Raw genomic sequence first — 43,521 nt, 5'->3', positions numbered from 1 at the left:
CGCCCAGGACGCCGTAAACGTAGCGGTCTCCTATCCGCGAAGATTGAGGAGCCACAAAGTAGTGCCAGCCTAGTCCGGAATGCACATAGTTGAGATGCTGTTCCAGAGCTAGGCTGTATCGGAAGTCGGCCCGATCATCCGGTTCTGAGCCACCAAGATCTTGCACGATCGCCTCGATCACGTCGAACCGCAGCCGACCAGCAATATCTTTCGGATCATCACGGTTGCTTGCAGTGCGCGGTCGGACCGCGGCGATATCCTGGTCGCCAGCAGGTAGCCCGACGAGATAGGCATTGACTTGGCCGGCAAAGCCAGCGGCGTCCAGTGCGAAGCGTGCACCAGTCTCCAGCAGATGCCGAAAAGTCCAATCCTTGTCCCACAACTGTACGGACAACGTTACTCCATTCCCCGCCTGTAGGTTCAATTTTAACCTTCCGCAGGCGGGCCCCACACGAGTCGGGCCCACTCGACAACGCTGTCGAAGTCGTACAGGGTACGACTGCCGCGGACGTCATTTCGCCGGGAGGCCACCCCCGTCTGACAATTCCGCCTCGCCCAGGAACGAATCTGGGTCGGGGCGACGCTACGACCCCATCGGCGGGTTAAGTACACGGCCAGCGCTTGCGCGTCTATCCATGCCTGAGAGTTCCCCGCGACCTTCGCTCGCCACCACTCAATCGATCCCTCCGTCATGCAATTCCTGCACCGAACGGTGGCGGCGCCTTCCTGGAGATAGAGTCGCTCGCGGCATTCCTCGAGGGCCTCAGTCCTCACGGGGCACGATCCAATGTAAATCCATCCTGCACGGCTTGTTGACACCAGTTCCCAGACATCGGGACGGTTCACAAGGCTTGCCAGACGGCAAGCCGCGTCACGACCGGCTTCCTGGCTGCTCAGCCATCCGGCGTTGGCCGAGATGAACGTCGCCAGCGCCTCCGGGGACGCTTCCGACGGGGCGACACCTCGGCCGCGTGGCACCGATCGCGCGACAGAGCGGAGCGTATTTCTTATCTCCTGCCGTGCCTCGAGCACGGCGCTACGGGGGACTCGCGTGCGGTGCGATGTGCCGGATACGCGCTCTCGCATCAGCTGCGGGTTGTACGCCATACAGAGGCCCAGCTCCCGAAGAGCCGGCTAGCGCGGTACGCATGATGCGCGATCTGCAGGGACAGGGGTTCGTGAAAAGACATCTCCAAGTTCTGCACAGACGGCACTTTAGGTGGGGCGTACGACACTATTGGCGTATCGGAGGGTGACTCGTCATTCTTTCGGGGTCGGTCGTTGGTCTTGAATGAAGCGGCCGATCCGCACTTCTTAGCGCGTAGGCCGTACGCGCATGGCTTCAACCCGGTGATGCGCTCATCCGCCTGGGTACCTGCGCCCCCTACTGCAAGACCGGAGTCACGCACGTTTCACGGTGAGTGTGTCTGGCCACGGCGAAACTTGAAGCACCGGCCGGTCAAGTCCCCGTCACGGAGTCGATGACGATCTCGCCGGTCTCGTCGTGGTCGTTCATGTCGGCGTGCGTGACGCCCGGCCGAGTCTGGTTGCGGTGGGTGTAGGTAGGCCGGGCCTGCCGGTGCGCTGTCGCTGAGACCATGTGCCGCTCATTGAGGCGCTCCGGCAGCGGGACTTGGATCAGGCCGAGCCGATGCATTGCGGGCCAGTCAGGCGACGGTGTCGAGGAAGCGGTCGATTGTGCCGAACGCGGCAGCGACGGTCGGTGAGCTGACCAGCCAGTGAAAGGCGTTTACCGAGTCGACCGGGCTCGTTTGAGAGTCAGTATCAGACGGCACCTTCACCTGTTGTGGCCGCTAATTACTTATAGGTCAGCTGCCCAGCTCCTCGGAAACTGTCAGCCAGCTTCTTATTGCGTCCGCTCGTCTCAATGCGGCCCGTCGTGTTCCGCTCAGTCCAATAGTCGCCCTCAAGCGCGACGCGCGGGGTATCTGCGATATACAAAGTGGTTGCGCCGCGATGGGGTGGATTGCCTTCCTGTTTGAGCGCGTGCGCTTCGCTGCGGTAGGTGTACCAAAGCGCCGGCCGGCCGTTGCCTTGGACAATTTCCGCACTCGCCGACACTGAATTAGAGATGTCGAATAACATCTCGACGCATATCTTGGAATAGTTTTGCCGGATTACGATATAGCAAACCTTCTCGACCGGCTTGCCGTCCTGTCCGATAAAGTTTGACTGCAGAGTTGCCTTCCAGGTACCTCGGATATTGGGTCGCTTCACAAGCCACTTAGGTAACCATCGCCAGATGAAGAGGTCAAAGGCGAGTAGCAGGATGACGACCACAGAGGCGGTACCGCCGAGGTACTTGAGCCAAACGCGATCCACCGGCACGCCGATGAAGAAGGCCGCCACGAACCATATGCCTGCGGCAAGGAAGATTATGGCTCGCGTCCACGGGGCGCTTGGCATCAGGAGAACCCCAGATAGCTGTGAGCCTCACGAGCAAAGTTGTCCGCCTCGTCCTCGTCCCACTTCTGTGAGGCATGGAAGAGGAACTTTATGTTATTAGCCTCCAGCCACTCGTCACGTTCCTTGTGGGTGGAATAGATATGCCGCAGACCCTGATCAACCCGCGCTGTCCAGGTGCTGCCGTCACTTAAAATGCGGTTCGGCAGATTCCAGACCAGTGATTCGATCAAAAAGGATGGCACCGCTTCCATAACGCCTCGCTCAACCATCTCGTTCTCAAGGCGCTTAAGGATGCGGACCGTGCGCTTGTATCGTCGAAATGTTCGATCGTTCTTTTGGATGCCTTCGCTGAGGTGCTGCTTCGGGAAGTTTTCGATGCCCGGCCCTCGATCAGGATGAATCCAAATCCCTTGCCGGTAAGACGTACGGCTCATGTGTGAGTATAGTGTCTGGCAAACCACCACATCCGCCTTAAGACTGCGGCTGGTTTCGTGAACGTGGAGGGCCTTGTTGCCTCGCTCGACAGCCGCTCTTCCAAAGCGACGCACGAGAGCCGATTCAACGTCATTCTTAAACTGAACGAGGTTGTATGATCCCATGTATGGGCTTATGCCTACCTCATGCAAGGACAGGCCTTGTGCGCCATGCTCAAACTCATTATGGGTGATACTCGTCAGCTCGACCGCGATGTCTACATCACTGTCTCGGACGACGTTCGTGTGATTCGGGTACGAGCCCTTGGCGTAGACATCGTAAGAAGCGCCGCCGAAAGACGTACCACTGAGGACATCGCCGATCTGACGCTTCGTCCACTCGTACCGGGCATCTTCGGCATCGCTGGCCTTACCGATCCAGCTTGCTAACTCTGCTTCACTCTTTCGTGCCATTGCCGTTAATGCACCTCTAACTCGGGTTAGATGTAGGTGTCTAGTGTGGACGCAAGGTAGCGATTCGTCAACTATAACTGATCCGTGTTACTTAACCCTGTTGAGGTCGCCTACTCTCGGCGTTTGCTCAGCTGCTCTTCGTCCATTTAGGCGCGGTCCTCGAAGTTCGTCGGGGAGGTAGGCGTTAAGCGCCGGTATCGGTGCATAAATCGTCGTCTTTCTGTGCCGTGCTCGAACCGCGAGGTTCATCAAGGCAGGCCCTAATACTGCAACGGCATTAAGCAGGGACAACGTATCGATGATCGGCTCGTTGAGCCGGTCATGGTGGACGTCGATGTCGGACTGGTCGGCAGAGTTGGACCGGTTGCATGGCCGGTTCGCTCACCGTTTCGCTCGGTCAGAGCCTCGGCGGCGTGCCCGGCAGTACCTGTCCGGGCTGGTCGCCGGGTTGAACCGTAAGAACGGCTGGACCCTGGCTGAGCAGGCCGGTGACGTCTCACCCGACGGCATGCAACGACTGCTGCGGTGGGCGGACTGGGACGTCGACAAGGTCCGCGACGACGTGCGTGATTACGTTGTCGAACAGTTACATGACCCGCAGGCGGTGCTGATCATCGACGACACGGGGTTTTTGAAGAAGGGCGTCAAGTCAGTCGGCGTGGCCCGGCAGTACTCCGGGACCGCCGGCCGGATAGAGAACTGCCAGGTCGGGGTGTCCTTGGCTTACCCGTTCGAGCAGGGCCACGCGCTGATCGATCGGCAGCTGTATTTGCCGCAAGCTTGGACTGACGACCGCGATCGCTGCCGGGCCGCCGGTGTTCCGGACGAGGTCGAGTTCGCGACCAAGGTGCAGATCGCCCGCAGCATGCTCAGCCGGGCGTTCGCGGCCGGGATCCGCCCGGGCTGGGTGAGCATGGACGAGGCCTACGGCCAGTCGAAATCACTGCGGGTCTGGCTGGAAAGCCATGATCAGGCGTATATGGTCGCGACTCGCCGCAACGACGATATGATCACCACCAGCATGGGCACCGCCCGCGCTGACGATTTGATAGCTGCTCTGCCCGGCCGGGCCTGGTCACGTGTCTCCGCCGGTCTCGGTGCGCACGGCCCCCGCATGCGCAGGGCTTGCACGGCGCGCTGCTCGGCGGCCGGGCCGACTCGGGTCCAGACCGACACGGCTCGGCGTACGTGCGGGTGCAGGTAGGCCTCGGGGCGGCGCCAGTGGGCCTCGAAGAAGCCGTCGGCGCAGTCCCACGGGATCGGCACCGGCTCGGTGCGGCCGCCCGCCGCGTGGGCCAGGTCGGCCAGGGCGGGGCGCCCGGTGAGCAGGCCGGCGAACTCGGGGAGGTAGTCGCGGGTGAGCCAGAACCGGTCGAGCCAGCCGGGCTCGTCGGCGTCGTAGGTGAAGACCACCACGCGGCGTGCCACCCGGCGCAGCTCGCGCAGGCCGGCGACCGGGTCGGGCCAGTGGTGGACGGTGCTGACCGCCATCGCGGCGTCGAAGGACCGGTCGGCGAAGGGCAGATGCTCCGCCGCGGCGGCCACGCAGGGCGCGGCTGCGGCGGGGCGCTGCGCGCGCATGACCGCCGACGGCTCGACCGCGGTGACGTCGCGGTCCGGCGGCTCGTAGGAGCCGGTGCCCGCGCCGACGTTCAGCACCGTCCGGGCGTCGCCGAGCGCCGCCCAGATGCGCGCGGCGATCCGGGGCTCGGTGCGCCGCGTCGCCGGGTAGGCGGACCCGATGACGTCGTAGTGCACCGCCGGAAGCGGCTCCTGCGCTGAGATCTCCATGGCGGGCCTCCCGCTCCGGATGTGCTTGCGCTTCCCCGACTATGGACTATGACGTAACGGGAGGTACAAGCGTGACGTACGAGATCCGGCCCCTGGACGCGTCGACCTGGGACGCGTTCGCCGCCCTCGTCGAGCGGAACAACGGCGTCTTCGGCGGCTGCTGGTGCATGGGCTTTCACGGGGGGCTGTCCCGCGGCGACCCCGCCCGGAACAGGGCTGCCAAGGAGCAACGGGTGCGCACGGGCACCGCCCACGCGGCACTCGTCTTCGCTGGGGACGACTGCGTCGGGTGGTGTCAGTTCGGCGGGCCCCGGGAGGTGCCGGCGATCAAGAACAGGGCCGCGTACGAGAAGAGCCTCGTCGCCCTGCCCGACTGGCGGATCGCGTGCCACTTCGTCGGCAAGGGGCACCGGCGGCAAGGGGTCGCCACGGCCGCGCTGGCCGGGGCGCTCGGCCTGATCGCCCGGTCGGGTGGGGGCGTCGTCGAGGGCTACCCGGAGCCTGCCGGGTCCGTGGCGGCCGGGTTTCTGTTCCACGGGGCGCTCTCGACGTACGAGAAGCTGGGTTTTGTCCGTGATCGCCCGATCGGCAAGCATCGCTGGGTGATGCGGAAGACCCTGGCCCCCGCGGGAGGACCAGGGTGACCGGATCCGGCCGACCAGCCCGCACCGATCGCCACGGGCCGTGAGGAGCAGACGCCGTGCACAATGCGCCGCGGGCGGAGAGGAGCAGACGCTGTGCACAATGCGCCGCGGGTGGGGAGGAGCGGACGCTGTGCACAACGCGCCACGCGCGAAGAGGATCAGGCCCGCGACGAGGCGCCGCGGGCGGTGAGGATCGTCAGATCTCGCCGATCAGGTCCGCGACGCTGTTGACGATGCGCGACGGGCGGTAGGGATAGCGCTCGCTCTCCTCGCGCGTGCTGATGCCGGTCAGCACGAGGATCGTCTCCAGGCCGGCCTCGAGCCCGCACAGCACGTCGGTGTCCATCCGGTCGCCGATCATGGCGGTGCTCTCGCTGTGGCCGCCGATGACGTTGAGCGCCGAGCGCATCATCATCGGGTTGGGCTTGCCGACGAAGTAGGGCTCGACGCCGGTCGCCTTGCTGATCATCGCGGCGACCGAGCCCGCGGCCGGCAGCGCGCCCTCGTTGGACGGGCCGGTGGCGTCGGGGTTCGTGCAGATGAAGCGGGCGCCGTCGTTGATCAGCCGGACGGCCTTGGTGATGGCCTCGAAGCTGTAGGTGCGCGTCTCGCCGAGCACGACATAGTCCGGCGAGAACTCGGTGAGGATGTAGCCGGCCGCGTGCATGGCCGTGGTCAGCCCGGCCTCACCGATCACGTACGCCGTGCCGCCCGGCCGCTGGTCGGCCAGGAACTGGGCGGTCGCCAGCGCGGCCGTCCAGATCGACTGCTCGGGCACGTCGAAGCCCATGCGGGCCAGGCGGGCCTGCAGGTCACGCGGCGTGTAGATGGAGTTGTTGGTCAGGATGAGGAAGGGCTTGCCGCTCTCCTTCATCCGGTTGACGAACTCCGGGGCCCCCGGCACCGGCACGCCCTCGTGGACGAGGACTCCGTCCATGTCGGTCAGCCAGGATTCGATGGCCTTGCGCTCGGTCATGAGGCTCCTCGTCGTTGCGGGGCCGGGCAACAGTCGGCCGGGCAGACGTCCCAGACCGGCAGACTACCGAGCCGGTCGCGGTCGACGCCCGCGGTGCGCTCCTGCACGAGCTCGCGGATCATCGTGACGAAGGCCGGGTGGGTGCCGGGCGTCGCCGCGCGCGCATAGCCGAGGCCGAGCTCCTCGGCGGTCTCCTTGGCCTCGTTGTCGAGGTCCCAGATGACCTCGAGGTGGTCGGAGACGAAGCCGATCGGGCTGACCACGACGTCGGTCACGCCCTCCTTGGCCAGGGCCTGGAGGTGGTCGTTGATGTCGGGCTCGAGCCACGGCACCTGCGGCGGGCCGGAGCGGCTCTGCCACACCAGGTCCCAGGGCAGGTCGTTCGCCGCCTGGGCGTGCACCAGCGCGGCGGTCTCGTTGAGCTGCGCCTCGTAGCGGCCGCCGGTCGGGCCGGCCGTGGCCGCCATCGAGTTGGGGATCGAGTGCGCGGTGAACACCAGGCGGGTGCTCGACCGGCGCGCCGGGTCCAGCGTGCCGAGCGCGGCGCGGACCGCCTCGACGTGCGGGCCGACGAAGCCCGGGTGGTCGTGGAACTGCCGCAGCTTGGTGATCGCCGGGGCGCCGGGGCCGACCTTCGCGCGGGCCTGGGCGATGTCCTCCCAGTACTGCTTGCAGGACGAATAGCCCCCGTACGCACTGGTCGCGAAGCCCAGCGCCGACGTGATCCCGTCGTCGCGCATCTGCGCCACGGTGTCGGCCAGCATCGGGCCCCAGTTGCGATTCCCCCAGTACGCCGGGAGGCCCACCCCGTGGGCGGAGAAGTCGGCCTGGACCGCGGCGAGCAGGTCCCGGCACTGCTGGTTGATCGGCGACACCCCGCCGAAGTGGTAGTAGTGCTCGGCGACCTCGGCGAGCCGTTCCTCGGGGACACCGCGCCCGCGCGTCACGTTGCGCAGGAACGGCATCACGTCGTCGGGATGCTCGGGGCCGCCGAAGGAGAGCAGGAGAAACGCGTCGTACGCCACCGGACCATCCTCCCTCGCCCGGCCCGATGGCGCCCGTCCACCCCGCCGATCAGCAACCGACGTCACTGTTTCCGCGTCCGCGCCCCCACTCGCAGCATCACGCCGCCGACCACCAGCAGCACCGACAGGAACAGCAGCCCGAGCAGGTTCTGACCGGTCTTGGGCAGGTTGTCCCCGCCGCCGCCCCCCGAGTTGGAGCTGTCGGTGGGCGTGCCGTCCGAGCTGCCCGCGATCGACAGCAGCGCCTCGATCGTGTTGTTGACCACATTGCCCTCGGCGCTGGTGGTGCTGATCGTCACGCGTACCGGCTGGACGCCCTTCTTCGCCGCCGAGGTGATCTGCATGCTGAGCCACAGCTCGCTGGTGGCGCCCACCGGCGCGTCCGGGCCGTCGCAGACCACGGCGTTCGCGTCGCCCGTCTCGTCGGGCATGCAGTCGATGGTGACCAGCCCGGCGTCGGATCCGGAGGCATCGAGCAGCACCCGGGCGAGCGCCAGGTTGACCCCGGCCGGCGGGTCGATGCTGAAGGTGATGCCGGCCGCGGTCTGCGAGCCGTTGTTGCTGTACGGCAGCTTCAGCAGCACGGTGCCCCCGGGGCGGGCGGTCGTCGTCTTGCGCTTGACACCCAGCTCGAGGTCGACCCGCGAGGACACCACCGAGATCGCGGGCATCGCCTGGTCCTCGGCGTCCGAGCAGCTGTTGTTGGCCGGCTCGGCGTCCAGGCAGCCGCCGGTGATGACCGTGCCGACGCTCACGGTGCGCCCGACGACGAACGGGATGTTGTACGTGTACGAGGCCCCGACGGCCAGGTCGCGCGTACAGGTGACGACGTTGTTTCCCTCGTCCCAGACGCAGTCCGACGGCAGCGGCGAGCCCGGGGTCAGCCCGGACGGCACCTTGAGCGTCATGACGTGCGGGCTCGCGGCGTCCGGGCCGGGGTTGCGCAGCCGGATCGGCAGCACCGTGCGCTGCCCGGGCGCGGCCGGGTTGACCGTCGGCGTGCCGAAGGTCGTGGTGACCGTGTCCGCGTCGCCGCCCGTGGTGACCAGCACGCCCGAGGCGACCAGCTGGTCGGTGGCGCTGCTGTCGTCGTTGAGCGTGATGTTCGTCGCCGTCCACTTGGCGTCGGCGCTGACCGAGTCGGCCACGGCGACGGTCAGCGTGATCGTGACCGTCCCCTCCTCCTCGGCCATGTCGGTGCACCGGACCTGGGACGCCGAGACGGCACAGGTGCCGTTGGAGGCCTCACCGGAGCTCGACTCCGACGTCGCGGCGCTCACCGTGAAGCCGTCCGGCAGCGTCTCGAGCGGCACGACCAGGCTCAGGCCGTCGCGCGTACTCGTGTCGGTGATCGTGATTTGCGGCTCGCCCGCGTCGCCGGGGGCAACCTCCACCGGGGTGGTGTCGATCGTCACCGTGTTGCGCAGCGGCTGGTAGAGGGCCTGCTCGTCGGCGAGCTCGAACGTCGTCAGGCACGTGCTCGACCCGTTGAGCGCCACGCAGCCGCCGCCGGCCGGCTGGGACGGGTCCGCGTCGGCGGGCACCACGACCGGCAGCTGCCAGATCCGGGCCGCCGCGCCGACCGCCTGGTCGAAGCGGCAGGTCAGCTGGGTGCTGCTGACCGGGGTGCAGTCGATCGCGGCCTGCCCGGACAGCGTGCCGAAGGTCGTCTGGCTCGGCGCGGTCACCGTGGTCGTCGTGCCGGTGGCGTCGGACGGGCCCACGTTGGTGATCGTCGCCGTCACCACCGTGGTCGTGCCCAGCGGCACCGGGTCGGTCGGGCCGGTCAGCACGATCCGCACCCCGGGCACCGGCGGGCCGGTCACCACGACCGGGCCGCTGCCCTGCGCGGTGTCGCCGGCGCCCCGGCTGACCGTGATGCCGGTCGGGTTCCAGGTGACCCCGGCGGCCAGCGACGAGGCCGTGGACACGCCGAGCGCGACGGCCTGGTTCGTGCCGGCGACCAGGGTCACGCCGGTGCACACCACCTGGGCGGCCTGCACCTGGCACGCCGAGCCGCTCGGGCCGGTCGCGGAGGTCACCGTGAAGCCGGCCGGGAGCTGCCCCAGCGGTACGGTCACCGTCAGCCCCGTGGCGGCGCGCTGCGCGGTGACGACCACGTAGCCCGTGCCCGCCAGGCCCGGCGTCGCCGTCCCGGAGCGGGTGCCCACGCCCAGCGTGCCCTCCAGTTCCGCGCCGAGCTCGATGTCGGGCAGCGGGTTGTCCGGCGGGCTCGTGCAGACGTTGTCGCGGTTGGTGTCGATGCAGCCCCCGTCGACCGGCTCGTCCGGGTCGGCCGTGCCGGGCACGAGGATCCGCAGCGTCCACTGCCGGTTCGTGCCCGCCGCGACCACGTCGAGCGTGCAGTCCACCCGCGTCGCGGACGCCCGCGTGCAGAACCGCGGCAGCGCGTACGCCGGGTCGAACGTCGTGCCACCCGGCGCCCGGAAGATCAGAGCCGCGTTGCGCGCGTCCGAGGGCCCCGGGTTCGTGGCCGTGATCGCCAGGTCGGCGGCCGAGCCCGGCGTCACCGTGCCCGGTGCGGGACCGACGACGGTCACCGTCAGGGGCGCGTCCGCGTCGGCCACGGTCGCCGCGGACACCGTACGCGTGAAGCTCTCGCCGCCACGCGCAACCGTCACCGCCGGAGCCCACACCGCACCGGGGTCGGCCGCCGCCGAGGCAGCCACCGTGACCCGCAGCGCGACGCTGTCGCCCGCGGCGATCGAGAAGTCCCCGCAGCTGTACGCGTCGTCCGACGTCGTGCACGTGGCACCGTCGGCCGCGATCGCCGTCGTGGTCACGCCGGCCGGCAACGCGTCGCGCGGGATCGTCACCCGCACGCCCGTACGCGCCTGGCTCAGCGCCACCGTCACCGTCGTGGTCGCCGTGCGTCCTGGCACGACGGGCGTGTTCGTGGCGGTGACCGTCGCGATCCGGCCCAGCGGCGTGGCCAGCTGGATGTCCGGCAGCGCCCGGTCGGCCGTGCCCCCGCACGCCGCGTCGCCGTCGAGGTCGAGACAGCCGCCGGTGAGCGCCTGACCCGGGTCGGCGTTGCCCGGCACCACGATCGGCACGTCCCACACCAGGCTCGCCGGGGCCACCCCGAGCGTCACCGAGCAGCTGATCCGGGTCGCCGAGGCGCGCGTGCACGAGTCCGCCAGCGGCGCCGCCAGGGTGCCGAACGCGGTGCCCACCGGCGCCCGCAGCGTGACCAGGGCGTCCGTGGCCGTCGACGGGCCGGCGTTGGTGAGCGTCACCCGCATGCTCGTGGTGTCGCCCGGCAGGACCGTGCCCGGCGCGGGCCCGGTGACCTGCGCGTCCAGGGTGTAGTCCGGGTCGCCCGTACGCACCAGCAGCCCCGCGCCCGTCGCCTGGTCACCGGCCTGGTTGGTGGCGGTGATCGCCCGCGTCGACCAGACCAGCGTGCCCTGGACGCCGGCCGCGACGCTCACCGGGACCGTGATGGTGGCGCCCGAGGCGGGGACGCTGACGTTCGTACAGGTGATGGCGGTCGCGGTGACCGCGCAGCTTGCCGCCGGCGTCGCGGTGACCGTGCCCAGCGTCATCTCGTCGGGCTTGCCGTCCAGCGGGATCGTCAGTGTCAGGCCGGTCTGCGCCGGGCTCGCCGACAGCAGCACGACCGCGTTGCCCGTGGTGCCCGGCGTCACCCGCGCCGGGCCGGTGCTGATGTCGAGCTGCCGGTCGAAGGGCGTGGCCAGCACGAGCGGCGGCAGCGGGTCGTCGCCGGTGCCGCACACGCCGTCGTTGTCCAGGTCCACGCAGCCGCCGTCGAGCGGCTGCGCCGGGTCGGCGCCGCCGGACACCACGATCGGCAGGGCGAGGTCGATCGCGGGCGCGTCGACCGGCAGATCGAAGGTGCAGGTCACCCGGCCGGGGCTCACGACGCGGCAGTACTGCGCGGTGGGACCGCTGAGCGGCCCGAACGTCCCGCCGTCCGGCGCCAGCACGCTGATCGTCTCGTCGGTGGCGTCCGACGGGCCGGTGTTGTCGACGCTCACCGTGAACGTGCCCGTCCCGCCCGGCGGCACCGGATCGGCCGGCGGCGTGGAGTCGACATCCAGGGTGTACACCGGCGCGCCGACGACCGCCAGCCGCTCCCGTGCGCTCACAGACTGGGTGCCGCGGCTCACGGTGACCGGATCGGCGGTCCACGGCAGGCCCTGGACGGCCGACGGGGCCGCCGCCACGCCCAGCGACACGGTGGCGGTGGTGCCGTCCGGGATCGTCAGCCCGGTGCAGGTGATCTGCGTGGCAGTCGCGGTGCACGTCCCGCCGTTGGTGGCGGACTGCGTCCGGACCGTCAACCCCCCGGGCAACCCATTGAGGGGTACGGACACCGCGATGCCGTCCAGGTTCCCGTGCGCCGCGGTCACCGTGACAGTGGCCACGTCCTGCCGCCCGGGCGTGACGGTGGCCTGCGTGGCATCCAGCGTCACCTGCCGGTCGAACGGCACCTGCAGCACGATCGCGTCGATGGGCTCGTCGTCCGGGCCGCAGCCGGAAACCCCGTCGAGGTCGACACAGCCGCCGCCCAGCGGGGTGAACGGGTCCGCCCCGCGCGACACCACCAGCGGGAGCCGGAACTCGGGCGCCTGCGTACCCGCGGCGACGTCGATCGTGCACACCGCCCGGCGCTCGGTGCTCAGCACGCACGGACTCGCCGGAGTGCCGAACGTCGTGCTGGCCGGCGCGATGACCACGACGCTCGCGTCGGCCGCGTCGCTCGGGCCGCCGTTGGCCACCACGACGGTGAGCTCGGTCGTCCCGCCCGGGAGCACGGTGTTGTCGGGCGGGCCGGTGACCGTCGCCGTGAGGTCGGTGACGGGCGGACCGGCGATCGCCAGGTCGCCGTCGCGGCTGATCTCCTCGTCGCCGTCGGTCACCTCGACGCCGGCGGCGGTCCATCGGGCCGGCGGGGTCGCGCCGGCGGGCACGGCGACGGTCAGCGTCAGGTCACGCGGCTCGTCCGGTTGCAGATCGACGCCGGTGCACGTCACGGCGCTGGCGGTGACCGTGCAGCCCGGCGCGGTCACCGTCCAGCCGTCGGGCAGGGCGCCCAGCGGGATCGTGACCGTGAGATCGTCCTCGTCCTGCGTCGACTCGAGGCGGACGCGGGCGATGCCGGTCGTACCCGGCGTGATCGTCGCCGCGACCAGCGTCTCGGTCAGGCGGTTCGCCAGCGGGGTGCGCAGCTGGATGCCGGGCAGCGGGTCGTCCTCCGGGTCGGCGCAGTCGGCGTCGTTGTAACTCACACAGCCGCCGTCCAGCGGGGTGCTCGCATCGGCCTGGGCGGAGACATTGAGCGGCAGCGTGTAGGTGACGCCGTCACCGGCGTCCAGGGACACCGTGCAGCGCAAAGCCGTCGGGCCGGTGACCGTGCACTGCTGGCTCGCCGGGGCGGTCAGCGTGCCGAAGGTCGTCGAGCGCGGCGCCAGCACCGTGAACACCGACTCGCCGGCGTCCGAGGGCCCCTCGTTCGTGATGGTGACGCTCATCGTCGTGCTCTGCCCCGGGCGTACGGTCCGGGGTGCGGGCGGGGTCGCGTCCACCGAGAAGGTCCACTGCGGGTCGGCGGTGACCAGGGTGCCCGTCGTCTGGCCGGTGGAGTCGCCGCTCGTCGCGCTGACCGGGCGGGTCGGAGTGGTGACCCAGTTCGCCGTCACGTCCGGAGCGAGGGTGACCGGGACGGAGACCGTCGTCGCGCCCTGCCGCGGGAACGTGACGTTCTCGCAGTAGATGCTGGTCGGGCCGTTCGTGCACGTCCCGCCGCCGGTGGTCGTGACGGTCCCGACCGTGTAGCCCGCGGGCGGGGCGGGGATCGTGACCGTACCCGTGCCGTTCAGCAGACCCTGGTTCTGGACGCGGATCCGTGCGGTGGCCGCGGCTCCACCCGGGATCGCGGTCACCGGCATGATCGTCAGGCCGTTGGTGAGGTTGACGTCCGGGTCGCTGACCGTCAGCAGGCGCCCGCCGCCGGTCGCCGCGAAGCCGTTGAGGGTCGCGGTGATGTTGCTGACGTCCCAGGTCGTACCCGGCGGGGTGGTCGTGGTCGCCGCGGCCGTGACCGTGATCTCGATCCTGTCGTTCGCGGGCACCGTCACCCCGGAACACGTGATCGCGGCACTCGTGACCGTGCACGGGTTGCTGCCCACCACGGCCCGGGTGATCGTCACACCGTCGGGCCGCCCGGCCAGCGGCACCGTGACCGTCGTCGTGGCATCCGACGGGCCCTCGTTCGTCACCGTGATCGGCGTCGACGCGGACTTGCCCGCCGGCAGCGTCATCTGCGACACCGTGATCGTGCTCCGCGTGGTCTGCGCGTCCCCGACCGTCACCAGCCGGCCCTCGCCCCGCACCGAGATCGTGGTGTCCGCCACCGCCGGGAACGGCGTGCTGACCGCCGTGATGCTCCCGTCCGCGGGCGACCAGTTCGCCGCGCCGGCCGCGTTCGCCGCAACCGCCACCGGCAGCGACACGGTGACACTGCCGCCGCCCGGCACGGTGACGCCGGTGCAGCGGATCTGCGTGGTGCTCGCCGTCGAACAGGTGCCGCCCCCGGTCGTCGTGACCTCCCCCAGCGTGTAGCCGGTGGGCGGCGCCGGGATCGTGATCACCGTGTTCGGCGCGGCGATCTCGCCCGCGTTCGTCACCGTCACCGTCGGCGTGCCGGTGGTGCCCGGAACGACGGTCTTCGCGCTCGTGCCGACCGCCCCGAACTTCACGTAACCCGAGCAGGTCGACTCCGCCACCACGACGGTGCCCTTGGCCAGCGCGCCGTTGGTGCCGCCCAGCAGCTCCAGATTGAGACCCTGCACGGTGTACGACAGCCGGCCCGTCGTGGCGTTGTAGGTCGCCGTCCGCCGGTCGAGCACGCCGGTCAGCACCCCGGGCACGTTGAGGTTCAGGCCCGTCGAGGGGTTGACCGTCGCCCCGGCCACCCTGAGATTGGCGACGTCGGTGTCGGAGGTGACCGCCGTCGGCGACATCGTGCACGACGTGTCGACGGCGTCGAGGCCGAGCGTTCCGGTCCCGAGCACATTGAGCCCGGCGACCTCGGCGCGCGCCGTGCCGCCGTTGCTCGTGGAGTCCGGGCCGGTCCGTGCGGTGACCGCGCCCGTGCCGAGCACGTTCGGGACACCGACGTTGGCGACCTGCTGGGTGTTGGCAAGCTGGCCGGTCTGCCACGTACTCTGCGTCGTGGTCAGCAGGTTGACCGGGAGGCCGAGCAGCGTCAGATCGGTGCGGAGGCCCTGCGCTGTCGTCGAGACGGTGGCGGGGGCTGCCTGAGCTGCGGTGGGCGGCCCTATCAGCGCCAGGGCGAGCAGCACGGCGGCAAAGGCCACCATGCGCCGGGGCTGTCCCGAGTCGTCATCACGAAACACTCGCGTATGCACCACGAGGCGAACGGTAAGCCCGCGGAATGCGAAAGATCTTTCGTTTCCCGATACGGGTCACAAGTCAGACTTTTCCCGCTATCGGGGGTGCCGTTGTGGCCCTGGGCCGTTCGTTCAGTACCTGCCGCACGGTCGGATCTTTCCTTCCCTCCCGTTCGGCCGATCCTCCCCTCCGCACAAGATCACGCGGCACCGCATCGAATTCCCGCCATGGCAGCCCTGCATCAAGCCCCTTTCCGTTGCTCCCAGGCGAGATGACACCGCCCAAGCCCAGCGAATCGCCAAGCCGGCACCGGGCTTCCTTCCCATACGCACCGTCGCACCGCGCGTGGCTCCTTGACACGTACGCGACGTCGCTCCGCGCGTGCGCAGCTACGCATGTTGGCTTCTCAGCACGAGCCAGCTCGCGTGCGGTTCTCCCAGCGAGTGCAGCGTCGCTCCGCTTCCCTGGCGCGCACAGCGTCGCTCCGCTTTCCAATACGCGCAGAGTCACTCCGCGTATGGCTTCCTAGGAGGCTAGGCTCTTTCGTTCGTGCATGACAAAGGGGCCGCGCGTCCGCACGACCCCTCGCCTTGGTCGCTCTCTGCTCCGCCCGTTCAGCCGTCTCGCTTGGCCGGCTCAATCAGGCGGCTCGCTCAGGCAGCTCGCTCAAGCAGCTCGCTCAGGCGCCGAGCGCGTGGTAGCCGCCGTCGACGTGCACGATCTCGCCGGTCGTGGCCGGGAACCAGTCCGACAGCAGCGCGCAGATCGCCCGGCCCGCCGGCTCCTGGTCGGTGAGATCCCAGCCGAGCGGCGCCCGGTCCTGCCACGCCTCCTCGAACTGCTCGAAGCCCGGGATCGACTTGGCCGCCATCGTGCGCAGCGGTCCGGCCGACACCAGGTTGCTGCGCACGCCGTGCTTACCCAGGTGCAGCGCGAGGTAGCGGGACGCCGACTCGAGGCCCGCCTTGGCGACGCCCATCCAGTCGTAGACCGGCCAGGCCTTCGTCGCGTCGAACGTCAGGCCGACGATGCTGCCGCCCCCGCCCATCAGCGGCAGGCAGGCCGTGGCGAGCGCCTTGTAGGAGAAGGTCGACACCTCGAGCGCCTTCGCCACGTCGGCCCAGCCGGCGTTGAGGAACTCGCCGCCGAGCACGCTCTGCGGCCCGAACGCGATGGAGTGCACCACGCCGTCGAGCCCGTCGACGTGCTCGCGGACCTTGCCCTCGAGGGCGGCCAGGTGCTCGGGGTCGGTGACGTCCAGCTCGATCACCGGCGCGGGCTCCGGCAGCCGCTTCGCGATGCGCTCGACCAGCGACAGCCGGCCGAAGCCGGTCAGCACGACCGTCGCGCCGTTCTCCTGGGCCAGCTTCGCCGCCGAGAACGCGATCGACTGGTCGGTGATGATGCCGGTGATGAGCAGCCGCTTGCCGGCCAGCAGTCCAGACACGAAATCTCCTGTGTTGTCACTCGTCGATGGCGCGCGCCTGTCGATGCCCGCCGCCGGATGGTTCTGCGCGGTGCGATCCGCGTCGTGTTTCCTTGCCACCGTCTCCACGGCCGCGGCTCCACGGCCCGCCGTGCTCACCACGGCCGCTGCGTGAACCGCAACCGCAGTCTCATTCCCCACCGCCGTGCTCAGCGCCCCGGCGGTCGATGACCCCGCCCAGCCGCCGCGCCCGGCAAAACCCTCGCCCGCGCCGCCGCACTCAGCGACACCCCGCCGGCGGCCCACCCCTCGCCCGAGCCGCGCCCGCAACGCCCCCGGTCAACGACCCACCATCAGGCCACCGCACCTGGCAACGCCCTCGTTCAGGCCGCGCAACCGGCGACGCCACCGGTCAGCGGCCCACGCTCGGACCGCCGGACGGGACGACGCCGGAGGTCAGTGGCCCATGCCGAGGCCGCCGTCGACCGGGATCACCGCGCCCGAGATGTAGGCCGCGCTGTCACCGGCGATGAAGGTGACCGCCTGAGCGACCTCGTCCGGCGTCGCGAGCCGCCCGGCGGGGATCGCCTTGAGGATCTCCTCCTTGCGGGCGTCGGACAGCACGTCGGTCATCTCGGTGGCGATGAAGCCCGGGGCGACCACGTTGGCGGTGATGTTACGGCTGCCCAGCTCACGGGTGATCGAGCGGGCCATGCCGACCAGGCCGGCCTTGCTCGCCGCGTAGTTCACCTGGCCGGGGCCGCCGTAGAGCCCGACGACCGAGGAGATGAAGATGATCCGGCCCCACTTGGCGCGCAGCATCTTGGAGCTGGCGCGCTTCGCGACCCGGAAGGACCCGGTCAGGTTGGTGTCGAGCACCCGGGTGAACTGCTCCTCCGACATGCGCAGCAGCAGCGTGTCGTCGGTGATCCCGGCGTTGGCGACCAGCACCTCGACCGGACCGAGCTCCTTCTCGACCGTGGTGAACGCCGCGTCGACGGCGGCCGGGTCGGTGATGTCGCACTCGACGCCGAAGAGACCCTCCGGTGCGCCGCTGCCACGGTGGGTGACCGCCACCCGGTCACCCTGCTTGGCGAACGCCTGGGCGATGGCCAGGCCGATGCCACGGTTTCCTCCGGTCACCAGGACGGTGCGGGCCAACGCGGTGCTCCTTCACTAGTAGCTGCTGCTCACGCCGGTGGGCCGGCGCGCTGCCTCGTGCACCCGCCCCCGGCCCGGTGCACGACCGGCCCGGCTCGACGGGATGGCAGCAGACTAGGCCGTACCGGCGAGTAAGAGCGAACCGGCTCGACGAGACGTTCGCCATGCTGACCTGCGCTCCCGATTTTCCCGGCCGCTGCCTGCGACGGGACGGCCACCCCCTACCAAAGAAGGTGGTCACCCCCTACCAAGGAGGGGCGACGGAACGCCGCCACCGTCGTAGCCTCCCGGACATGGAAGCCCTCCAAGCCCTGCGCCGGCTCGTCGCCGGTCCCGACCGTCGGCATCCGCCGGCCGGGCTGCGGCTCCCGCCTGCTCTCCGGCTGTACGGGACACCGCTCGGCCTGCTGGCGCTGGTGAGCCTGGGGCTGGCCAACGGGACCTACCTGATGGACACGCGCGGCATCAAGCCGTGGCCCGCCGCGCTCCTGTCGATCGGCGTGATGCTGCCGATCGTGCTCTCCGCGGCGGGGCTGCGCCTGACGGCGTGGCGGCTGGCGTGGCCGTTGCTCTTCGTCGGCGTCGCGCGCGTCACGCCGGAGGAGTCGTGGCCGTGGACCCCCGTGCAGATCCTGGCCTTCCTGACGGTCTTCACGCTCCTGACGATGCGGGAGAGCACCGCCTTCATCGCCTGGGCGACGGCCCTCAGCATCGTGCCCGTGTTCGTCTTCGCTCCGCGCGCCAATGCCTGGGGCGTCGTGGTGCTCCTCGTCGCCCTCGCGCTCACGGGCGACCTGCTGTCCCGCCGCCGCCGGGCCCAGGCGCAGCTGGACGAGCAGACCCGCCTGACCGAGCGGGAGCAGGACCGCCGCGCCGTCCTGGAGGAGCGCACCCGCATCGCCCGGGAGATGCACGACGTGGTCGCCCATCACATGTCGATGATCGCCGTGCAGGCGGAGACCGCGCCCTATCGTGTGCCCGGCGTGCCCGACCCGGCGCGGGCAGAGTTCCAGGACATCGCCGCCGCCGCTCGCGAGGCCCTGACGGAGATGCGCCGCCTCCTCGGCGTGCTGCGCGCCGAGCCGGACCGGGCGCCACTCACTCCCCAGCCGACGCTCGCCGACGTCCCGGCCCTGATCGCCAACGCCGCCCGGGCCGGCATGCCCGTGACGTGCCCGCAGTCCGGTCCCCCGCCGTCACACGTGTCCGCGGCGACGGGCCTCGCCGCGTACAGGATCGTCCAGGAAGCCCTCGCCAACGCGGCCCGCCACGCACCCGGCAGCCCCACCACCGTCTCGATCCGCACGACCACGGCGGCGCTGCTCCTGGAGATCTGCAACGGCCCCGCCCCGGTCCCGTCCGCCGGGACACCCCCGCACCCGCGCCTCCCCGCGCACTCACTCGTCGACCCGGCGCCATCCGGGCACCCAGCTGACCACCCCTCAGCTCACCACGACGCCGTTCCACCACCAGGTCACCAGCCGACAAATGCGCGCCGCCCAGCGCATCAGGAGCCCGGTCCACCGCCAGATCACCAGCCGCCAGCTGCCCGCCGCCCAGCGCACCAGGACTCCAGTCCATCGCCAGGCCACCAGCCGACAACTGCCCCCCACCCAGCGCACCAGGACCCCGGTCCACCGCCAGATCACCAGCCGAAAACTGACCTTCACCTGCCCCCACCGGGCTCCGGGGTGTCGCAGGGCGGCCACGGGCTGGACGGCATGCGGGAGCGTGCGCTGGCGCTGGGCGGCACCCTCGACGCCGGGCGGCAGCCGGACGGCGGTTATCTGGTGGCGGCCCGGCTCCCGTTGAGGTCCGGGCCGGACGGCGGCGTGCGAGCCGGCCCGGCGCCTCGGCCCGCGGAGGCACCGGGGGCGGCGGAGTCGTTCGTGGAAGGATCGGCCCGGTCCGGGGAGGCCACGTGATCAAGCTGCTGATCGCCGATGATCAGGCCATGGTGCGCCAAGGCTTCGGGGCGTTGCTGGCCGCGCAGCCCGATCTTCTCGTCGTGGGCGACGCGGCCGACGGGAAGCAAGCCGTCTCGGAGACCCGGCGGCTGGCGCCCGACGTGGTGCTGATGGACGTTCGCATGCCGGTCATGGACGGCATCGAGGCCACTCGCCGCATCGTCGCCGCCTCCCGGGAGTCCCCGCGGATCCTGATCCTCACCACGTTCGACCTCGACGACTACGTCTTCGCGGCCCTCCGCGCCGGCGCGAGCGGCTTCCTCCTCAAGGATGCCCCGGCCGCCGACCTCGTCCACGCCGTCCACGTCGTGGCCGCCGGCGACGGCCTGCTGGCCCCGTCGGTCACCCGCCGCCTCATCTCGGAGTTCGCGGCCCTCCCGCGCATGGACCGTCCGCACCCGACCGTCCTCAACGCCCTCACCCCGCGCGAGACCGACGTCCTGCGCCTCATCGCCCGCGGCATGTCCAACCAGGAGATCGCCGCCGCCCTCGTCGTGGCAGAGCAGACGGTCAAGACCCATGTCTCCCGCATCCTGACCAAACTCGCCCTCCGCGACCGCGCCCAGGCCGTCGTCCTCGCCTACGAGACCGGCCTGGTCACCACCCGCGCCTGAGCGCCCACGTGACCGCCCCCGCCGGGCCAGGTCCCGCTGTGCCACGCACGCCCCCATTGAGGGCGAGCACCCCGCGGCGGCGAGAGGCATCCAGCGCCCGCGTCGCTCGGCGGTACGGGCGGGGGCCTACTGCGGGAGCAGCCGGAAGTCGGCGCTCCGGCGTGATTCGGCGAGGGCCGCCTGCACCGGACGCTGCCCGGCATGCGACCCACCTCGATCCTGCTGCTGTCGACCGTCCTGCTGACCGCGTCCGCCACGGCGCCGCCGCCACCGCATCCGTCCCCACCCTGCCGACGCCCGGGCGAAACCGCCCTCGACACCACCTCGCCCGCCCCCGCCGCACCCGGCGCCTCCGACGACACCACCTCGCCCGCCCCCGCCGTACCCGGCACCTTCGACGCCACCACCTCGCCCACCCTCGTTGCATCCGGCGCTTTGGACGACGCCCTTTCGCCCGCCGCCGCACCCGACGCCTTCGCCGGCAAGGCCTTGCCGACCATCGCTGCAGCTCTCGTCAATAAGACCTCGACTGCCGCCGCTGCAGCCGACGCTTGGAGCGGCTTCGGATTGTCGGCGGGCGGTTCGGATCGGGTGGGGGCGGCGATGGTTGCTGCCGGGGAGCCGTACTCGTCGTGGGTGCGGGCGGGGCGGCGGTTCCTGGCGTTCGACGGGGGCGGGACCGGGCGGGCCGTCGAGGTGGTCGGCGATCTTGAGGATGCGGAGCGGATCGCGGTTCTGGTGCCGGGGGTGAGCACGCGGCTCGCCGACTTCGACCGGGGGCTCGGGGGCGTGGCGGGGCGGGCTCCGGCCGTACAGGCTCGGGCTGTCCTTGCCGCGACCCACCGCGCGGATCCGCGGGCGCGCGTGGCTGTGGTGGCGTGGCTCGGGTACGACCCGCCCGCGGGGCTGGATCTCGAGGCGGCCCGCGATCTTCGCGCGCGGGCCGGGGCCGACGCGCTGAGCGATTTCGTCCGTTCGCTCCCGCGTGGCGCGGCGGTCACCATGATCGGGCACAGCTACGGCGCGCTGGTCGCGGGGCTGGCCGCCTGCCGGCTCGCCCGGGTGCACGACATCGTGGCGCTCGGCGCGCCGGGGATGGGCGTCCGGCGCGCGACGGAGCTGGGTGGCGTCCGGGTGTGGTCGGCCCTGGCGGCCGACGACTGGATCCGGCGCATTCCGCAACTTCGCCTCGGCCACCTGGGCCACGGCCGCCGTCCGTCCGCGCCGGCTTTCGGGGCGGTCCCGCTTCCCACCACCGGCGTACGCGGTCACGACGGCTACCTCGCCCCCGGAAGCCCGACACTCGCGGCGGTGGCGGACATCGTCGTCGGGCGTGTCCCCGCCCCGGCCGCCTCATGAACCGCCGACCCGTCCTCATGAACCGCCGACCCGTCCTCCTCATGGACCTCCGGCCTGTCCTCACTAACGGCCGACGCCTCCTCCTCATGAACCGCGGGCCTGTCCTCATGAACCGCCGACTCAGCCGCTTCATGAACCGCCAACCCGGCCGCCCGTCCGCCTCCGATGCCGGATCAAGCTCCGCGGCCGGCGTGGCGCCGCACTCGTCCGCTGCCACGGCGCCACGTCCGGCATCCGACGCCGGGGCGGGCGGTCGTGATCGCAGCATCGACACCGTACGGGCGGTGGCGATCGTCGGTGTGGTGCTCGGGCACTGGCTCGTCACGGGACTTGTCATGCATCCGGACGGCCTGCACACCACGAGTCCGCTCACCGTTCTGCCCGGGGCGGCGCCGGTCAGCTGGGTTCTTCAGACGCTGGGCCTGTTCTTCTTCGCGGGCGGCTTCGCGGCCACTCGGGCAGGCAGCACAACGGCTCCCACCAGGGCGACGGGACAGGTCTTCGCCGTTCGGCCCCGCCGTGCACGCACCGTCACGACCGCGACCAGAGCGGGCGCCGCCGGACGTACCTGCAAAGCCGTGGTGTTGTTCCTCGCCTCGTGGGCCGTCGCGCTGTTCCTCGGTGCGGCCGCGGGAGTTTCCGGCGTGACCCTGCACACGGCGGGCAAGCTGGCGGTGGGTCCGCTGTGGTTCTTGCTCCCGTACTTCGTGCTGCTGCTCCTCACGCCCGCCCTCCGGCGTCTCAAGATTCCATGGCTCTTCGCCGGAGTCGCCGTGGCGATCGCTGCCGTCGCCGCGCTCGACTGCATGTCGCCGGCGGGCGATGGCGACAACGGCTCGACGATCGCCGTGCTCGCCGCCGCCCTGCCGGCCTCGATCGGTCACCTCGCCGTGGTCGCCGCCTGGGCAGTCCCGTGGTGCCTGGGCGTCGCCGTGGCTCGGGGCCGCCTGGCCAAGCGCCGACACGCCGTCCTGCTGGCCGTGGCCGGTTCGGCGAGTCTGATCGCGCTCGTCACCGTGGGCGGCTATCCGGTCAGCGCCGTCGGTGTCCCCGGGGCGGGGCGTTCCAACCTGGATCCGCCGTCGCTGGCCGCCGTCGCCCTGGCAGTTGCGCAAGTCGGCATCTTCCTGCTGCTGCGCTCGCCGGCCCGCCGGCCACGACGCTGGGTGACGGCGCTCAACCGGGCCGCCCTCCCCGTCTACCTCGGTCATCAATCCGTGCTGCTCCTGGCCGCGGGCGCCTCGGGCCCGCTCGGCCTGCCCGGGATGATCGGCACGCCCGGCGACGACAGCTGGCTGGCTTGGCGTGTCGCCTGGCTCCCGGTGCTGGCCGTCCTGCTCGCCGCAGCAGTGCGCGGAGGCCGGGCGTTGCACGAAAGCCGAACACTGCGACGCTGACCGATCACCGGCGCGAGTGACGAGATGAGCGACGCGTAACCGGGCGGAGGGGAAACGATTTCGGCCGTCCGGAGATACGGGGGCGACGGCCCTTTCGCACGTGGCGCAGCACACCCCGGTCCAGATTTTTCCCCTGGCTCACAGGGGGTACTCTTCACCACGGTTCCTTACGGCCCCGACTAGTTCTGGAGGTGATCGCTGTGCGAGATAGCGATCCTCCTAGTCGTGGCCGGGCCGCTCGTCAGCCGTCCTGAGTCACCGCCTCGCCCCGCGCCGTCGCGTGGAGGCGTAGTGCCGCTGGGCTTAGGCCGCTGACACAGCTTTCTGCCTTCTGTCGCCATTCGTGCATTGCCGGAGTTCGTGCCGTGCTCGGCTCGATCATCGGTCCCGTCCTGGGCCGGACATCCCGGGACGGTGGCGCCGCGCCTGCGCAGAGGGTTCCGGTCACGACTGCCGTGTGCGCATTTCTCCCCGTTCGCCGCTGCCGTCGGAAGTCATCGCCATGAGCCGTTTTCTTGCCCCGCTGAGCTTCACCATCGCCGCCGCCTGGGTGCTCGTCGTCTTCGTCCTGGCGCACAACAACGCATGACCGCCACCATCACCCCGACTTCGCGACCCGCCCCCTGGGCCGGGCCGCTCGACACGCCACATCACCGGCCCGCCCCGGCCGGGCGGTTCGGCTCCGAGCCCCCGGCCGGCGCAACAAAACCGGCCGGCGCAACAAACCCGGCCAGTGCAGCAAACCCGGCCAGTGCAGCAAACCCGGCCGGAGCGACGAAAGCTGATCGGGGCGACCAAGGCCGGTCGGTCACCCACTGAACCGCTGATCCAACGCGCGACCCCGAGCTGTCTCGCCGCCGGGTAAGAGGCCCCCAGTAGGAGCCCCCAGTAGGAGGCCCCAGTAGGGGAGGCCCCAGTAGGAGCCCCCCACAAGCCTCCAGTAGGAGCGCCCTCAACAAGGTGGCCCCAGTAAGAGCGCCCGAGCTCGAAAGCCGCCCACCGCGGAGACTTGAGGGCCGACACGGCAAACCCTGGGGAAGCCGCGCACGGCCGAGATCCGGTGCGTGATCAGGGCAGGCGCGAGGTCCACAGCAGGCTCATGCCCGCGGCCGCGAGGCCGAACAGCAGCGCTGCTCCGGCGTACCACTGGGTGATCTCGCGGGGCTGAACACGGTGGCCGATCGAGCTGCCCATGTCTTCGTACACCTGCTTGAGCTCGCTCACCGAAGCGGCCTCGTAGAAGTAACCCTTCGTCTTCTCCGCCAGCTGCTGCAGCGACAGCCGGTCGACCGGCACGCGCTGGAGGACGCCGCGGATGTCGACGATGCCGGAGTCCGTGCCGAAGGCGATCGTCGAGACCGGCACGTTGGCGGACGCGGCGGCCGAGGCGGCGTCCTCGACGGAGCGGCCCGACGTGCGGTAGCCGTCCGACAGCAGCACGATGCGGGCGGGCGGGGCACCCTCGGCGCCGTCGCTGGGCACCGAGCGGATGGCGTCCAGCGACGTGAACACCGCCTCGCCGGTCGCGGTCGCCTCGGCCAGGGTGAGGCCGTCGATGCCCGAGACCACCGCGGCGCGGTCCTTGGTCGGCGGGACGAGGACGTTGGCGGACTTGGCGAAGGAGACCAGCCCCAGGTTGTACGTCGGGGGCAGCTCCTGGACGAACGCCTTGGCCGCCTCCTGCGCCGCCTCGATGCGGTTGGGGGCGACGTCGTCCGCCTCCATCGACAGGGAGACGTCGATGGCGAGCATCACGGTCGCGCGCTCGAGCGGTTCCTCCTTGTCGATCGACGGGCGGGCCAGGCCGAGCGCGAGCACGAGCAGGCTGAGCAGCATGGCCGCGGCGGAGACGTGCTTGCGCCAGCCCAGGCCGCGGGGGGCGAGGCTGCGGAGGAGGTTCACGTTGGTGAACTTCATCGCGTACTGCCGCTTGCGGAACTGCCGCCACACGTAGAAGCCCGCGACGAGCACCACGGGGAGGACGGCGAGCAGCCACCACGGCTGCAGGAAACGGATCATCGGGCGGTCCCCCGGGTGCGAACGTGGCGGGTCATCGGGTCGTCCCTCGATGCGAGCGTGTCATCGGACCGCCGCCCGCGGCAAGTGACAGCCCTCGAAGCGAGTCGGCGCAGAACTTCGGAGCGAGCCGACCCGCAGAGAACGAGGAGCGGGTCGACGCGCGAAGACTTGGTGCGAGCCGGCGCGGTCATCGGGTCGTTCCCCGGGTGCGGGCGTGGCGCTGCGCGGCGACGAAGCGTACGACATCGAGCAGCCAGTCGGAATCCGTGCGCAGGCGGAGGTGGGCCGCCCCGGCGGCGCGCAACGCGCGGGCGATCTCCGCGCGCTGGCGGCCGGCCTCCTCGGCGTACCTCTGGCGCAGTTTGGGGTCCGCGGTCTGCACCTCGTGCAGGGCGCCGGTCTCCGGGTCGGCGAGGGTGAGCACGCCGACATCGGGCAGTTCCAGCTCGCGCGGGTCGACCACCTCGATGGCCAGGACGTCGTGGCGGACCGCCAGCTTGCGCAGCGGCAGCGACCAGCCGCCGACCGGCGCCATGAAGTCGGACACGACGACCGCGACACCCCGGCGGCGCGGCGGGCGGTTGAGCATGTCGATGAGCGCGCCCAGGTCGGCGCGGCCGGGCCTGATCTCGGTGCGCGCGATCGCGCGCAGCAGGCCCTGCGCCTCCTTGCGGCCGGGACGCGCCGGCATGCGGACCACCGCGGCCGATTCGGGTACGGCCTCCGCGCGCCGGCTGCGCCGGAGCCACGACCACCCGCTGCGAGGCTCGGGGACGGGCCGGCCCGACCCGGTGCCGACCACCGCGCCGATCCGGTTGCCGCCGCGCACCGTGAGATGCGCCATGGCCGTGGCGGCGGCGAGGACGAGGTCGCGCTTGAGACAGTTCGCCGTGCCGAAGTCGAGGCTCGCGGACAGGTCGAGCGCCATCCACGTCTCGAGCTCCCGGTCCGCGACCGTGCGCCGGACGTGCGGCAACGTGGTGCGCGCGGTCACCGGCCAGTCCATGCGTCGCACGTCGTCGCCGGGCCTGTACTCCCGGCTCTCGCCGGCCTCGCTGCCGGGCCCGGGCAACAACCCGACGTAGTCACCCTGCAGCAGCCCGTCCAGCTTGCGGGTGACCAAGAGCTGCAGACGCGAGAGTACGGCCTCCGCACGCGCCGTTCCCGAACCGGCGCTCACCGGCGGCAGGTCGAGCGTCCCGCCCCGGCCGGGTCGCGTGGCACCGGACCCAGCTCCCAGCGGCATGCCACCCGGGAAGCCCTGCGCAGGCGACCCGTTCGGAGCGCCGCCGAGCTGAGCCGACCCGCCCGGAACGCCGCCGAGCTGAGCCGACCCGTCCGGCACGCCGCCGAGCTGAGCCGACTCGCCCCGAACGCCGCCAAGCGCGGGCGAGCCGTCCGGCACGCCGCCGAACGCAGGTGAGGCGTCCGGAACGCCGCCGGGCGTAGGCGAGCCGTTCGGCGGCACCGGGGCGCCCAGGGTGGGCATGCCCTCCGGAGGGGTCGAGTTCCACCCGGGCGGCGCGGCGGCCTCACCCGGGGGCGGCGTGTCGGCGCTGGTCATCAGCGGTCCGTCACTGCTGGCCCGGCCAGGCCTGCGGCTGGCCGTTGCGGAGGGCCTGGTCCGCGGGCTGGCCGGGGTGGCCCTGCGCCGGCTGGCCCAGCTGCTGACCGGAGAGGCCCGGCGCCGGCTGGCCCGGGTGCTGACCGGGATGGCCCTGCGGCTGGCCCGGGTGCTGACCGGCGCTCAGCGGCTGACCGTGGCCGACCGGCTGCCCGAACGGCGGCTGCGGGTGGCCGCCCTGGTGCGGCTGGCCCGGGTACGGCTGGCCGGGGTGGCCGCCGAACGGCGCCGGCACGCCCGAGACCTGCGCGGGCTGGCCGTTGGCCGTGTCCTGGCGGGCGGCGACCGAGGGCACCGGGACGCTGGCCATGATGCGGTTGACGATGTGGTCGGCGGGGATGTCGTCGGCCAGCGCGTCGTAGCTCAGCACGAGGCGGTGCCGGAGGATGTCCGGGGCGATGTCCTGAACGTCCTGGGGCAGCGCGTAGTCGCGGCCGCGGAGCAGCGCGAGGGCCCGCGTCGCGCGGACGATGCCGAGGGACGCGCGGGGGCTGGCACCGTACTGGATGAGCTGCGCCACGTCCGGCATGCCGTGCTGGGCCGGGGCGCGGGTGGCGAGCACCAGCCGCACCGTGTAGTCGACCAGCGCGTTGTGCACGAACACCTGGTCCGCGCGGCGCTGCAGGTTGAGCAGGTCCTCGGCCGTGAAGATCTGCTTGGGCTCGGGGGCGCTGATGCCCATCCGGTAGACGATCTCGCGCTCCTCGGCGTCGGTCGGATAGCCGACGACGATCTTCATGAGGAAGCGGTCGCGCTGGGCCTCGGGCAGCGGGTAGACGCCCTCCTGCTCGATCGGGTTCTGCGTGGCCATGACCAGGAAGGGGTCGGGCACGCGGTGGCTCTCGCCGCCGATCGACACCTGGTGCTCGGCCATGACCTCCAGCAGCGCCGACTGCACCTTGGCGGGCGCGCGGTTGATCTCGTCGGCGAGCAGGAAGTTGACGAAGACCGGGCCGAGCTCGACGTCGAACTTCTCGCTCGACTGGCGGTAGATCCGGGTGCCGACGATGTCCGCGGGCACCAGGTCGGGGGTGAACTGCACGCGGGAGAACGAGCCGCCCACCACCCGGGCCAGGGTCTCCACGGCCAGCGTCTTCGCGACACCGGGGACGCCCTCCAGCAGGCAGTGGCCGCGGGCGAGCAGCGCCACGAACATGCGCTCGACCATCCGATCCTGCCCGACGATCACCCGCTTGACCTCGAACATGGCCCGTTCGAGCTGCGTGGCGTCCTGCGCGGGCGGCACCGGCGCACCGGTGTCGGCGCTGGTCAGGCCCTCGGGCGTGGTCGGCTCGGCCACCGGTCCTCCAACAGCTGGTCTGCACTGTGCGGTCACGTCGGCAGGCACTCCGGCCCGGCCCGGCGCGGCGGCCGGGCGGGATCGGCGTGCGTGCCGACCCCCAAGACTTACACGACCGCGCTCGGAGTGGTCCGCCAGTGCCGCATTACGCGCCGACCCGGGCGGCGAACATGTCGATCTTTCTTCGCGATGAGCACGGACGGGCACCGCGGCGGGTGGACGCGACCCGCCGCCGCCCGTGTAGCATTCACCCCGTCGCCGGGCGACTTCCCCCGTGGTCGCCCGGCGCTCAAACACTCCCCCGGGCGAGCGCTTCCGCCCGGGCGCGGAGCAAGCCTTCCGACCTCATCGATCCGACCGGTGCAGCGGTGCGGGGTGGCCATCACGCCGGCGGAGCAGCCGTGCCGGGCGACCTCGGGCGCCGGCGGAGCAGCCGTGCCAGGTGGCCTCGGCGCCGGCGGATAGGGTTTGCGGGTGGATGAGGAAGTGGCGGTGCAGTGCTCCGCCAAGGGCTGCCGGGCGACCGCGGCGTGGGCGCTGCGGTGGAACAATCCCAAGCTGCACGACGCCGCGTACCGGAAAACCTGGCTGGCCTGTGACCAGCACCGCGAGCACCTGTCCGACTTCCTGGGCGCGCGGGGTTTCCTGCGCGAGGTGACCGCGTTTCCCGCCACCGCCTAGTCTTTCAGGGGTGAGCGAGCTTCCCGGCGTGAGCACGCCCGGCACCCCCCACCCGGCCGACGCGCCGCACCAGGCGCACACGCCGCCGACAAGCACGCCCGGCGCCTACGGCCCACCGCCCGCCGGGCCCGCCCCCTACGGACCTCCGCCGCACTACGGACCACCCCCGGGGTACGAGCCACCGCCCGGCTACGGCCCGCAGAGCGCCCTGGAACCCTGGCCCGACACCGTCCCGTGGCGGCCCGTCTCGCCGAGCCTGATCACTGTGGAGCTGATCAACCGGGCGATCTGGGTCGTCGTCGTGCTGGCGGGGCTCGGCGTCGGCTGGGCGCTGACCGGCTTCTGGCTGTGGCCGGTGCTCTTCGGGGCGGAGCTGGTCTTCGCGGTCTGGCGCTCGTGGGTGACCGTCCGGGCGGTGCGCGCCTGGGGCTACGCGGAGCGCGACAACGATCTCCTCGTCCGGCACGGCCTGGTGATCCGGCGGCTGTCCATCGTGCCGTACGCCCGGATGCAGTTCGTCGACGTGACCGCCGGACCGCTGGAGCGCGCGTTCAAGCTGGCCACCGTCCAGTTGCACACGGCCGCGGCGGCGAGCGACGCGAAGATCCCCGGCCTGCCGCCCGAGGAGGCCGCCCGGCTGCGCGACCGGTTGACCGCGCTGGGCGAGGACCGGGCCGAGGGCCTGTGACCGCCGCCGACGCCCGCCGGGACGAGACCGCCGACCCGGCCCCCGACACGCCCGGCGCCCCGGCCGCCGGCCGGCCCGGCGGCGACGAAGCAACCGGCGCCCGCGAGGGAGAAGCCAGCCGAGAGGGGGCAGCCGGCCGGGAGGGCCTGGGCGCCCGGGAGGAGCCGGGCACCCGGGAGGAGCCGGGCCCCCGGGAGGAGCCGGGCACCCGGGAGGAGCCGGGCACCCGGGAGGAGCCGGGCCCCCGGGAGGAGCCGCGCCGCCGGCTGCACCCGCTGAGCCCGCTGCTCAACGGCGCGAAGTCGATCGCCGTCATCGTCGCCGCGCTCAGCTGGCAGACGCTGTCGCAGGTGGGCCTCGAGGTGTTCGCGCTGGTGGTGGGCGCGATCGCGGTCGGCGTGGTGATCTTCTCGCTGATCGGATGGCTCAACACCGGCTACCACGTGGTGAACAGGGAGCTGCGCATCCAGGACGGGCTGCTGTGGCGCCGCAACCGGGCGATCCCGCTCGACCGGCTGCAGTCCGTGGAGGTGCGCCGCCCGCTGCTGGCACAGTTGACGGGCCTGGCCGAGCTGCGGCTCGAGGTGGTCGGCGGCGGGAAGACGGAGGCGCCGCTCGCGTACCTGACGGTCAGGGACGCCGTGGCGCTGCGCGCCCGCCTGCTGGCCCTTGCCGGGCGCGCGCCGGGTGAGAGCCGGACCGCCCAGCAACACGCGGACCATCCCGGGCATGTCGTCGAGGAGCCCGAACGGCCGATCTTCCGGGTCGTCAACCGGGACCTCGTGGTCAGTCAGCTGCTCACACCGCAGGCGTTCTTCCTGCCGGTCGGCGTCGCGTTCGTGGTGATGCAGTTCGTGCTCGAGGGCTCGTGGACGTTCATCGGCATCGCGAGCACGGTGACGGCGATGGCGGGTGTGCTGCTCCAGCCCGTACGCCGGGTGCTGCGCGACTGGAACTTCCGGCTCTCCCGCGACACCGCCGGGCGGCTGGGCGTGCGGTACGGCCTGCTGGAGACGCGGAGTCAGGTCGTCCCGCTGAACAGGGTGCAGACGATCGGGGTGACGTGGCCGTTCCTGTGGCGGCTGCAGGGCTGGCTACGCTTGCGGCTGGACATCGCCGGGATCGCGGCGCCGGGAGGCGACACCGACAACAGCGCGGACAGTCTGCTGCCGGTCGGGGTGTTCGAGGCCGGCCGGCTGCTGGTGTGGGAGGTGCTGCCCGGCGTCGACCTGGGCGCGCTGCCCACGGTGCCGGCGCCGCGGCGGGCGCGCTGGCTGCAGCCCATCGGCTGGCGGGGGCTGGGGATCGCGCTGGCGGGCGAGGTGTTCGTGTCCCGGTCGGGGGTGGTCACCCGCCAGATGACCCTGGTCCCGTACGCCCGCATGCAGAGCGTCCGCGTCCTCCGCGGCCCGATCCAGCGGCTCCTGGGTCTCGCCACCGTCTACGCCGACACCGCCGGAGGCCGCGCCGCCGTCGCCAAGGACCGGGATCTCGCCGAGGCCTACTGGCTGGCCATCCAGCTCGCCGAGCGCGCCCGCCTGGCCCGCAGCCCCCGCCCCCTCGCGACGTCCACCGTGGCCGCGGCCGGGGGTCACGCAGTGGCCGCGGCCGGGGAGGCGGCCGGGGAGGCACCAGCGGGTCACGCACCGGCGGGTGACGCGGGACGGCAGCGGCCTGATCGGTCCTAAGCTGACGGTATGGACCTTCCGGAGTTCGCTCCCGGGCCCGGCGCCCGGGTGGAGCTGACCGTCACCGACGCCGACACCGCCCAGGCGCTCGGCTCCGGGGACGTGCCGGTGCTGGGCACGCCGCGGGTGCTGGCGCTCGCGGAGACCGCGACCGTGGCGACGACCGCGCGGCAGCTGCCCGCCGGGGTCACCACCGTGGGGACGCGGGCCGAGGTCGAGCACCGCGCCGCCAGCCCGGTCGGCCGGCGCGTCACCGCCCAGGCGACGCTGGTGAAGGTGGACGGGCGCCGGCTGTTCTTCGACGTCGAGGTCCGGGACGGCGAGACCGTGGTGGCCGAGGTGCGCGTGGAGCGCACCCTCGTCGACCGCCAGCGCTTCATCGAGCGGGCCCTCGACAACGCGTGAGGCCGCAGCGGGCGGGTCCCCGCCGGCTGCCGCTCAGGGCGGTGCGCCCGGTCAGATCAGCGCGCCCCACCGGGCGGTCAGCTCGGCCGGTGTCGGCATCGCCACGGCGCCGCCCGGGCGCTCGCAGACCAGGCCGGCCACGGCGAGCGCGAAGGTCACGTACTGCTGCCAGCCGGCCAGGTCCTCCGGAACGCCGCCGGCGAGCAGGCGGCTGACCAGGGCCGCCATCACCGAGTCGCCCGCGCCCGTGGCGTCGATCGCGTGGACCGACGGCGCCGGGAGCGTGGTCGCGCCCGCGGGGGTGGCGACGTGGGCACCCTGGGCGCCGCAGGTGACGACGACGGCCTTGGCGCCCAGTCCGAGGATGCGCTGGGCGGCGGCCTCGGGGCCGGCCTTGTCCCACAGGACCTCGGCGTCGGCGGAGCTGAGCTTCACGAGGTCGGCCGTGGCGAAATAACCCTCGACGAGGTCGCGCAGGGACGTCACCGCGGCGGCGTCGGGGAGCAGCTTCGGGCGTACGTTGGGATCGAAGACCTTGATCGGACCTGCCACGGACCAGGCGGCGCGGGCGGCGCTCTGGAAGGGCTCGCGCATGAGGCTGATCGAGCCGGCGTAGACCACGTCGGCGCCGGCGACGCGGTCGGTGGTGACGTCCTCCGGGCGGACCAGCGAGTAGGACGGCGGCTCGCCGTAGAACTGGAACGTCGGCTCCGCGCCCTCGAAGGTGGTCACGGCGAGCGTGGTCGGCACCGGGACGCGGACGGTCGCGTCCATGCCGACGCCGACCTGGCGCAGGAAGGCGGCGATGCGGTCGCCGAGGGTGTCGTTGCCGAGCGAGCCGACGTAGTCGACCCGGCCGCCGAGGCGCGTGACGCCGACGGCGACGTTGAGCGGGGCGCCGCCGATCGCCTGCCGATAGATCAGCTCGCCGTCCCGCTCGGTCTCCAGCAGGTCGACGAGTGCCTCGCCGAGCACGACCGCGTACCCCATGCCGATCCCCTCCGGTCCTCTCCGCGCCGCCGGCAGGCGGCGCGAGAAAGCTAACACTCCCCGGATGCTCGCCCGGCCGGTGATCCACTGGAAGAATCCGGACATGAAGCGCGCCGCCGGACTTATCGCCCTGACCGCCAGCCTCGCGGGTTGCGCCCCGACCGCGCAGAGCCCGCGCACCGAGCCGCAGCCCCCGCCGGCCGCCACGCCGTGGATCGTCACGGGGGCGCCCGCGGCGGTGGTCACGAGCGCCAGCCCCTCGGGCCCGGCACCCGACGCCGTGCGGACCTATGCCGGCACCTTTCAGCCCGAGGGCAAGGCCATTCAAGCCATCACGTACGACACCACGATCGTCCCCTCCGGCGCCACCGCCAAGGTCGAGCTCGCCGCCGTCACTCCCGGCCTCATGATCGGCCTCACGGTCACGGGCATGGTGCCGCGGCGCAGTTACGGCGCCCACCTGCACACCCAGCCGTGCACGACCGAGCCGGACGACGCCGGGCCCCACTATCAGCACCAGGCGGACCCGTCGAAACCCTCGGTCGACCCCTCGTACGCCAACCCGCGCAACGAGGTCTGGCTCGACTTCACGGCCGACGAGCGTGGCGGTGGTCACTCGATGGCGCGGCAGGAATGGGTGTTCGACCCCGCCCGGCCGCCGCGGTCGCTGGTGGTGCACGAGAAGTCCACACGTACGGGTGCGGGAAAGGCCGGAACGGCAGGCGCCCGAGTGGCCTGCCTCACCCTGGCGGCCTGACCTGCGGGGCCGGCCCGGACGCCCAGCCCCCGAGCGAATAGTTGATCTTTGGGCGCCACGCGCCGAGGCGGTAACGTCAGGGGCGGCACAACGAGGGAGGGCCCACCATGGCGGAGCAGGCGAGGACCGAGTCGCACGACCCGGACTTCCCGGAGGCGTATCTGCAGTTCATGCGCACCGGCTGGCGCAACGACGCGCTCGAGGTCACCGCGCGCCCCGAGGCCCCTAACTACGCGAAGCGGCGGGCCGAGCTCTCGGCCGCGTTCCCGGGCGAGACGCTGGTCATCCCGACCGGCCGGGAAAAGGTCCGCGCCAACGACACGGATTACCACTTCCGGCCGGGCAGCGACTACGTCTATCTGACCGGCGACGCCGACCCCGACGGCGTGCTCATCATGCGGCCGAGCGGCTCGGGCCACGACGCGGTCGTCTACACGCACGACCGCAACTCCAAGGAGACCGACGCGTTCTTCCGCAGCCGCAACGGCGAGCTGTGGGTCGGCCGCCGGCACACCCTCGGGGAGCGCTCGGCCGAGCTGGGCATCGAGACCCGGCCCTACGAGCAGCTGGGCCACGCCCTCGCCGACCTCGCCCCCTCGCGCACCCGGGTGCTGCGCGGGCTCGACGCCGCCGTCGACCGGGCGATCCTGGGCTACGACCCCGACCCGCAGGTGCGCCGCGACCGCGCCCTGGCCATCGCGATCTCCGAGCTCAAGCTGATCAAGGACGAGTGGGAGATCGCCCAGCTGCAGGACGCGATCGACGCCACCGTGCGCGGCTTCGAGGACGTCGCCCGGGTGCTGCCCGCCGACCGCAGCGTCAAGGAGCGCCTGCTGGAGGGCGTCTTCGGCCTGCGCGCCCGGCACGACGGCAACGACGTGGGCTACAGCAGCATCGTGGGCGGCGGCCCGCACGCGACGATCCTGCACTGGGTGCGCAACACCGGCGTCACCACGCCCGGCGAGCTGCTGCTCATGGACATGGGCGTCGAGGGCACCTCGTTCTACACGGCCGACGTGACCCGCACGGTCCCGGTCAACGGCACGTTCAGCCCGCTGCAGCGGCAGGTCTACGACATCGTGCACGCCTCGCAGCAGGCCGGCATGGAGGTCATCAAGCCCGGCGTGCCCTACTCGGAGATCCACAAGACCTGCATGCACGTGCTGGCGGAGGGCCTCGACGCCCTGGGCCTGCTCCCGGTCAGCGTGGACGAGGCCGTCTCCGAGCAGTCCACCGTCTACCGCCGGTGGACCCTGCACGGCGCCGGCCATATGCTCGGCATCGACGTCCACGACTGCTCCAACGCCCGCAAGGAGCAGTACCGCGACGGCGACCTGCGCGAGGGCATGGTCCTCACGGTCGAGCCGGGCCTCTACTTCCAGCCCGAGGACGAGCTGGTCCCCGAGGAGCTGCGCGGCATCGGCGTCCGCATCGAGGACGACATCCTCGTGACCGCCGACGGCTACCGCAACATGTCGGCCGGCCTGCCGCGCTCCTCCGCCGACGTCGAGGCCTGGCTCGCCTCCCAGCGCGAGGCGGGCCCCCGCCTCCCGGAGTGACATCGGCTCAGCCTCTCGGAGTCACCCCGGCTCGGTCGGCCGGGGTGACCCGGCCCAGCCTCCCGGGGCGGATTCCGGCTCAGTAGTCCGGCAGGTCGATGGCGGTGTAGGCGGGTCGGCGCTCGAGCCGGCCCGCGAGGCCCAGCCGGGCCAGCAGGGGCATCAGGCGCAGGGCCCGGTTGCGCGCCCACAGCTGGGCCCGGGTGCGCGGCGCCACCGTCGCCGAGCCCTTGCCGGCCAGCTCCTGGTTCTGGCGGACGAAGTCGCGCATCACCCGCTCGTAGCCCGCGTACCCCGCGACGTGGTCGCCGCCGGCCCGGGCCAGCTCGCCCGCGAGGACGTAGGCCCCGACGAGCGCGAGGCTCGTGCCCTGGCCGGAGAGGAACGACGGCGCGTAGGCGGCGTCGCCCACCACGGCGACCCGGCCCGCGCTCCAGCCGGGCATCCGGATCTGGCCGACCATGTCGTAGTACAGGTCGTCGGCGGTCCGCAGCGCCGCCAGCACGCGCGGCGCCTCACCGCCGAAGTCCGCCAGCCGCGAGGCCACCATCGCGCGCAGGTCGCCGGGCGTCCACCCGCGCGGCGGCTGCGGCCCCGCGAAGCCGGCCAGGGCGTGCACCCACGGCTGGTCCCGGACGGCGTAAAGCGCCAGCCCCCGCCCGACCTCGGTCTGCAGCACGACCTCGTACGCGAGCCCGCCCGCGTTCGGCACGGTGAAGCCCCCGAAACACAGCCCCAGGTAGTGGAAGTAGTCCTCCTCGGGCCCGAAGGCGAGCCCGCGGGTCAGCGAGTGCACGCCGTCCGCCCCGACGACGAGATCCACTGTGCGCGGCGCACCCTGCTCGAACGTCAGCCGCACTCCCCCGGCGTCCTGCTCGAGCGTCCGGATCGAGTCGCCGAAGACGTAGCCGACGCGGTCCTTGGTGGCCGCGTAGAGCAGGGACGCCAGGCCGCCCCGGGGCACTTCGAGGTGCCGGTCGTCCCCGCTGCCGGCGAGGAGGTCCGCGTCGAGCGCCGCGATCTTGCGACCGCGCCGGTCGTACGCCGTGATGGTCCGCGTGTCGATGTGGGCCGCCCGCAGCTCGGGCAGCAGCCCCATGCGCCCGGCCACGTCGACGGCCGGGCCCCGCAGGTCGATCGGATAGCCCCCGCCCCGGACCTCGGGCGCCTTCTCCACCACCGTCACCTCGAACCCGTGCCGGTGGAGCCAGTACGCAAGCGCGGGGCCGGCGACGCTCGCCCCGGAGATCAGCACTGTCCTCATGCGACCCATGGTTACTTACCGGTCGGCAGGTAAGCAAGGTCATGTCTACGATTGGCACATGCCGCGTACGAATGCCGACACCCGCGAACAGGCCCGCGCCGTGGCGGAGGAGCTCTTCACCACCCAGGGCTTCGAGCGGACCAGCCTGAGCGAGATCGCGGGCCGGCTCGGCATCAGCAAGGCGGCGCTCTACTACCACTTCAAGTCCAAGACCGACCTGCTGCGCAGCCTCGTGGAGCCGATGGCGACCGACCTCGAGCAGTTCCTGACGACCATGCCGGCGGAGCCGCGCGCACTGCTCGAGGCCTATTTCGACCTCTGCTGCAAGCACCGCCGGCTGCTGCTCGGCCTGCTGCGCGACGTGGGCGCCCTGAACGCGCTCGAGTTCTACGACGCGGCGGTCAACTGGCGCACCCGGATCGACGCCGTGCTGACCGGCATCAACCCGGCCGACCGCGTCCGCGCCGTCGTCGCCCTCGGCGGCCTGCAGGACACCGTGATCCTCTTCGCCGACGAGCCGGAGCTGACGACCACCCTCCGCGAGCAGGCCGTCGCCGCCGCCCTCCGAGCGCTCACCCCCGCCTGACGAAGAGCCGGCCCCCCCGAGCACTCACCCCCGCCTGACGAAGAGCAGGCGGGCAGCAAGCCCGCCCGCCCGGCGAGGAGCAAGCGAAAGCAGGCCGGCCCGGCGGGAGCCACCCGGACCGGCCGGGAATTGTGCCAAGTCCACGCACGGGGCAGCGCCCCCGACTGTCCACAGTGACAATGAGAACTGTTCACGATCGATCGATGGGGAGCAGCAGCGCCGCACCGGGGGGAAGACATGGACATCAACGTCGAAGTGACCGTCCTCGGCAGCGGCATCGGCGGCAGCACCGTCGCCGCGATCCTCGCCCGGCAGGGCATCCCGGTGGCGCTGGTCGACGGCGCCCGGCACCCGCGCTTCGCGCTCGGCGAGTCGACCATCGGCGAGACGTCGTTCCTGATGCGCCTGCTCGCCGCCCGCTACGACGTGCCGGAGCTGGCGCAGATGTCGACCTCCGCGGGCATCCGGGCGCACGCGAGCAGGCGCTGCGGCATCAAGACCAATTTCGGCTTCGTCCATCACCGCCCGGACGTCGAGCACGACCCGTACGAGGTCACCCAGTGCAGCGTCTCGGAGGGCCCCTTCGGCCCGGAGTCGCACCTGATGCGCGCCGACATCGACCAGTACCTGTTCCGAGCGGCGGTCGGCTACGGCGCCGTGGCCCGGGAAGGCGTGCGCGTCTCCGATGTGGACATCACCGCCGGCCACGCGATCGTGCACCTCTCCTCCGGCGAGGCGATCCGCAGCGAGTACGTGATCGATGCCACCGGGCGGACGTCGGTGCTCGCGAACGCGTACGGGCTGCGCGAGGAGCCGTGCCGGTTCCGCACCGACTCGCGGACCATCTTCACGCACATGCGCGGGGTGCGCCCGTACGACAGCGTGGAGGAGTCGAGCGGCCAGCCGAACCTGTGGCACCAGGGCACGCTGCATCACCTGTTCGACGGCGGCTGGATGTGGGTCATCCCGTTCGACAACCACGCGGAGAGCGAGTCCGATCTGGTCAGCGTCGGACTCAACCTTGACTCGGCCCGGTTCCCCCGGGTCGAGGGCGTGCCGCCGCAGCAGGAGTGGGACCAGTTCCTCGCGCGATATCCGTCGATCAGGCGCCAGTTCGCGGACGCCTCGGTGGCGTTCCCGTGGGTGTCGACCGGGCGCACCCAGTTCTCGTCGCGGCAGACCGTCGGCGACCGCTGGATCCTGATGAGCCACGCGGCCGGGGCGATCGACGCGCTGTTCAGCCGGGGCATGGCGAACACGATGGCGGTGATCGAGGCCTTCGTGCCCACCTATCTGGCGGCCCGGGCGGAGGGCGACTTCTCGGCGGCCCGGTTCGCGCACCTCGACGTGCTCAGCCAGAACATCCTCGACAACAACGACAAGCTGATCGCCGGCTCGTACATCGCCTTCCGCGACTTCGACCTGTGGCGGGCCTGGTCGAAGATGTGGTACCTCGCCTGGAACCTCGGCGTCATCCGGGTCGCGGGCAGCTACTACCGGTTCCTGGAGACGGCCGACCCCGAGGTGCCGGCCCGGCTGCATCAGGGGCCGGTGCCGGGCTCGTTCTGCCCCGAGCTGCCGGGCGCGCAACGCCAGTTCGAGGACTGCTTCGCCGTCATGGAACGCGTCCGGCTGGGCACGCTGAGCCCGGCGGAGGCCGTCCCGGTGCTGGCCTCCCTGCTGGGCGACGGCGAGGCCTCCCCCGCACCGCTCAACCTCCACGACGTGCTGCGCCGCTGGCACGACGGCTCGCTGGAGACCCAGAAGCTGCTGTACGACTGGGGCCGCACCGCGGCGCCGGCCGCCCTCCGCCCCTACTTCGACTACGACCGCGCCACGATCGCGAAGGCCGCGGAGGCGGTGCTCACCGCGTAGGCGTGTACGCGAGGATCCGGAAGCAGGTGTTGTCGTCGTTCGTGCCCGACTCTGACACGTCGAAGGAGATCAGCACGGGGTGGCCGTCGCTCGCGTCCGAGCTGACGGCCATCTGTCCCCCGTCGTCGGCCGCCGTCCGCGCCAGCTCCAGCAAGCCGCCCAGCGTCGGCGGGTCGATCTCCTCCTCGCCGGTGGTGGCCTGCCCGCCGGTGCGCCGCACGTCCGCGACCTCGCCCCCGGCGACGGTCACCTCGTACGTGCCGAGCGAGGGCTTGCCGTCACACCGGCGCTCCACCGTGTACGCGTAGTCGGCCGGCTCGCGCCACGCCGGCGGCGACCCGGCCGCCGTGGAGGGCAGGGCTGCGGCGGAGGGCCCGGGCTGCGGCTCGGGCTCGGCGTCCTTGGACGTGCACCCGGCGGCGAGTGCCAGCAGCACCGCCCCGCCCGCGATCGCCCCGGCCCGGGCCGGGAGAGAGCGAGATGTCATGCGCCGGCCGCCATCTCGGCTTCGCCGCGCAGGATGCAGAACTCGTTGCCCTCCGGATCGGCCAGCACGACCCACCCCGTGCCGTCCGGCCGGCGCAGGTCGCTCACCTCGGCCGCCCCCAGCCCGACGAGCCGCGCCAGCTCCTCGTCGCGGGACCCCTCGACCGGCCTCAGGTCGAAGTGAATGCGGTTCTTCGTCGCCGGCTTCGGCTCCGGCACCTCGATGAAGAGCACCTTGTGCCGCCCGTCCCGCGACAGGATCATGCACTCCTCGTGGCCCGGCAGGTTCGGGTCCTCCGGGTCGTCGGTCCAGTCCAGCACCGTCTGCCACCAGCGCGACAGCTCGTACGCGTTGATGCAGTCGACGGTCGTGTGCGAAATGAAAGCAGTCACCGGCGCTCGCCCTCCTCGGTGGTGAATGTGCGAAGCCCCCGGCGATGGTAGTGGGGCGGCGCGCCCGGGCGGTCCACCGAGAACGTGTGGAGGCGCCGCGCTCAGTCCAGGGCTCCGGTGGCCCAGCGGGCCAGGACCTGTAACACCGGCGCCCGCCGGGCCACGATCTCGCGCACGGCGGCGACCTAGGAAAGCCCGGCGACGTAGACGGCGACGGAGCGTGGCGGGACGGTCAGCGTGCCCGTGGCGGTGTCCGCGGTGGCCGTCCGCAGCAGGGGGTCCGCCGACGCGAGCAGCTCAGGGTGCAGGGTCAGCTCGACCCCCGCCAGGGCCGGCACGGTCTGAGCGGTGGTCTCGGGCGTCGCGTTGAAGACGGTGACCACGGTGGACCAGCGCGGGTCCAGCCCGGTCCCGTCGAGGCACATCACGAGGACGCCGGGGGTCTCGGCCGGGCCGCCGAGCGGGAAGGTCAGGCGGCGCTGGACCTCCTCGGCCGTCGGGAGGCCGAAGACCGGGGTCGAGCGGCGGATGCGCAGCAGCTCGGCGAAGCGGGCGGAGGCCATCTCGATCACCTCGGCGGGCGGCACCAGCGACGGCTCGGCCAGCAGCGGGCGCGCGAACTCCCACTGCGACGCGTTGTCGGGGTGGGGCGGCAGGCCGAGGCCGAAGCCGTTGCCCGTCGCGGGGTCCCAGCGGATCTGGTTGAACCAGTCGCCCGAGTTGTAGGAGTTGCGGTCCAGCGACTTGGAGCGCAGCCGCTCGCTGCCCAGGGCGAAGAAGCCGGTGCCCTGCCCGAGGGTCACGAACGACAGGGCGAGGAGCTGCATCCGGGCGCGGTCGAGGATCGGGGTGTCGCGCGGGAGCTTGAAGGCCAGCGCGTCGTAGAGGATCTCGTTGTCGTGGGCGTCGACGTAGGTCACGCACTCGCCCGGCGCGGCCGTGTAGCCGCTGGGCGAGCCGTGGTAGTCGATCTGCGCGCCGGACATCTCGGCGCCGGTGGAGGTGACGAAGCGGTAGGACGCGAGGGCGCCGGACAGGCCGACCTTGAGCCGGTCGTGCACGGCGAGCGGGGTCGCGGAGCCGAGGCCGCTCGCGAAGCCGCGCACCGTCGGGTCGCCGTGCGCGCCGCCGCCCCGGACGGCGTCACGGAGCCGGTCGTCGAAGGTGCCGACGCCCGTCCCGGCCAGATGCACCTGGGTCGCCTGGGTGAAGCGGGCGTCGTACGCCACCTCGCCGAAGTTCCAGCCCTCCCCGTAGAGGTGCACGCCGGCGCCCACCGCCCGCTGGACGTCGAGGATGTTGGCGCGCGGGTGGTGGCCCATGAGGTCGAAGCGGAAGCCGTCGATCCTGTACTCCCGGGCCCAGGTGACCACCGAGTCGACGACGAGCCGGCCCATCATCAGGTGCTCGGTGGCGGTGTTGGAGCAGCACGTCGACTCGGCGACCGTGCCGTCGGCGAGCAGCCGGTGGTAGTAGCCGGGCACGATCCGGTCGAGCACGCTGAAGGGGGCGAGCCCGTCGGCCATCGTGTGGTTGTAGACGACGTCCATGACCACGCCCAGCCCGGCGGCGTGCAGGGCGGCCACCATCCGGCGGAACTCGAGCACCCGGGCGCTGCCGGTCGGCTCGGTCGCGTAGCTGCCCTCGGGGGCCGTGTAGTGCAGCGGGTCGTAGCCCCAGTTGAACCCGTCGCGGTCGGCTACGGCCATGACGGCCCGCTGCGGCTCCGGCGAGTCGGGGGGAAAGGACGACAGGGCACACAGGGGGCTGGCCTGATCGGCGTGCCGCTCGGGCACGCTCGCGAAGTCGAAGGCCGGCAGCAGGTGCACGTGGGTCAGCCCGGACTCGGCGAGCATCCGCAGGTGCCGCATCCCGGCCGAGTCGTCGTCGGCGAAGGCGAGGAAGGTGCCCCGGTGCGCCTCGGGCACGGTCTGGTCGGCGATCGAGAAGTCCCGGACATGCACCTCGGCGACCTGCATCCGGGCGGGCGGCACGGGCGCGGGGCGGGCGGCGTCGTCCCAGCCGGGCGGCTTGAGCGCGGGGTCGCCGAGGTCGACGAGCTGGGTGTGGGTCGAGTCGGCCGCCAGCGACAGCGAGTAGGGATCGGTGACCACGCTGGTGACGATGCGCTGCGCGGCGGGGTGCCACACCTCGACGCGGTAGCGGTAGAAGCGCCCGAGCCACTTCGGCTTGATCGGCACGCTCCACACGCCGGTGGCCGCGTCGCGCTCCATCGGCAGCTCTTTGGGCTTCTCGTCGGCCGGGGTGCGGGACAGCTCGAGCACCACGCCGCGCGCGGTCGGCGCCCACACCGACAGCGTGCCGTCCACCAGGCCCAGCGGGGCGCCGGCCGCCTCCGCGTAGAGATCGTCGAGCACGCCGGGCAGCTGGACGGCGGTCAGCGCCGCGAGCCGCCCGCCCTGGTCGCGGCCGGCGACCAGCAGCTGCCCGCGCAGCAGATAGGCCAGCGCGGCGTCGCCCAGCTCCGGCACGGCGAACGCCTTGTAAGCCCGCAGGTGCGGGAACTGCCGGCTCTGCGCCTGGAACAGCCCGCCGGGCCGGGGCGTGAGCGGCAGCGTCGTCCGCTCGCCGGCCAGCTCGTCGCCGGCGCGGCGCAGGTCCCCGCCCGGCGCCCCGACCAGCGCGAACGTGACGCCCCGCTCCGCCAGCCAGGCCGGCAGCGCGACCGTGGTGCGGTCGACGAACACCGCGAGGGCCCGGGCCGGGTCGAGCTCCGGGCCCAGCGAGCGCAGATCGGGGCGGACGGGCGCCGCGGTGCCCGCCTCCAGCCACACCTCGCGGGCGACGGTGAGGTCGAGCCGCTGGTCGTCGGGCAGGTCCTTCGCGTCGCCGCGATGGATCACATAACGCACTCCGGCGGCGTCGGGCCGCACCGGCACCCGGAAGACCGCGCCGAACGTGTCGAACGCGGCCGGCGCTATGGGCGCACCCCAGATCGGTTTGGCCGGCGTGCCCTCCCAGGCGTGCACGCCCCACCCGGAGTAGTCCAGATCGGGCCGGCGGTAGTGCAGCACCACGTGGTCGTCGCCGGGTGGGACCGGGGCGGGGAAGCCGGCCGCCGCCGCCGACGGATAGATCTGCGGGTCGCCCGGCAGCAGCCAGATCTCGGGCGTGACGCGCGGGTCGACGTGCCTGTCCTCGGCGACATCCTTGCCCCACGCGCTGTCGACCACGAGGAAGCCGACGTCGCGTGCGCCGTCGGCGAGCCGCACCCAGGCGAACCGGCCGAAGGCGTCCTCGCCCGCGAACGGGTGGCCGGCCGCGTAGTCCGTCTCCGCGCCGGGCGCGATGTCGCCCCACGCATGCAACGACCAGCCGGTGTAGCTGTCGTCGTCGCGCCGGTAGTGCACGACGAGCCACTCCGGCCGGCTCAGCTCGGTCAGAACGGACTCGGTGATCTCCATCGTGCTCACCCGCCCATGATGGCACCGGGGTCCGGCACTTTCCCGCGAGCGAGGGCTGTCGGGCGCATTTTCACAACGGCCGCTGACATCTGTCACCCGGCGGCGCGGTCCAGCCATTGCAGCAGCAGGGCGCGCTCCGCCTCGGTGAGCGTGCCGAGCTGGGGGACGACCGTGCGGAAGGCGACGACCGCGGCGGTCGGGCCGGCCGGGTCAAGGGCGGGCTCGTCGGTCAGGATGGCGCGCGTGACCGCGTCGTAGACGGCGTCGGTGAGCCGGCTGTCGCGCTCCTCCGGCGCGGTGGCGAGCAGGATGAGGATCGCGCCCGTGCCGGCGGCCTGGATCATCTCGACCGCGCGCCGCTCGCTGACCCGCAGCCGGCCGGCCGCGGCGATGCGGTGGATCTTGTCGCGCAGGACCTGCGTGCCCGCCTGGAACGCGGGCGAGCGCGAGCCGCGCGACACATCCGTGAGCAGTCCGTAGACCCCCGGGTTCGCCAGGGCGAAACCGATGTTGGTCTCCCAGCCCGCCCGCAGGTCCGCGACCGGGTCGTCGGCGCGCGGAGCCTGCTGCTTCCCGGCGACATAGGTGGCGAAGACATGCTCGGCCACCGCGTCCAGCAGCGCGTCCTTGTCCTCGAAGAGCCGGTAGATCGCCGGCGGCTGCAACGCCGCGGCCTGCGCCACCGCGCGGGTCGTCACCGCGGCGG

At 71.9% G+C, this 43,521-nt stretch carries 31 protein-coding genes and 3 pseudogenes; 15 read left to right on the top strand and 19 right to left on the bottom strand.

The window, feature by feature from the left end; all coding sequences use genetic code 11:
• The 4 genes from RBH18_RS22840 to RBH18_RS22825 all read right to left on the bottom strand — a co-directional run.
• Positions 1-394, bottom strand: a 394-nt coding sequence (locus RBH18_RS22840) for a hypothetical protein (protein ID WP_306211033.1), incomplete at its 3' end; no start/stop codon positions are given.
• Positions 395-1,459: 1,065 nt separating this feature from the next.
• The gene (locus tag RBH18_RS22835) at positions 1,460-1,600 is read right to left on the bottom strand and encodes a hypothetical protein (RefSeq protein WP_306211031.1); all 141 of its coding nucleotides are present in this window, start codon (positions 1,598-1,600) and stop codon (positions 1,460-1,462) included.
• 218 nt (positions 1,601-1,818) lie between these two features.
• Entirely contained in the window at positions 1,819-2,370 is a 552-nt protein-coding gene (locus RBH18_RS22830; protein WP_306211029.1) for a Cap15 family cyclic dinucleotide receptor domain-containing protein, read from the bottom strand.
• A gap of 56 nt (positions 2,371-2,426) precedes the next feature.
• Positions 2,427-3,314: a nucleotidyltransferase family protein gene (locus tag RBH18_RS22825; protein WP_306211028.1), complete on the bottom strand. Its 888-nt coding sequence runs from the start codon at positions 3,312-3,314 to the stop codon at positions 2,427-2,429.
• Between the two features lie 321 nt (positions 3,315-3,635).
• On the opposite strand from RBH18_RS22825, the pseudogene RBH18_RS22820 reads away from it, so the two are divergent.
• Positions 3,636-4,428: pseudogene (locus RBH18_RS22820) on the top strand (IS701 family transposase); the annotation flags it as partial.
• 5 nt (positions 4,429-4,433) lie between these two features.
• Here RBH18_RS22820 and RBH18_RS22815 read toward each other — a convergent pair.
• Positions 4,434-5,066: pseudogene (locus RBH18_RS22815) on the bottom strand (class I SAM-dependent methyltransferase); the annotation flags it as partial.
• Between the two features lie 110 nt (positions 5,067-5,176).
• On the opposite strand from RBH18_RS22815, the gene RBH18_RS22810 reads away from it, so the two are divergent.
• Positions 5,177-5,749, top strand: coding sequence for a GNAT family N-acetyltransferase (locus RBH18_RS22810; protein WP_306211026.1), 573 nt, complete (start codon positions 5,177-5,179; stop codon positions 5,747-5,749).
• Positions 5,750-5,945: 196 nt separating this feature from the next.
• On the opposite strand, the gene RBH18_RS22805 is transcribed toward RBH18_RS22810, so the two are convergent.
• The 5 genes from RBH18_RS22805 to RBH18_RS22785 all read right to left on the bottom strand — a co-directional run bounded on the left by RBH18_RS22805 (position 5,946) and on the right by RBH18_RS22785 (position 17,738).
• On the bottom strand, positions 5,946-6,779 hold the full coding sequence (locus tag RBH18_RS22805; protein WP_372338968.1) for an HAD-IIA family hydrolase: 834 nt from the start codon (positions 6,777-6,779) through the stop codon (positions 5,946-5,948).
• Positions 6,722-7,750, bottom strand: a complete 1,029-nt coding sequence (locus RBH18_RS22800; RefSeq protein WP_306211022.1) for a ferrochelatase — start codon at positions 7,748-7,750, stop codon at positions 6,722-6,724. The genes RBH18_RS22805 and RBH18_RS22800 overlap by 58 nt, the downstream gene beginning before the upstream one ends.
• 62 nt (positions 7,751-7,812) lie before the next feature.
• Positions 7,813-15,171, bottom strand: coding sequence for a hypothetical protein (locus RBH18_RS22795; protein WP_306211020.1), 7,359 nt, complete (start codon positions 15,169-15,171; stop codon positions 7,813-7,815).
• A 659-nt stretch (positions 15,172-15,830) separates the two neighbouring features.
• Positions 15,831-16,598, bottom strand: coding sequence for an enoyl-ACP reductase FabI (gene fabI, locus RBH18_RS22790; protein ID WP_306211018.1), 768 nt, complete (start codon positions 16,596-16,598; stop codon positions 15,831-15,833).
• A gap of 435 nt (positions 16,599-17,033) precedes the next feature.
• Complete coding sequence (locus tag RBH18_RS22785; protein WP_305786508.1) at positions 17,034-17,738, bottom strand: beta-ketoacyl-ACP reductase; 705 nt, start codon at positions 17,736-17,738, stop codon at positions 17,034-17,036.
• Between the two features lie 293 nt (positions 17,739-18,031).
• Between RBH18_RS22785 and RBH18_RS22780 the strand changes: the two genes are divergently transcribed.
• The 5 genes from RBH18_RS22780 to RBH18_RS22760 all read left to right on the top strand — a co-directional run bounded on the left by RBH18_RS22780 (position 18,032) and on the right by RBH18_RS22760 (position 23,664).
• Positions 18,032-19,663, top strand: a complete 1,632-nt coding sequence (locus tag RBH18_RS22780; RefSeq protein ID WP_306211015.1) for a histidine kinase — start codon at positions 18,032-18,034, stop codon at positions 19,661-19,663.
• A complete protein-coding gene (locus RBH18_RS22775; RefSeq protein ID WP_306211013.1) occupies positions 19,660-20,319 on the top strand; it encodes a response regulator in 660 nt (219 codons plus the stop codon). The genes RBH18_RS22780 and RBH18_RS22775 overlap by 4 nt, the downstream gene beginning before the upstream one ends.
• 201 nt (positions 20,320-20,520) lie before the next feature.
• Positions 20,521-21,678 (top strand): alpha/beta hydrolase, encoded by a 1,158-nt coding sequence (locus RBH18_RS22770; RefSeq protein ID WP_306211011.1) that lies wholly within the window; start codon positions 20,521-20,523, stop codon positions 21,676-21,678.
• Between the two features lie 284 nt (positions 21,679-21,962).
• On the top strand, positions 21,963-23,075 hold the full coding sequence (locus RBH18_RS22765) for an acyltransferase family protein (RefSeq protein ID WP_456237633.1): 1,113 nt from the start codon (positions 21,963-21,965) through the stop codon (positions 23,073-23,075).
• Between the two features lie 457 nt (positions 23,076-23,532).
• Positions 23,533-23,664, top strand: coding sequence for a hypothetical protein (locus RBH18_RS22760; RefSeq protein ID WP_306211007.1), 132 nt, complete (start codon positions 23,533-23,535; stop codon positions 23,662-23,664).
• A 479-nt stretch (positions 23,665-24,143) separates the two neighbouring features.
• Here RBH18_RS22760 and RBH18_RS22755 read toward each other — a convergent pair whose 3' ends face one another.
• The 3 genes and pseudogenes from RBH18_RS22755 to RBH18_RS22745 form a co-directional block, all read right to left on the bottom strand.
• Positions 24,144-25,094, bottom strand: coding sequence for a VWA domain-containing protein (locus tag RBH18_RS22755; protein WP_306211005.1), 951 nt, complete (start codon positions 25,092-25,094; stop codon positions 24,144-24,146).
• 187 nt (positions 25,095-25,281) lie between these two features.
• Complete coding sequence (locus RBH18_RS22750; protein ID WP_372338967.1) at positions 25,282-26,340, bottom strand: DUF58 domain-containing protein; 1,059 nt, start codon at positions 26,338-26,340, stop codon at positions 25,282-25,284.
• Positions 26,341-26,920: 580 nt separating this feature from the next.
• Positions 26,921-28,018 (bottom strand): annotated as a pseudogene (locus tag RBH18_RS22745) (AAA family ATPase); the annotation flags it as partial.
• 474 nt (positions 28,019-28,492) lie between these two features.
• Here RBH18_RS22745 and RBH18_RS22740 point away from each other — a divergent pair.
• The 4 genes from RBH18_RS22740 to RBH18_RS22725 all read left to right on the top strand — a co-directional run bounded on the left by RBH18_RS22740 (position 28,493) and on the right by RBH18_RS22725 (position 31,480).
• Positions 28,493-28,699 carry a hypothetical protein gene (locus RBH18_RS22740; RefSeq protein WP_306211003.1) on the top strand — a complete coding sequence of 69 codons (207 nt, stop codon included), beginning with the start codon at positions 28,493-28,495 and terminating at the stop codon, positions 28,697-28,699.
• 208 nt (positions 28,700-28,907) lie between these two features.
• Positions 28,908-29,387: a PH domain-containing protein gene (locus RBH18_RS22735; protein ID WP_306211039.1), complete on the top strand. Its 480-nt coding sequence runs from the start codon at positions 28,908-28,910 to the stop codon at positions 29,385-29,387.
• On the top strand, positions 29,384-31,075 hold the full coding sequence (locus tag RBH18_RS22730) for a PH domain-containing protein (RefSeq protein WP_372338966.1): 1,692 nt from the start codon (positions 29,384-29,386) through the stop codon (positions 31,073-31,075). The genes RBH18_RS22735 and RBH18_RS22730 overlap by 4 nt, the downstream gene beginning before the upstream one ends.
• Before the next feature lie 9 nt (positions 31,076-31,084).
• Entirely contained in the window at positions 31,085-31,480 is a 396-nt protein-coding gene (locus tag RBH18_RS22725) for a thioesterase family protein (RefSeq protein WP_306211001.1), read from the top strand.
• 51 nt (positions 31,481-31,531) lie between these two features.
• Here RBH18_RS22725 and RBH18_RS22720 read toward each other — a convergent pair whose 3' ends face one another.
• Positions 31,532-32,470, bottom strand: a complete 939-nt coding sequence (locus RBH18_RS22720; RefSeq protein WP_306210999.1) for a carbohydrate kinase family protein — start codon at positions 32,468-32,470, stop codon at positions 31,532-31,534.
• 64 nt (positions 32,471-32,534) lie between these two features.
• Here RBH18_RS22720 and RBH18_RS22715 point away from each other — a divergent pair, with 64 nt between their 5' ends.
• On the top strand, positions 32,535-33,227 hold the full coding sequence (locus RBH18_RS22715) for a superoxide dismutase family protein (protein ID WP_306210997.1): 693 nt from the start codon (positions 32,535-32,537) through the stop codon (positions 33,225-33,227).
• A 107-nt stretch (positions 33,228-33,334) separates the two neighbouring features.
• On the top strand, positions 33,335-34,786 hold the full coding sequence (locus RBH18_RS22710) for an aminopeptidase P family protein (RefSeq protein WP_306210995.1): 1,452 nt from the start codon (positions 33,335-33,337) through the stop codon (positions 34,784-34,786).
• A 79-nt stretch (positions 34,787-34,865) separates the two neighbouring features.
• On the opposite strand, the gene RBH18_RS22705 is transcribed toward RBH18_RS22710, so the two are convergent.
• Positions 34,866-36,050, bottom strand: coding sequence for an FAD-dependent monooxygenase (locus tag RBH18_RS22705; RefSeq protein WP_306210993.1), 1,185 nt, complete (start codon positions 36,048-36,050; stop codon positions 34,866-34,868).
• 58 nt (positions 36,051-36,108) lie between these two features.
• On the opposite strand from RBH18_RS22705, the gene RBH18_RS22700 reads away from it, so the two are divergent.
• Positions 36,109-36,636, top strand: a complete 528-nt coding sequence (locus RBH18_RS22700; protein ID WP_306210991.1) for a TetR/AcrR family transcriptional regulator — start codon at positions 36,109-36,111, stop codon at positions 36,634-36,636.
• Positions 36,637-36,873: 237 nt separating this feature from the next.
• On the top strand, positions 36,874-38,511 hold the full coding sequence (locus RBH18_RS22695; protein ID WP_306210989.1) for an NAD(P)/FAD-dependent oxidoreductase: 1,638 nt from the start codon (positions 36,874-36,876) through the stop codon (positions 38,509-38,511).
• Here RBH18_RS22695 and RBH18_RS22690 read toward each other — a convergent pair.
• From RBH18_RS22690 to RBH18_RS22675, 4 genes are all read right to left on the bottom strand, one after another.
• A complete protein-coding gene (locus RBH18_RS22690; protein WP_306210987.1) occupies positions 38,501-38,998 on the bottom strand; it encodes a DUF6174 domain-containing protein in 498 nt (165 codons plus the stop codon). The genes RBH18_RS22695 and RBH18_RS22690 overlap by 11 nt on opposite strands.
• The gene (locus RBH18_RS22685) at positions 38,995-39,390 is read right to left on the bottom strand and encodes a VOC family protein (protein WP_306210985.1); all 396 of its coding nucleotides are present in this window, start codon (positions 39,388-39,390) and stop codon (positions 38,995-38,997) included. The genes RBH18_RS22690 and RBH18_RS22685 overlap by 4 nt, the downstream gene beginning before the upstream one ends.
• 185 nt (positions 39,391-39,575) lie before the next feature.
• Positions 39,576-42,815, bottom strand: coding sequence for a pullulanase-type alpha-1,6-glucosidase (gene pulA / locus RBH18_RS22680; RefSeq protein WP_306211035.1), 3,240 nt, complete (start codon positions 42,813-42,815; stop codon positions 39,576-39,578).
• A gap of 92 nt (positions 42,816-42,907) precedes the next feature.
• On the bottom strand, positions 42,908-43,521 hold a 614-nt coding region (locus RBH18_RS22675; RefSeq protein ID WP_306210983.1), incomplete at its 5' end, for a TetR/AcrR family transcriptional regulator.

Origin of the sequence: Actinoplanes oryzae (assembly GCF_030757795.1) — a bacterium.
Classification (GTDB): Bacteria; Actinomycetota; Actinomycetes; order Mycobacteriales; family Micromonosporaceae; genus Actinoplanes.
Note: the sequence above shows the minus strand (reverse complement) of the source record. Positions and strands in the feature narration are given on the sequence as shown.

What these genes read in the sequence shown, in the direction of transcription:
- RBH18_RS22700 (WP_306210991.1), top strand. Translation starts at nt 36,109, where the DNA reads ATGCCGCGTACGAATGCCGACACCCGCGAACAGGCCCGCGCCGTGGCG.
- RBH18_RS22750 (WP_372338967.1), bottom strand. Translation starts at nt 26,340, where the DNA reads ATGCCGCTGGGAGCTGGGTCCGGTGCCACGCGACCCGGCCGGGGCGGG.
- RBH18_RS22705 (WP_306210993.1), bottom strand. Translation starts at nt 36,050, where the DNA reads ATGAGGACAGTGCTGATCTCCGGGGCGAGCGTCGCCGGCCCCGCGCTT.
- RBH18_RS22710 (WP_306210995.1), top strand. Translation starts at nt 33,335, where the DNA reads ATGGCGGAGCAGGCGAGGACCGAGTCGCACGACCCGGACTTCCCGGAG.
- RBH18_RS22690 (WP_306210987.1), bottom strand. Translation starts at nt 38,998, where the DNA reads ATGACATCTCGCTCTCTCCCGGCCCGGGCCGGGGCGATCGCGGGCGGG.
- RBH18_RS22720 (WP_306210999.1), bottom strand. Translation starts at nt 32,470, where the DNA reads ATGGGGTACGCGGTCGTGCTCGGCGAGGCACTCGTCGACCTGCTGGAG.
- RBH18_RS22695 (WP_306210989.1), top strand. Translation starts at nt 36,874, where the DNA reads ATGGACATCAACGTCGAAGTGACCGTCCTCGGCAGCGGCATCGGCGGC.
- pulA (WP_306211035.1), bottom strand. Translation starts at nt 42,815, where the DNA reads ATGGAGATCACCGAGTCCGTTCTGACCGAGCTGAGCCGGCCGGAGTGG.
- RBH18_RS22715 (WP_306210997.1), top strand. Translation starts at nt 32,535, where the DNA reads ATGCTCGCCCGGCCGGTGATCCACTGGAAGAATCCGGACATGAAGCGC.
- RBH18_RS22835 (WP_306211031.1), bottom strand. Translation starts at nt 1,600, where the DNA reads ATGGTCTCAGCGACAGCGCACCGGCAGGCCCGGCCTACCTACACCCAC.
- RBH18_RS22780 (WP_306211015.1), top strand. Translation starts at nt 18,032, where the DNA reads ATGGAAGCCCTCCAAGCCCTGCGCCGGCTCGTCGCCGGTCCCGACCGT.
- RBH18_RS22825 (WP_306211028.1), bottom strand. Translation starts at nt 3,314, where the DNA reads ATGGCACGAAAGAGTGAAGCAGAGTTAGCAAGCTGGATCGGTAAGGCC.
- RBH18_RS22755 (WP_306211005.1), bottom strand. Translation starts at nt 25,094, where the DNA reads ATGATCCGTTTCCTGCAGCCGTGGTGGCTGCTCGCCGTCCTCCCCGTG.
- RBH18_RS22770 (WP_306211011.1), top strand. Translation starts at nt 20,521, where the DNA reads ATGCGACCCACCTCGATCCTGCTGCTGTCGACCGTCCTGCTGACCGCG.
- RBH18_RS22725 (WP_306211001.1), top strand. Translation starts at nt 31,085, where the DNA reads ATGGACCTTCCGGAGTTCGCTCCCGGGCCCGGCGCCCGGGTGGAGCTG.